At 41.5% G+C, this 57,671-nt stretch carries 54 protein-coding genes (2 of these 54 only partly in view); 19 read left to right on the top strand and 35 right to left on the bottom strand.

The window, feature by feature from the left end; genetic code table 11:
* The 3 genes in view from Q4567_RS04855 to Q4567_RS04865 are tightly spaced (at most 4 nt apart) and all read right to left on the bottom strand, a layout consistent with a single transcriptional unit that may run on beyond the window.
* Positions 1-603, bottom strand: partial view of a Gldg family protein gene (locus Q4567_RS04855; protein ID WP_303499570.1) — the start only. Its footprint begins 1,263 nt before the window's first position; only the first 603 of its 1,866 coding nucleotides appear in the window; its start codon is at positions 601-603; its stop codon lies beyond the left edge, outside the window.
* Positions 604-607: 4 nt separating this feature from the next.
* Complete coding sequence (locus tag Q4567_RS04860; RefSeq protein ID WP_216049947.1) at positions 608-1,342, bottom strand: ABC transporter permease subunit; 735 nt, start codon at positions 1,340-1,342, stop codon at positions 608-610.
* Positions 1,342-2,265 carry an ABC transporter ATP-binding protein gene (locus Q4567_RS04865; protein ID WP_216049946.1) on the bottom strand — a complete coding sequence of 308 codons (924 nt, stop codon included), beginning with the start codon at positions 2,263-2,265 and terminating at the stop codon, positions 1,342-1,344. The genes Q4567_RS04860 and Q4567_RS04865 overlap by 1 nt, the downstream gene beginning before the upstream one ends.
* 390 nt (positions 2,266-2,655) lie before the next feature.
* Between Q4567_RS04865 and tsaA the strand changes: the two genes are divergently transcribed.
* The gene (tsaA, locus tag Q4567_RS04870; RefSeq protein WP_216049945.1) at positions 2,656-3,360 is read left to right on the top strand and encodes a tRNA (N6-threonylcarbamoyladenosine(37)-N6)-methyltransferase TrmO; all 705 of its coding nucleotides are present in this window, start codon (positions 2,656-2,658) and stop codon (positions 3,358-3,360) included.
* Between the two features lie 4 nt (positions 3,361-3,364).
* Here the strand turns inward: tsaA and Q4567_RS04875 are convergent, their stop codons facing one another.
* Entirely contained in the window at positions 3,365-3,550 is a 186-nt protein-coding gene (locus tag Q4567_RS04875) for a hypothetical protein (protein WP_303499572.1), read from the bottom strand.
* 143 nt (positions 3,551-3,693) lie between these two features.
* Here Q4567_RS04875 and Q4567_RS04880 point away from each other — a divergent pair, with 143 nt between their 5' ends.
* Together Q4567_RS04880 and Q4567_RS04885 are read left to right on the top strand one after the other, a co-directional pair.
* Positions 3,694-5,409, top strand: a complete 1,716-nt coding sequence (locus Q4567_RS04880) for a proline--tRNA ligase (RefSeq protein WP_303499573.1) — start codon at positions 3,694-3,696, stop codon at positions 5,407-5,409.
* 182 nt (positions 5,410-5,591) lie between these two features.
* Entirely contained in the window at positions 5,592-6,431 is an 840-nt protein-coding gene (locus Q4567_RS04885) for an MBL fold metallo-hydrolase (protein ID WP_216049942.1), read from the top strand.
* Positions 6,432-6,447: 16 nt separating this feature from the next.
* Here the strand turns inward: Q4567_RS04885 and Q4567_RS04890 are convergent, their stop codons facing one another.
* Together Q4567_RS04890 and Q4567_RS04895 are read right to left on the bottom strand one after the other, a co-directional pair.
* Positions 6,448-7,503, bottom strand: a complete 1,056-nt coding sequence (locus Q4567_RS04890) for a GGDEF domain-containing protein (RefSeq protein WP_216049941.1) — start codon at positions 7,501-7,503, stop codon at positions 6,448-6,450.
* 216 nt (positions 7,504-7,719) lie between these two features.
* Entirely contained in the window at positions 7,720-8,604 is an 885-nt protein-coding gene (locus Q4567_RS04895; RefSeq protein ID WP_216049940.1) for a GGDEF domain-containing protein, read from the bottom strand.
* A 221-nt stretch (positions 8,605-8,825) separates the two neighbouring features.
* Between Q4567_RS04895 and Q4567_RS04900 the strand changes: the two genes are divergently transcribed.
* Positions 8,826-10,796: a monovalent cation:proton antiporter family protein gene (locus tag Q4567_RS04900; RefSeq protein ID WP_303499575.1), complete on the top strand. Its 1,971-nt coding sequence runs from the start codon at positions 8,826-8,828 to the stop codon at positions 10,794-10,796.
* Positions 10,797-10,808: 12 nt separating this feature from the next.
* Here Q4567_RS04900 and Q4567_RS04905 read toward each other — a convergent pair whose 3' ends face one another.
* Both Q4567_RS04905 and Q4567_RS04910 read right to left on the bottom strand, forming a co-directional pair.
* Complete coding sequence (locus Q4567_RS04905) at positions 10,809-11,204, bottom strand: hypothetical protein (protein ID WP_303499576.1); 396 nt, start codon at positions 11,202-11,204, stop codon at positions 10,809-10,811.
* A 128-nt stretch (positions 11,205-11,332) separates the two neighbouring features.
* Complete coding sequence (locus Q4567_RS04910) at positions 11,333-13,417, bottom strand: toll/interleukin-1 receptor domain-containing protein (RefSeq protein WP_303499577.1); 2,085 nt, start codon at positions 13,415-13,417, stop codon at positions 11,333-11,335.
* A 33-nt stretch (positions 13,418-13,450) separates the two neighbouring features.
* On the opposite strand from Q4567_RS04910, the gene Q4567_RS04915 reads away from it, so the two are divergent.
* Together Q4567_RS04915 and Q4567_RS04920 are read left to right on the top strand one after the other, a co-directional pair.
* Entirely contained in the window at positions 13,451-13,612 is a 162-nt protein-coding gene (locus Q4567_RS04915) for a hypothetical protein (protein WP_216049936.1), read from the top strand.
* A 19-nt stretch (positions 13,613-13,631) separates the two neighbouring features.
* Positions 13,632-15,338 carry a hypothetical protein gene (locus tag Q4567_RS04920; RefSeq protein WP_216049935.1) on the top strand — a complete coding sequence of 569 codons (1,707 nt, stop codon included), beginning with the start codon at positions 13,632-13,634 and terminating at the stop codon, positions 15,336-15,338.
* A gap of 143 nt (positions 15,339-15,481) precedes the next feature.
* Here Q4567_RS04920 and Q4567_RS04925 read toward each other — a convergent pair whose 3' ends face one another.
* The 19 genes from Q4567_RS04925 to rpsB form a co-directional block, all read right to left on the bottom strand.
* Entirely contained in the window at positions 15,482-16,477 is a 996-nt protein-coding gene (locus Q4567_RS04925; RefSeq protein ID WP_216049934.1) for a branched-chain amino acid aminotransferase, read from the bottom strand.
* Positions 16,478-16,670: 193 nt separating this feature from the next.
* Positions 16,671-17,978 carry a tRNA lysidine(34) synthetase TilS gene (tilS, locus tag Q4567_RS04930; protein WP_303499578.1) on the bottom strand — a complete coding sequence of 436 codons (1,308 nt, stop codon included), beginning with the start codon at positions 17,976-17,978 and terminating at the stop codon, positions 16,671-16,673.
* A 57-nt stretch (positions 17,979-18,035) separates the two neighbouring features.
* Positions 18,036-18,992 carry an acetyl-CoA carboxylase carboxyl transferase subunit alpha gene (gene accA, locus Q4567_RS04935; protein WP_216049932.1) on the bottom strand — a complete coding sequence of 319 codons (957 nt, stop codon included), beginning with the start codon at positions 18,990-18,992 and terminating at the stop codon, positions 18,036-18,038.
* Between the two features lie 38 nt (positions 18,993-19,030).
* The gene (gene dnaE / locus Q4567_RS04940) at positions 19,031-22,516 is read right to left on the bottom strand and encodes a DNA polymerase III subunit alpha (protein WP_216049931.1); all 3,486 of its coding nucleotides are present in this window, start codon (positions 22,514-22,516) and stop codon (positions 19,031-19,033) included.
* A complete protein-coding gene (rnhB, locus tag Q4567_RS04945; RefSeq protein ID WP_216049930.1) occupies positions 22,506-23,105 on the bottom strand; it encodes a ribonuclease HII in 600 nt (199 codons plus the stop codon). Before rnhB ends, dnaE begins: the two co-directional genes overlap by 11 nt.
* Entirely contained in the window at positions 23,098-24,276 is a 1,179-nt protein-coding gene (gene lpxB, locus Q4567_RS04950; protein ID WP_216049929.1) for a lipid-A-disaccharide synthase, read from the bottom strand. The genes rnhB and lpxB overlap by 8 nt, the downstream gene beginning before the upstream one ends.
* A 42-nt stretch (positions 24,277-24,318) precedes the next feature.
* The gene (lpxA, locus tag Q4567_RS04955; protein WP_216049928.1) at positions 24,319-25,089 is read right to left on the bottom strand and encodes an acyl-ACP--UDP-N-acetylglucosamine O-acyltransferase; all 771 of its coding nucleotides are present in this window, start codon (positions 25,087-25,089) and stop codon (positions 24,319-24,321) included.
* A 3-nt stretch (positions 25,090-25,092) separates the two neighbouring features.
* Positions 25,093-25,539 carry a 3-hydroxyacyl-ACP dehydratase FabZ gene (gene fabZ, locus Q4567_RS04960; protein WP_216049927.1) on the bottom strand — a complete coding sequence of 149 codons (447 nt, stop codon included), beginning with the start codon at positions 25,537-25,539 and terminating at the stop codon, positions 25,093-25,095.
* Between the two features lie 38 nt (positions 25,540-25,577).
* Complete coding sequence (lpxD, locus tag Q4567_RS04965) at positions 25,578-26,612, bottom strand: UDP-3-O-(3-hydroxymyristoyl)glucosamine N-acyltransferase (protein WP_216049926.1); 1,035 nt, start codon at positions 26,610-26,612, stop codon at positions 25,578-25,580.
* 15 nt (positions 26,613-26,627) lie between these two features.
* Positions 26,628-27,143, bottom strand: coding sequence for an OmpH family outer membrane protein (locus Q4567_RS04970; RefSeq protein WP_216049925.1), 516 nt, complete (start codon positions 27,141-27,143; stop codon positions 26,628-26,630).
* Between the two features lie 52 nt (positions 27,144-27,195).
* The gene (gene bamA / locus Q4567_RS04975; RefSeq protein WP_216049924.1) at positions 27,196-29,661 is read right to left on the bottom strand and encodes an outer membrane protein assembly factor BamA; all 2,466 of its coding nucleotides are present in this window, start codon (positions 29,659-29,661) and stop codon (positions 27,196-27,198) included.
* Positions 29,662-29,723: 62 nt separating this feature from the next.
* On the bottom strand, positions 29,724-31,070 hold the full coding sequence (gene rseP, locus Q4567_RS04980; RefSeq protein WP_216050416.1) for a sigma E protease regulator RseP: 1,347 nt from the start codon (positions 31,068-31,070) through the stop codon (positions 29,724-29,726).
* Complete coding sequence (gene ispC / locus Q4567_RS04985) at positions 31,070-32,251, bottom strand: 1-deoxy-D-xylulose-5-phosphate reductoisomerase (RefSeq protein WP_216049923.1); 1,182 nt, start codon at positions 32,249-32,251, stop codon at positions 31,070-31,072. Before ispC ends, rseP begins: the two co-directional genes overlap by 1 nt.
* A complete protein-coding gene (locus Q4567_RS04990) occupies positions 32,251-33,114 on the bottom strand; it encodes a phosphatidate cytidylyltransferase (protein ID WP_216049922.1) in 864 nt (287 codons plus the stop codon). Before Q4567_RS04990 ends, ispC begins: the two co-directional genes overlap by 1 nt.
* A gap of 31 nt (positions 33,115-33,145) precedes the next feature.
* The gene (gene uppS, locus Q4567_RS04995; RefSeq protein ID WP_303499581.1) at positions 33,146-33,874 is read right to left on the bottom strand and encodes a polyprenyl diphosphate synthase; all 729 of its coding nucleotides are present in this window, start codon (positions 33,872-33,874) and stop codon (positions 33,146-33,148) included.
* Between the two features lie 27 nt (positions 33,875-33,901).
* The gene (gene frr / locus Q4567_RS05000; protein WP_216049920.1) at positions 33,902-34,459 is read right to left on the bottom strand and encodes a ribosome recycling factor; all 558 of its coding nucleotides are present in this window, start codon (positions 34,457-34,459) and stop codon (positions 33,902-33,904) included.
* Between the two features lie 47 nt (positions 34,460-34,506).
* Complete coding sequence (gene pyrH, locus Q4567_RS05005) at positions 34,507-35,250, bottom strand: UMP kinase (RefSeq protein ID WP_216049919.1); 744 nt, start codon at positions 35,248-35,250, stop codon at positions 34,507-34,509.
* Between the two features lie 143 nt (positions 35,251-35,393).
* Positions 35,394-36,266, bottom strand: coding sequence for a translation elongation factor Ts (gene tsf, locus Q4567_RS05010; protein ID WP_216049918.1), 873 nt, complete (start codon positions 36,264-36,266; stop codon positions 35,394-35,396).
* A 149-nt stretch (positions 36,267-36,415) separates the two neighbouring features.
* Positions 36,416-37,147, bottom strand: a complete 732-nt coding sequence (gene rpsB / locus Q4567_RS05015) for a 30S ribosomal protein S2 (protein ID WP_216049917.1) — start codon at positions 37,145-37,147, stop codon at positions 36,416-36,418.
* Between the two features lie 338 nt (positions 37,148-37,485).
* Here rpsB and map point away from each other — a divergent pair, with 338 nt between their 5' ends.
* The 3 genes from map (at position 37,486) to dapD (ending at position 41,897) form a co-directional block, all read left to right on the top strand.
* Positions 37,486-38,277: a type I methionyl aminopeptidase gene (map, locus tag Q4567_RS05020; protein ID WP_303499583.1), complete on the top strand. Its 792-nt coding sequence runs from the start codon at positions 37,486-37,488 to the stop codon at positions 38,275-38,277.
* 162 nt (positions 38,278-38,439) lie between these two features.
* A complete protein-coding gene (gene glnD / locus Q4567_RS05025; protein ID WP_303499585.1) occupies positions 38,440-41,085 on the top strand; it encodes a [protein-PII] uridylyltransferase in 2,646 nt (881 codons plus the stop codon).
* Positions 41,073-41,897, top strand: a complete 825-nt coding sequence (gene dapD, locus Q4567_RS05030; protein WP_216049914.1) for a 2,3,4,5-tetrahydropyridine-2,6-dicarboxylate N-succinyltransferase — start codon at positions 41,073-41,075, stop codon at positions 41,895-41,897. The genes glnD and dapD overlap by 13 nt, the downstream gene beginning before the upstream one ends.
* 434 nt (positions 41,898-42,331) lie before the next feature.
* On the opposite strand, the gene Q4567_RS05035 is transcribed toward dapD, so the two are convergent.
* From Q4567_RS05035 to Q4567_RS05050, 4 genes are all read right to left on the bottom strand, one after another.
* Positions 42,332-42,841: an HD domain-containing protein gene (locus Q4567_RS05035; RefSeq protein ID WP_216049913.1), complete on the bottom strand. Its 510-nt coding sequence runs from the start codon at positions 42,839-42,841 to the stop codon at positions 42,332-42,334.
* Between the two features lie 249 nt (positions 42,842-43,090).
* Positions 43,091-43,546 (bottom strand): flavodoxin domain-containing protein, encoded by a 456-nt coding sequence (locus Q4567_RS05040; protein ID WP_216049912.1) that lies wholly within the window; start codon positions 43,544-43,546, stop codon positions 43,091-43,093.
* A 22-nt stretch (positions 43,547-43,568) separates the two neighbouring features.
* Positions 43,569-44,324 (bottom strand): tRNA pseudouridine(65) synthase TruC, encoded by a 756-nt coding sequence (truC, locus tag Q4567_RS05045; RefSeq protein WP_216049911.1) that lies wholly within the window; start codon positions 44,322-44,324, stop codon positions 43,569-43,571.
* A 2-nt stretch (positions 44,325-44,326) separates the two neighbouring features.
* On the bottom strand, positions 44,327-44,653 hold the full coding sequence (locus Q4567_RS05050) for a YqcC family protein (RefSeq protein ID WP_289847928.1): 327 nt from the start codon (positions 44,651-44,653) through the stop codon (positions 44,327-44,329).
* A 142-nt stretch (positions 44,654-44,795) separates the two neighbouring features.
* Between Q4567_RS05050 and Q4567_RS05055 the strand changes: the two genes are divergently transcribed.
* Both Q4567_RS05055 and Q4567_RS05060 read left to right on the top strand, forming a co-directional pair.
* Positions 44,796-45,833, top strand: a complete 1,038-nt coding sequence (locus tag Q4567_RS05055; RefSeq protein WP_303499586.1) for a DUF3549 family protein — start codon at positions 44,796-44,798, stop codon at positions 45,831-45,833.
* Positions 45,834-45,842: 9 nt separating this feature from the next.
* Positions 45,843-46,154: a DUF3301 domain-containing protein gene (locus Q4567_RS05060; protein ID WP_216049908.1), complete on the top strand. Its 312-nt coding sequence runs from the start codon at positions 45,843-45,845 to the stop codon at positions 46,152-46,154.
* Positions 46,155-46,165: 11 nt separating this feature from the next.
* Here Q4567_RS05060 and Q4567_RS05065 read toward each other — a convergent pair whose 3' ends face one another.
* Both Q4567_RS05065 and Q4567_RS05070 read right to left on the bottom strand, forming a co-directional pair.
* The gene (locus Q4567_RS05065; protein ID WP_303499587.1) at positions 46,166-47,302 is read right to left on the bottom strand and encodes a DNA alkylation repair protein; all 1,137 of its coding nucleotides are present in this window, start codon (positions 47,300-47,302) and stop codon (positions 46,166-46,168) included.
* A gap of 34 nt (positions 47,303-47,336) precedes the next feature.
* Entirely contained in the window at positions 47,337-48,353 is a 1,017-nt protein-coding gene (locus Q4567_RS05070) for a LysR family transcriptional regulator (RefSeq protein ID WP_303499588.1), read from the bottom strand.
* 106 nt (positions 48,354-48,459) lie between these two features.
* On the opposite strand from Q4567_RS05070, the gene Q4567_RS05075 reads away from it, so the two are divergent.
* The 7 genes from Q4567_RS05075 to frdD all read left to right on the top strand — a co-directional run bounded on the left by Q4567_RS05075 (position 48,460) and on the right by frdD (position 54,809).
* Positions 48,460-49,686: an acyl-CoA dehydrogenase family protein gene (locus tag Q4567_RS05075; protein WP_303499590.1), complete on the top strand. Its 1,227-nt coding sequence runs from the start codon at positions 48,460-48,462 to the stop codon at positions 49,684-49,686.
* Between the two features lie 119 nt (positions 49,687-49,805).
* Positions 49,806-50,507, top strand: coding sequence for a histidine phosphatase family protein (locus Q4567_RS05080; protein WP_216049904.1), 702 nt, complete (start codon positions 49,806-49,808; stop codon positions 50,505-50,507).
* Positions 50,508-50,542: 35 nt separating this feature from the next.
* Positions 50,543-51,292 carry an SDR family oxidoreductase gene (locus tag Q4567_RS05085; protein WP_216049903.1) on the top strand — a complete coding sequence of 250 codons (750 nt, stop codon included), beginning with the start codon at positions 50,543-50,545 and terminating at the stop codon, positions 51,290-51,292.
* Positions 51,293-51,539: 247 nt separating this feature from the next.
* A complete protein-coding gene (frdA, locus tag Q4567_RS05090; RefSeq protein ID WP_303499591.1) occupies positions 51,540-53,324 on the top strand; it encodes a fumarate reductase (quinol) flavoprotein subunit in 1,785 nt (594 codons plus the stop codon).
* Positions 53,321-54,040, top strand: coding sequence for a succinate dehydrogenase/fumarate reductase iron-sulfur subunit (locus Q4567_RS05095; protein ID WP_216049901.1), 720 nt, complete (start codon positions 53,321-53,323; stop codon positions 54,038-54,040). Before frdA ends, Q4567_RS05095 begins: the two co-directional genes overlap by 4 nt.
* Complete coding sequence (locus Q4567_RS05100) at positions 54,037-54,420, top strand: fumarate reductase subunit C (protein ID WP_216049900.1); 384 nt, start codon at positions 54,037-54,039, stop codon at positions 54,418-54,420. The genes Q4567_RS05095 and Q4567_RS05100 overlap by 4 nt, the downstream gene beginning before the upstream one ends.
* On the top strand, positions 54,417-54,809 hold the full coding sequence (gene frdD, locus Q4567_RS05105) for a fumarate reductase subunit FrdD (protein ID WP_252729365.1): 393 nt from the start codon (positions 54,417-54,419) through the stop codon (positions 54,807-54,809). Before Q4567_RS05100 ends, frdD begins: the two co-directional genes overlap by 4 nt.
* A 24-nt stretch (positions 54,810-54,833) precedes the next feature.
* Here frdD and Q4567_RS05110 read toward each other — a convergent pair whose 3' ends face one another.
* Positions 54,834-55,835, bottom strand: a complete 1,002-nt coding sequence (locus Q4567_RS05110; protein WP_216049899.1) for a prenyltransferase — start codon at positions 55,833-55,835, stop codon at positions 54,834-54,836.
* Positions 55,836-55,974: 139 nt separating this feature from the next.
* Positions 55,975-56,712, bottom strand: coding sequence for a dienelactone hydrolase family protein (locus Q4567_RS05115; protein ID WP_303499592.1), 738 nt, complete (start codon positions 56,710-56,712; stop codon positions 55,975-55,977).
* A gap of 203 nt (positions 56,713-56,915) precedes the next feature.
* Between Q4567_RS05115 and Q4567_RS05120 the strand changes: the two genes are divergently transcribed.
* Positions 56,916-57,671 carry the 5' portion of a benzoate/H(+) symporter BenE family transporter gene (locus Q4567_RS05120; protein ID WP_216049897.1) on the top strand. Its footprint extends 414 nt past the window's final position, so only the first 756 of its 1,170 coding nucleotides appear in the window; the start codon lies at positions 56,916-56,918; its stop codon lies beyond the right edge, outside the window.

A 57,671-nucleotide genomic window follows, 5' to 3' on the forward strand; every position in this document is an offset into this window, starting at 1 on the left:
CGTCCAAGCTGGATCAAACTGTCCTGTCATCGGATTCTGTCCACCAGCTAGCGGCAAATCCGTGATTAAAGTCACTTTAACCGACTCAGGTTGAGATAGTTTATGGATCAGTTTACTGATTTCGTATTCAAGAAACTTCTCTTTTTGGGGATCAAAAAAGCCAATCACTTCTTGATCATCTAAAGCGTTAGTCGCCGCCAAGCCCAAATATATAGCATCGCCCATAGTGCCAAGTGTGGCGGCAGTCAGACCAAATTCATTGGCTTGATCTTCCGCTTCGGAAAAGGGCTCAGGATCAACAATATGCAAATTGATTTTTCCATCTGCGGCTTTTGAATACTCTCGCAACATACTTTCTACACGGTTCGCATAGTTGCGCAAAGACGTCATACTTTTTGATGATTTATCTGAGAAAAAGAAATATAAATTAATGGGTTCATCAATTTTTGAAACAATTTCCTTGCTGCCATCAGACAAAGAGTAAACTTGATTCTCAGTCAAATCGAGGCGAATTGGACTCAATAACTGATTGTTTAGCACCGTTAAAGCAAAAAATAAAACGGCCAATAAAATTAAAATTATGGAGGTGGAAAATTTACTCATATTACTAATCCGCCTTTTTACGTTCGATGATCAATAAACTGGCGTATAACCAAATTACAATTGAAATGAAGAAGTAACCTACGTCATTGAGGGCAATTACTCCCTTCGCAAGTGACTCATAATGAGTCAAAAAGCTAAATGAGGCGACGGTATCAATCACCATGGTTGGTGCCCAGTTTTTAAACGCATCCAAAACAATATTGCTGCCACTGACAACAAACAAAAAACACACGACCACTGCCAATATAAACGCCACCACCTGATTTTTAGTCAGTGCCGACATACACATTCCAATGGCTAAAAAGGCTCCCGCCATTAACCAACTACCAATATAAGCGGCGACCACCACCCCGTTATCAGGATTCCCCAAATAATTGATGGTTAGCCATAATGGGAAGGTCAATAATAAAGATAACCCCAACACAGCCCAAGAGGCTAAGAACTTTGCAACCACAGCCTGTAGACTGCTTATTGGTAGTGTCATCAGCAGTTCAATACTTCCACTTTTTCGCTCTTCAGACCATGTGCGCATAGCGATTGCTGGCACTAAAAATAAATATAGCCAAGGGTGGAAGTTGAAAAAGGGCAGTAAATCGGCTTGCTCTCTTTCATACAAACTACCGATAAAAAACGCAAAAACAGCTGATAAAATCAAAAATATTGTGATAAAAACGTAGGCAACAGGGGTAGCAAAAAAACTTGCAATTTCCCGCTTAAATAGTGTTGAAATCATTCCCATTAGCCCTGCCCTCCTTGTGTCAATTCTCGAAATACTTGGTCTAGACGACCTGGCTCAACATACAAAGTATCAACCGGTAAACGACGTTCATGAATGTGTTTATTTACCTCATGCAAAATATCACTGCCAGGTTCTGTCAATAATGTCACTTTCCCAGTGGCTCTATCGGCTTGAATATCCACTATGCCCGGCACATCTAAAAAGCCTGAAGTATCCGATGGATAACTTAAATGTAAGGTGATGGCATTGTGATATTTAGATTTTTGGATAAGTTCTTTCGGAGTACCATCAAACTTCATTTGACCTGCAGCTATAATCATTACTCGATTACACAGTGCAGACACTTCCTCAAGTATGTGAGTGGAAATAATCACTATTTTATCTTTCGCCAGATTTTGGATGAGTTCACGCACATGATGCTTCTGGTTTGGGTCTAGTCCGTCAGTCGGTTCATCTAAAATCAGTATTTGCGGATCATGCAATAAAGCTTGTGCTAAGCCAACCCGACGTTTAAATCCCTTAGATAAATTATCAATGGGTTTATCTAACACCGATTGCAGGTCTATTTTGTTAATTACATGGCTAATTCTTTGGCGTTTTAAATCCCCCTTTAAACCTCGAATATCTGCAATAAAATTCAAAAACTGCAATGGCGTCATATCACCATATGCTGGCGCACCTTCAGGTAGATAACCTATTTTTTGCTTTATTTTTTTGGGGTCTTCATAAATTGATAGGTCATCAATGAATATTTCACCATCATCTGGGGTGATAAAGCCTGTGAGCATTTTCATAGTAGTTGATTTGCCTGCCCCATTGGGGCCCAAGAATCCAACTACATCGCCAGGTTGTATATTAAAGTTCAGGTGATTAACAGCGACAAAATCACCAAAAATCTTCGTTAAATTTTTTACATAGATCATGCTATTCCCATTATGATCATTGAGTTCACCAAATTCTTTGTGAATATGGTGCTCAGAAAAAAGAAATCAAGAATTTACGCGAACAATTAAGACTATTTTTATTTTAAGTAAAACGTCAGTGCGACACAGTTTCATTGCAAAGGAATTTTATTAAAAATGCAATTTGATGCCAATTTTTTTTAGGATACCAAAAAAAAAGACTTAAACTCGGTAAAAACGTTAATTTAACCTAAGTTTAAGTCTAAAATTGGTTCGGGAAGTGAACGCCCAAAGGATAACAAAAAATGTATGGCATAATCATTTCAATATAATGCCAATGTGTTGCAAAATGTGTCCCCTCAGTTTAGAGATTCACCTTGCAACAACTGATTAAAAATATGAAAGGCCTCCATGCCAATAGAGATTAACCCAATTGGGCACATTAAAACCCCGTATAAAGAGAAGTTTGCAATCCCAAGACAACCAGGTTTGGTGACTGCAGCATTTGGTCAGATAATGTTTACCCAAGCATTCAATTCGGTAGACTTTATTCGTGGTATAGAGCAATTCAGCCATTTATGGCTAGTTTTTCAATTTCATCAGACTGCCGATAAATCCACATCCCCTTTAGTTCGCCCACCTCGACTCGGTGGCAACGAGAAAGTGGGAGTATTCGCCTCACGCAGTACTCACCGCCCTAATAATTTGGGCATCAGTGCGGTTAGGCTGGAGAAGGTATCGTCTATAAGTGGCCAACATTGTTTAATTGTTTCAGGAATGGATCTACTAGACAACACACCAATAATAGATATCAAACCTTATATTCCATATTCAGATAGTATTGCCGACGCCGCAGCGGGTTATGCGCAAGATAAACCAGAAGAGTTACTCGCCGTTAGGTTTTCGAAAAGCGCACAACAACAGCTAACTATCTACCAGCACAAATATCCCCATTTAAATATTTTGATTGAGCAAATACTAAGTCAAGATCCCCGTCCGGCGTATCACAAAACCACAACAAGCGATCGCCTTTATGGGGTAGCTTTATATGATTTAAACATCCAATGGCGTGTTGCAGAACATTGTTGTGTCGTGGAACAAATCAACCAGATTTAAACGCTTACAGAGGTAAATCTGGAAATATCCGTCTAAGCTGTTGCCGATTTAATTTCCAGTGAGATTGCAGTGCCTTGGCATACCAGTAACGAACGTCGCTAGTCGCCATCAAATCACGCCCCTGATACAACTTTTCAGGAGCAAGACCAGGCCAATCACCGAGTACTTTTGCGCCGCCTGAGAATAGCAAAATCTATGCAGTCTCAATTTAAGACGAAAATAGTGACAAGAAGTTTATCCTGACAAGGATAATATCCCTTTTGCCTTTTACAGGGTGCTGGTAGAATGGCGGCCGTTTACGATTTAAGAGCAAAATAAGGATCAACTAAGCTGATGCGTACCAGCCAATATCTGTTATCTACCCAAAAAGAAACTCCTGCCGATGCGGAAGTGATTAGCCACCAATTAATGTTACGGGCTGGGATGGTTCGTAAGCTTGCTTCAGGTTTATATACTTGGCTACCCAGTGGCCTACGAGTGCTCAATAAAGTGGCTGACATTGTTCGTCAAGAAATGAACAAGGCTGGAGCGATAGAAATGTTGATGCCGGTGGTGCAACCAGCAGATTTATGGCAGGAAAGCGGACGGTGGGACGAATATGGTCCAGAATTGCTGCGCATTAAAGATCGCCACAATCGTGATTTTGTTTTAGGTCCAACTCATGAAGAAGTGATTACTTCCCTTGTTAAAAATGAAATCAGCAGTTACAAACAACTGCCAATAAACCTCTATCAAATTCAAACCAAGTTCCGTGATGAAGTACGCCCTCGTTTTGGCATAATGCGTGGTCGTGAATTTACCATGAAAGACGCCTATTCATTTCATACATCAGATGAATCAATGCAGCAAACCTATGCTGGAATGTTTCAGGCTTACTGCAATATCTTTGAGCGCCTAGATTTAGAATATCGTCCGGTTATCGCTGACTCCGGTTCAATTGGCGGTGCTGTTTCCCATGAATTCCATGTATTGGCTGATTCCGGTGAAGACGCCATTGCCTTTAGTAATGGTTCAGATTACGCAGCCAATATCGAAATGGCTGAAGCGATAGCGCCCTTGACTGAAAAATTGCCGGCCATGGCAGTAAAAACCCAAGTTGCCACTCCTGATGTAAAAACCATTGAACAAGTTTGTGCGCACTTTGATATCAGTGCCGACAAAACGGTTAAAACCATAATCGTTTTAGGTGAACAAGATGACAAAGGACAACAAGGTTTAGTCGCGCTAGTGCTGCGCGGCGATCATACGTTGAATGACATCAAAGCCGAAAAGCTACATTCAGTGTATGCGCCCCTCACAATGGCCTCAGAGCAACAAGTTTTACAAACGTTAAGCTGCGAACCTGGCTCAATTGGTCCAATAGAGCTTTCTATTCCTGTGATTGTCGATAGAAGTGCAGCCCACTTAACAGATTTTGTTTGTGGCGCAAACAAAACAGGGTTCCATCTAACTGGCGTAAACTGGGAAAAAGACATCGTAGACTATCAAGTTGCCGATATACGTAACATTGAAGCCGGTGATCCCTCTCCAGATGGAAAAGGGACGTTAGAGATCAAACGCGGTATCGAAGTGGGTCACATATTCCAGCTAGGCGATAAATACTCCGAAGCAATGGGCTGTGGTGTACTCAATGAACAAGGCAAACACCAGATTTTATCTATGGCTTGTTATGGTATTGGCGTATCGCGCATTGTTGCAGCGGCCATTGAACAAAATCACGATAAATTCGGCATTATTTGGCCTGATGCTATCGCCCCTTTTCAAGTTGCATTGATTCCAATGAATATGCATAAATCTCATCGTATTCAACAGGTTGCAGAGTCGCTGTACGAAGAATTAGTTGCTGCTGGCATAGACGTTCTCTTTGATGATCGTAAGGAACGTCCAGGTGTCATGTTCAATGACATGGAACTGATTGGTATTCCTCATACGATTGTCATTGGTGAACGCAATTTAGACGAGAATAACGTCGAATATAAACATCGACGCACAGGTGAAAAGCAGCTAGTCAGTATCAATGATGTATTGTCGCTGTTACAAAAGCAATAAAGAATTTAATAGCAAAGACCAACCGCTAGGTTGGTCTTTTTCCTGCTAAAATCTATTTCCATATATTTTTCAATAACTTTGAATAACTTCACATCTTAATTGTTGAATTAGTCAGTGATACGCTATGCTAATATCTGCGAATAATAAGTTCGCAAGGACAAACGGCAACAAAGAGATGGAATATGCGATTAACCTTTTTCGGTGTTAGAGGCTCAATCCCTGCACCGGGTCCAGAATATATAAAGTATGGTGGCAATACAGCCTGCGTGCACATTGAATTAAATGATGGCACTGACATTATTCTCGATGCAGGCACAGGGATTAAAAACCTCGGTCAAAAATTAATTTCAAAACAGACCGATGTACATTTGTTGCTGACCCATAATCATTGGGATCATATTCAGGGTTTTCCATTTTTTGCACCTATATATCAGCCTGACAGAAATATATTTATCACGCCAGGTATGACGACCTTGGATGAAAATAACGCCATTTTGAATCAGATGTCTGGCAGTTATTTTCCTGTTCATTACAAATCACTACAGTCAAATATAGAACTCAAACCTGTACCTGAAGGCATTAATAGTTGGCATATTGGCAGCGCTAAAATTTATCGGCACCCAATGAACCATCCCGGCAGCGGCAGTTCTTATGTAATCGAAGCCGATGGTGCTAAAATTGCCTACATCACCGACAACGAACTTTACCCTCCCTACCGTAAAGAAACTGATTTTCTACAATGGGTAGAGTTTGCAATGAGCGCCGATATTATTATTCACGATGCCCAATACATGCTGTCTGACATGCCAGGTAAATCAGGTTGGGGACACTCGGTGGCAGAAGAAGCGGTAAAGCTAGCTTTAGCATGCAGAGCTAAGCGTTTAGCACTTTACAGCCATGATCATATTCGTACAGATGAAGACATCGCAGCGATTGAATCCCATTGCCAGGAAGTCATTGCTATTGCGGAAGATGATCTGCAAGTTTTTGCTGCGGCAGAAGGATTGGAAATCGTATTTTAAGTTATATCTGACGGCACTACTTTGCAGAGTTTGACGGCTCGATATTGTCGGCCAGAACGTCGGCCACAACGCGATTGCGGCCATTTTCCTTTGCAAAGTACAAACGCTCATCAGCTTTAACAAGTAAATCATCTAAATCAGTGCCATCAACACCGAGATACGAAATCCCAGCACTAAGGGTGATATTGATTTCTTTTTTATTGTAGATAAATGGCTTATTCATTAGTTTTTTACGTAGAGAGTCAACTTGTTGGAAACTATCTTTAGGCTTAGATGCTAGCATAATCAATGCAAATTCCTCCCCGCCAAAGCGCGCCAGCAAATCACTTTTTCGAGTGTGTTTTTTCAGAAAATCAGCCACAAAACACAGCGCAGCATCGCCACCATGATGACCATATAAATCATTAATTTTTTTGAAATAATCGAGATCAAATAGCACAACAGTTAATGGCACATTGTGCCTTTTCGCATATTCACTAGCAGATGCATACACATCGATTAATTTCATCCTATTCGCTAAGCCAGTCAATTTGTCAGTACCAGCTAATTGCATAAGTCGCTCTTCGTTCTTCTCCCGATTACGCTCATACACATGAGCGAGAGCAATCATCAGCACCCCACTCAATATCACGTTCAATGACACTGAAATACTTAGCGGAATATCATCGGTCATAAATTTCAAATGAAAAATGCTGATTCCCAGCGTCATAAAAACAATCGAGAAGTAAAAGCCAATTTTTTTACCTAATAACAAATAAGAAATAACGGGGATAGTTAGAATCCAAACAAAAATGGATTGGGAGGAACCAGGTACGGATAAAGCATACATCATTATCGAAAAAAACGGGAAAAGGTAACTGATTACCCAAAATTGAAAATTAGTGGTATTGCCAATTTGACGCCATACTAGAAATGAAAATAATCCATATCCTAACTCTAGAAAAGCCAAGGTGTAGAGCTCTCGATAAATATTGATCAAACCAAAAACAAAGCCACCGAAAAATGTTATCAGCAACAATACTTGTAAAACTTTGCGTCGATATTGGGTATTTTGATCAAAATCGCTAAGCATAGATAGTCTCATACAACCTAAATGAGCTTATGGATTTATTCTTATTCGCAGAATAACCCCATTCATCATTTATTACTAAAAGAGATAAAAATTAATTTAATAGTAATGACAGTCTAATGTTATTAGCTGCAAATGGGTATGATAAGACGAAATAATATCAATAATAATTGCCGTTAATTTCGACAAGACTGCAATTTATTGCCGCCTATGTCGAAATTAAGCTACTTTGTAGCAGTTTTTTCCATTTTGTTTGGCTGCATACAAGGCTTTATCTGCACGATTAAATAAACTTAGTTCAGTGTCACCATATTGATACATAGTACTGCCGATACTACAGGACATTTTATGCTTGGCCAAAATCGGATTTTTATTCATAAAGCCCTGAATTCGTTCAGCTATTTTACCATTCACAAGGTTGTCACTACCTGGTAACAAACAACAAAATTCATCACCACCAAAACGAAAAGCATAGTCACTTTCTCTTAGTGACTGACGTAATACGTCTGCCGTGGCGGTCAATACTTTATCACCCTCATGATGACCGAAGGTGTCATTAACGGCTTTAAACTTATCCATATCAATCACCAGTAGTCCAAAACCTTCGCCAGCCCGTTTGGCCTGACTAAGTAAGCGCACCAAGGATTCTTGATAATGTACTCGATTACCCAATGACGTCAGATAATCTTTAAGGGCAAGCTGTTTAACACTATGAAATTCTAGTGCATTCTTTAACGGAAATTTGAATAATCGATGTAAATCATTGAGTATTGCCGCTTCCCGCAAACTTAACACTTTGGAAAAAGAATATACTAGGGTAGCAAAAATTGTGTGTTTACTTACTTGATCTAATGTTTTGATATTATTAGATTTTTCTGGCTCTCCAAGGGTAACTAAACCACTTGAAAATTTAATAGTTAAACCATCTAAGTTTAACTTCGCTCGCAATTGGCGATAAAATACTTGAGCAATCTTTTGCAGGTCGATACTCGAAGCCAATTGCAACATAACTTGATGAGATTCGGTATGGCTTAAGCCGCCCTTGTAGGGATCTGAGCTAAACAAATTGTTATCTTTCAACGCAGTGTCAAAAAGCTGTGTCATGTGCTCCAAGGCGAATGCTCCTGCCAATTTATTGGCGAATTTACGTCTAAATACGTAATTTATTAATTAAAAATGTTTTATGATTGGTTAATTAGCAATCTCTGTGCCATCGATTACTGCTAATATTAAAGTAATGCTAACGGCAAATATGCCCGTTCAGCTTACTCCTCAGTCAACAAGTTCACGCGGTAAAAAATTAGCCAAATAAAGAGATAAAATTTATGCATGTGGGTTTCACAAATATTTTGGTATTGATGACTGTTGCGGTGTTAACCGTGTGGGGATTCAAACGTATAAACTTACCTCCCATACTCGCATATCTAGCCTGTGGAGTAGTCGCTGGTCCGCACATGCTAGCAATCATCGATCATCCAGAAGAAATTCACTTTTTCGCCGAGTTAGGCATCGTCTTTCTATTATTTTCGTTGGGCTTAGAATTTTCTCTTCCTAAAGTCATGGCTATGCGCCATCTGGTTTTTGGCATTGGTTTAGGCCAAATGATACTGACTACTCTGGTTTTTATGGGGATCGCCAGTGTATTTGGATTCGATTTAAAAGCCGCATTAATCATAGGCGGTATGATAGCCCTTTCTTCAACCGCGATTGTGATTAAACAAATGAGCGAACGAGGCACGTTAAATACGACCCGAGCACAAATGGTTGTCAGTATTTTATTATTTCAAGATCTGGCTGTGGTGCCTTTGCTGATATTAGTTCCCTTGCTATCAGATCAATCCCATAGCAGCTTATGGTTAGCGATTGTGATGGCGCTTTTAAAGGGCACAGTGGTAGTCAGTATTTTAATGTCTGTAGGCAAATGGCTACTACCTAGAATATTTAATGAAGTAGCGCGAACGCGTACCGATGAATTGTTTGTGCTAACGACTATTTTGGTTGCCTTGGTAGCGGCAGGTTTGACCTACTCGTTTGGCCTTTCCATGGCACTAGGAGCTTTTCTAGCGGGAATGATGTTAAGTGAAAGCCAATACAGGCATCAACTAGAAGCGGATATTCGGCCTTTCAGAGATATTCTAATGGGGTTATTTTTTATAACTGTTGGTATGCGTTTAGAAATGCAGACTTTAGCATCACAACTACATTGGATAGCTTTGGGTTTAGTCACCATAATGATAATAAAAATCCTGATCATTCGTGCTTGTGCTTGGCTATTTAAAGCCGACAAACTAGATGGCTGGTCAACAGGATTAAAGCTCTGTCAGATAGGTGAATTTAGCTTTATTATTGCCGCACTGGCGGTAAATCACGACATTCTCAGTGCTGAACAAGGCTCTGTTTTGATGGCAATTGGTGTGCTCAGTATGGCGGTTACACCTTGGTTGATTGAAAATAGTCTCGACATGGCTAAATATATTATTGGTAAACCCGACTTACAATTAGACCCAATGGATGAAGATAATTATCATCCTAGCATGCAAGACCACGTTTTAATTCTTGGTTTTGGCCGAGTTGGTCAATCGGTAAGCCGCTTATTAAGCGTGGAGAAAATCCCCTATTTAGTCGTAGACTTTGATCCCGTGCGGGTCAATGAAAGCCGAAGTGCAGGACAACCCGTGGTGTTCGGTGACGTCAGTCAACCAGATATATTAAAAGCCGCTGGAATCGATATGGCCAAATTAGTGCTTATCACCTTTGATGAACACCAAAGAGCCCTCAATGTAATCAAGATCATCTCGGAAATGCACCCAGAATTGCCCATAGTGGTTCGCACTAGAAAAGACTACCACCTAGAAGAACTTTATGCGGCTGGCGCTAGTCAAGTTGTGCCTGAAATTCTCGAAGGCAGCCTTATGTTGGTATCTCAGATACTCCATTTATCCGGTATCCCTATGGCGCGAATTTTAAAACGGGTTCGTTCAGAGCGAAAAGATCACTATCGACATATGCACGGTTTCTTTCCTGGAGAAACCACTGAAATTAGCCAAGGTACCAAAGATAAGCTGGAATTTATGCACGCTGTGCAACTAACTGAAGATGCGTTTGCGGTCGGTAAAACAATTGAACAGTTGGATCTTTTTAAACGCAAAATAAGTTTGCATGGATTACGGCGAGCAAATATAGAAATTGCAAATCCTGACTTTACAAAGCCCCTACAACCTAACGATGTTATCGTGATCTCAGGCAAACCGCGACGAGTAGAACGCGCAGAACATTTTTTATTAGAAGGGCATTAAACCTAATCTTGACTATTTATTAGGTCTATTTTTGATTGCGGGGTCACATAACACCCTAGCGTTAGCTACAGTATCCAATATAACTACCGAGTATTCCGAATCAATATTATCAGTATTGGTATCAGTAATAACGGCAAGGTAAGGTGGGAATGTAGAACGCCACGACAAATCATTTGCACCGTTACTGCCAAAAGTAATGTCAGTAATATGATAACGAGGGTCAGCCTGAACATGCACGGTGATGAGTGCCTGCCCTGTACCTGTTATTTCAGTAATAGTGCCATCATTGTTGGGGCCACCTGTAAAACGGTAGCTGTATGTGCGTGCATTCGAAGCGGGTATATTGGTGTAGCCACTTCCTGCTGCACTTCGGAAATTTCTTACATCTAAAGTTACAGTAGCATCCATAATCCTTTTCCTTGTTGTTGGTAAAATGCCATACTTTGGAGGTATTGCCGTATCAAAAGATACGGTTTTATGAATTGAACCTAATTGTTCTCTTACAATTCTAATCCCTTTCCCGAATAGTACAAATTTTAATCAACTAAAAATGGGGTGAATGCAATATAACCTGAATTATTTAAACGTTTTTGATGTATATTAAGTTGCTGATCATCCCCTAACAAGCTTAATACAGTAGTCAATTCAATTAGCCGAGTAAAAGGTAACTTATCCGGCTTAGGATTTACTCCATATTCCAATTCAGTCTCAGTTAACAATGCTAAAGCTTGTTGCCAATATTGTTGGGCGGTTTGTTGTTGTTCGATTTTAAAGGCTATCTTTCCTTTTAAAATTAAACCGCGAGAATACACCAAACGAAAATCTTCGGTTTTTTCCATTTCTTGATTATGCCATGCAGGCTCAATATTCTGTTCAAATTGCTCGATATAATGAAGCGCCAAGTCTATTTGGCCATTTAACAAAGCAAATTCACTTTGAGCGACTTTAAGATCTCCATAGAATTGTAAAGTCCTTTCCTCTTTTTTCTTTAGGTTATAAGCCTTCTCAATCAGTTTTTCAGCTTGCTGCAAATGTTGTTTAGCTGACCGACCAGACATTAGCGCAAGCTGCCATAGGCAACGTCCGTAATCCAACATCCAGTACGCATTTTGTGGATCTTGATTAAATAATTGTTCAGCGATATCTTTTGCGGTTATGTACAATTTAGTGGCTTCTTCCACATCCCCTAAATGGACGCTTACGCTGGCTAAAAGACGATTGGCGTACAAAAAGTCTTCTTTCCAGATAATATTATCTGGATCCTCTTTAATATTTTTTTTAATCGCGGCATTTTGTTCTTCGAAATAATTCTTTGCTTCATTAAATCGTCCTTGTTGTAAGGCAAGACTTCCCAACCAAGATGACGCATTTGCCATATCGTATCTTAACTGTAAATTATCTGGTGCTTGTTCAGCCCACTGAACATAGAGATTACGCACTTCCAACATTGCCCTTTTAGCTTGCTCAAAATTGCCACGGCTTTTATCCAATATCGCCAGGTTCTGATAACCGTATGCAGCCTCTATTTGCCAATCAGGATTATTGCTGTCCATTGCGGCTAACCTAATTGCACTATCTCGATAACGAATTAGCCATTTTTCGGCATCGTCCAAGCGCCCTTGTTGCCAGGCTACGTTGCCAAGCCAATACTCAGCTTGAGATAAATCGAACAATCGGATGCCATTTGAAGCGTCTCTTTCGTATAAGGCTTTAGAACGTTCATAAGCTTCAGCAAAAGCTGCCATGGCCAATTGATAGTCGCCTTCATTCAGGCGCACTTCGCCTATGCCGGTTAATGAACGGGCTTGTTCCGCCAATGCGCGGTCAGATAAATCTCGTTTGTTTAACTTTGAAAAATAGCTTGTCGCTTTATCATCCACCGAACGCATTAAATCCAAACGTCCAACGGTTTGTAAGCGCTCACGTAAGTCACCTAACATAAAACCGACAATGTCTTCGGCTTGGTCTTGGCGCCGTTGTGCATCATTACGGGCGATGACAGCAGTTATCGCCAATGCGGAGGCAAACGCCATTCCTGCAAAAGAACCTACGCTAATTAACGCCAAACGTTTATATCTGCGCTGCGCATCTCGCTGCGCTAGGCTATCAAAGCCCACGCCTAACAAACCTGCTACCAATTTTAGAAATGCCCTGTCTTTACCATCTCCTTCCATTCTGGCATCAGCAGCCAACGGCTCTCTATTAGGCTGGCCAGCTTGTGCGGGTTTGAGCAAAGCTGGGGGAAAACAAGCTATCTCAGGATCACAGCTCATAGGATCGCCGTCGGCAATAAAACACAAAATACGTTCTTCACGACCCATTTTACGGAATTCAGTGATTTCGGTATTCACCCATTTTGACTTCGCAGAGAAAGGCGAGCAGATGACAATCAGCGACGATGAGTTCTGCAACGCTTGATTGACCCTTTGGCCCAAATTTCCTGCTGTTGGGAGTTCATCGCGGTCACGAAAGATTTTTCCAATTCTACGGGGAACAACACCAAACTCAGCGGATTGGCCAATTAGTTTAGCGGGCACTCGATAGGCTTCTAACTTACGCATAAGCCAGCGAGCCAACTTTTCATCTTTGTGGCTGTAACTTATAAATGCGCTGTATTGCATTTTATTCCTCAGGATCAGATTGAAAGAGTGAACATGACATATACAACAGCAACATGTGGTCAAATAGTATACAACTCTCCTATAAAAGAAAAGGAAGCATCGGTTTTACCAAGCCGAGTGCCACCAACGAATGAGATAAAATCAGGTTTAACAAATGCTTTATTGATGATAATTTATACAAATATCGGAGTTTAATGTTAAGGAATAGCGACTGATGTCATCAGCTCTCACAATTAATATAGGGGTTACCGGTCATCGCGATATTCCACAACAAGATATCCCCATTTTAGAAAAAGCCTTGCTTGAAGAGCTGACCTCGCTGCAACAACAATGTCCTAGAAGTACGATTCAAATTTTATCAGGTCTAGCAGAAGGTGCTGACCAGTTAATGGTCAAAGTCGCCTTGAAACTCAAACTTAAAGTAACTGCGATTTTACCCTTTGACGTGCAAGAATATGAAAAAGACTTTAGGTCTCCCCAATCCTTAGAAACCTTCCGTAGACTCTTTGAACAATGTTCCGAAGTGAAGATTTGCCATCGTAAAGCCAATACACCAAGAGTGGAAGGGTATACTGCACTAGGCAAAACACTGGTAGGTTGTTCTGATTATCTAATCGCTATTTGGGATGGTGTAATAGACCATAAAAAAGAATCAAGTTCCTATGCGCTAAAAACCGGTGGCACAGCAGACGTAGTAAGAATGTGTATCGAAGGACTCGTTGACGAAAGCAGCCTGCTATTTTCTAAGCCTAACAAAACATACTGTAAATGGTTAGTCAGTACACGAGAACGTCATGCTACCCTACCTTTAAGTGTGGGAAGCGAAGAAGATATTGGAAGTTGGAAGGCAATAGAAGCGTATGGCGTGCAAAATGTCAGTTTGTTTAATGAAATTTTGGCGAAAACAGAACGTTTTAATACTGGTGCGCTACGTATTAAAAAGAAAGACAAAGCCAAGAGTTTAACTCACCTGCTAGGAGAGCAACCACCGACGGAATCATTAGCCCCCATTAAACACTTAGTTGATGCCTACTGTATTGCCGATTGTCTTGCACAAATACGTCAACATCAAAGATTAAAATCATTAAAATGGATTACCACCCTATCCTTTTTTGCGATCTTCGCACAACAAGTTTATGTTGGGCTATTTGCCACACTGACTTGGTTTTTAATCCACTTGTTTCTAGTTGGAGTGGTAGTACTTATATATTGGCTTTTTTTCGTCGGCACCGAATCAAAAGAAGAACAGTATGTGGAATGGCGCGTATTTGCTGAAGATCTTAGGGTGCAAATTTTCTGGCACTTGTCTGCTATTCCTGATCACAGTGCAAATAACTATCGCACGACAAAACTATATGAGATGGATTGGATTGTAGATAATTTGAATAAACTGATGTTGCAAGTCCCTTCCCCCAGCAAACAACACATTCATTATGTGCGCAAGGTTTGGATATTAGACCAAAGAAATTACTTTTATGGGCAAAGAGGAGAAAGGGGAAGAGCATTTGCATTGCTTAACAAATCAAAACAATATCAACGAAATTCAATTTTTCTATTTTGCTTAGCAATAGCACTGATGTTCTTTAGTGTAGTAAAAATCCAATTCAATCTTATTCCCGCTTTTTCGATATCAATCTTGTTCATTATTATTGCTATGTCGTTTATCAGCTCAGCATTATTGAAAACCTTTGCTGCGCAGATGGGCTTTGAGGAGCTTAGTCAGCGCTACTTGCGAACAGGCTACTTCTTCCAACAGGCGATGAATAGAATGTCTTTGTTAGATCAAACTTACGCTTCTGAAACTGAAAATATAGGGAGCTATCAACAGGTCATTAAAACCATAGGTATTGAGGCATTAAATGAAAATGCAGCTTGGTTACAGCTGCATAAAATGAATGCTTATCAAGTTCAGGTTAGTTAACTTAAACTTGATAAGAAATGACAAATTTTAATTCGTAGGGATGCTGATTTATGCAATCTAGTTGTTTAAACCCGTGAATTGCAAGCAAGATAAGCGCAAAATTACTGCGCTAATAGCAGATTGCGCTCCCTCGCTTGGGTTAATTAAATTTTAGTTAACCAGTTATGGGTGTCTGGCGCTTCGCCCCACTGAATTTGGTTTAATGCTTGGCGCAATCTAATTGCTTTAGGACCCGCTTCTCCGTTACCCACTTTGATATCTTTACCATTGTGAATTAAGGTTCCTACCGGAGTCAAAACCGCTGCGGTACCAGACAGAGCGGCTTCAGTACCAGGTTTAGCCACCCGTTCTAATAGTTCAGTCACAGAAAGGTTACGTTCGCTAACCTTCATTCCTAAATCAGCCGCAAGGGTTAGTAGTGTAGCTCGTGTAATACCGTGTAAAAATGAGCTATCTAAGGCTTTAGTGATAATTTCATCGCCGTCAATCAAGATAAAGTTAGCAGCACCGGTCTCTTGTACATCACCATTAGGGCAAAATAAAATTTGATCAGCATTGTACTGCGCTTTACCTGCTAAAATTGGCCCTAAAGCACTGGCGTAATTACCGCCACTTTTAATCATGCCCATATGTGGCGCACAGCGCATCCCATCTTCCGCTAATAACAATCTTAATGGACGAGCTCCACCAGCAAAGTAATCACCCACCGGTGATAACAATACATACAGCATAGAAGTAGCTGATGGTGCCGCAGCTTTACCTATTGAAGGCTCAGTACCAATATGGGTAGGTCTGATATACATTGAACCTGGAGGCTGGGGAACTTCATCAGCGTATTTTTTTACCATATCAACAATCATCTGTGATAACTGATTTGCATCAAAGTCAGGTAAAAACAATAATTTAGAGCTCTGTGCCATACGTTTTATATTTTCTTCCATACGGAAAATATTGACGCTGCCATCAGCATGACGAAATGCTTTGAGTCCTTCGAAACAAGTACTCGAATAATGTAAGACATGAGCCCCGGGGTGCAATTGAATACTTTCAGCGCTGACAAACTCAGCCTTACTCCAGTGATTATTTTCAAAGGTAGCAAGTGCCATCTCAGGCATAAAAACAGTTCCAAATGCAGCCATAATAGTCTCAAATCTCCAAAATAATAATAAGGTCAATTTACCGATAGAATTAAAAGTAATCCTATCTTGTAATATATATACGATTTTACGCTAGAAGCAGGGGCAAACACTAGCATTGTAAGGATAAAAATGTGTTTTAGTGTCCATCAATGCGAATCAGCTAAGATAATTGACTAAAAATTCAGAGACAAAATCAAAGTTGAGGTGGATTTACCCTAAAATGAATACTTGAAGTGAGTTCCGCAGGTGCATCATTTGCAAAAATAATATGTTGCTCACATAACACCGCAATCACCTGATCTTGCCAACATAAAAGCAAACTTCGCTGTCTTTCCCAAACTGGCACATCCCACTGTTTAAACCATTGTTTCAATAATTTGGAATGGGGCTGATCAAGGGGTTTAAATTTAAGACTATTCACCTTAGATTTTATGATTAATTGACCAATGTATTTTTCTGCAATATGTAAATGCCCCAATTCATTGGGTAACAAGGTGTTAGCTGAATCTAAAGTAAGATGAATATCTTCTTCAAATGTTTGCTTTTTAATGCAATACATATGCTCTCGAAAGCGTCGCAACTGGTGCTGGCCTAGGTCAATGATGGGGTTGCCATCCTGCTTGGCACTAAGAAGTTTAGGTAATTCCGCCAGCACGGTTTTAGAAGGCATATCAATTTTTTGTTCTGCTAACCAATATCGCACTATTTGATTTTGCCATGGGCTAGATAGTGCACGTAACTTGCAAATATGAATCGCAAATCGTTGATTCACCATGGTCTGCAAATGTTTCCCGTTTACTTCATCTAACAACTCTTGTTGTTCAGCGCACAACTGGGCTGAGCGGTTTGCTGCCGTTGCCAAATTTGGCCAGCGTTGCTGTAAAGTTGGAATCACTTCTGTGCGTAAGAAGTTTCGATCAAATCGTGTATCGTGATTCGACTCATCTTCGATCCAGTGTAATTGCTTGTGTTTGGCTAATTGCAGAATTTCATGCTTCTCTAATTCCAGAAAAGGTCGCGCTAGGGTAATACTGTTTTCATTTACCGCAGATTGCGCCATTGCTGAGAGCCCTTTGGGACCAGCCCCGCGCTTCAACTGCAATAGCACCGTTTCCAATTGATCTTGAATATGTTGTCCTAACAAGATCAAACCATGATGTTCGGTCATGGCTTCAAGGGCTTGATATCGCACTTTTCTAGCGGCCGCTTCTACTCCCCCATTACCACTGGCATTGACCTTCACCTGCTGAATTTTTAGTGGAATATTGAGCTCAGAGCAAACTTGCTGACAATGCTGTTGCCACTTTTCCGCATTGGGACTTAAGCCGTGATTAACATGCACAGCAAGGTAATTGTGGTCAGGAAATTGGTTCGCTAATTCGGCAACAGTGATCAGCAGCAGGTGAGAGTCAACACCACCGCTGTATGCGATAACAATTTGCCTAGCGGGTCCTTGAAGGAACCTTTCAACAAGTGCTGTGGTACGATTTTGAATATTCATAAGGCAAAAACCGCCTTGTAAATACAAGACGGTTTGAGGTGAATCAAGGTGACTATATTAACAATAACCAAAAGACATGATGCGCTCGTAACGCTGTTCGAGCAACTCGTCTTTAGATAAGCTCAGCAATTGTGACAACTGTTGCTTAAGGGTCGCTTTGAGGTTGGCAGCCATAGCGTCGTGATTGCGATGAGCACCACCTAGAGGTTCCTCTACGATATTATTAATTAATCCTAATTCTTTAATTTGACCTGCGCTTACACCCATAGCTTCAGCAGCCAAAGGTGCTTTTTCTGCGCTTTTCCATAATATGGAAGCGCAACCTTCTGGAGAAATAACCGAGTAAGTACTGTATTGCAGCATATTCACTCTGTCACCCACACCGATGGCAAGTGCACCACCTGAACCACCTTCACCAATAACGGTACAGATAATGGGAACGCTTAAATCGGCCATTTCCTTGAGATTACGAGCAATGGCTTCACTTTGGCCACGTTCCTCAGCACCTACTCCAGGGTATGCACCCGGAGTGTCGATAAAGGTAATGATAGGTAAATTGAAGCGTTCAGCCATATGCATCAAACGAAGCGCTTTGCGATAGCCTTCTGGTTTAGGCATACCGAAATTGCGTCGAATTTTTTCATGGGTGTCACGACCTTTTTGATGTCCAATAACCATTACTGGTTGACCATCAAAGTCGGCTAATCCACCTACAATAGCTTTATCATCAGCAAAAGCGCGATCACCGGCTAATTCGTCAAATTCTTCAAAAAGGCGGGGAATATAATCCAATGTATAAGGTCGCATTGGGTGTCTAGCAATTTGTGAAACTTGCCATGCGCCCAAATCGGAAAATATTTTAGCAGTCAATTCTGCACTCTTTTCCCGCAACTTAGTGATCGATTCTTCAATGCCGACATCAAACTCACCGCCTTGATTGACTAACCGTAGTTCTTCAATTTTTGCTTCTAAATCAGCGATAGGTTTCTCGAAATCAAGATAATTCAAACTCATTCCAAACCTTATATTTGTTTACAAACACACTATTGGTGTCAACTAAATTGCAGCTCTACCGCTTGTTTGGGTAACATTTGCTGCAATTCATAAATTAATTGGTCTTCTGGTGTCACGTACCACTGTGCACCAAATGCTAAAACCATTTCCGCATCAGGGTGAACAACCCGCATATTAACAGGACAGCTTCCGCCTTGATAATTCTGCAGAATTGCTTGCAGTTTAGCTACTCTTGCTTCGTTACACCAGTCAGATTCTACTTCTAACCCTAAGCATTTTACATTTTTCTCCCGAGCCTGCACTATATCCATAGCATCACGGCCTGATATTGTATTGCCCCCCGAGAAATCATCAAAGCTGACCTGTCCGGAAATCAATAGAATTCGGTCAGGTTGAAGAAGCTCCTCGTACTTTTCAAACATATCAGGGAAAAAGCGCGCATCCATACGAGCACTTTTGTCATCTAAGGTAACAATCGCCCAACGACGTCCCTTCTTGTTAGTCATCACTCTAACACCGATGACTAAGCCAACCGCAACAGACGTAGTGTCTTTATTGGTAGGTTTTAAATCTACCAAACGAGCAGAACTATAATGTTTTAGCTCTTTTTCGTACTGATTTATTGGGTGACCTGTTAAGTATAGGCCAAGAGTTTCTTTTTCTCCGTCCAACCATATTTTTTCTGGCCATTCCGGTACATTAGAAAAGGCCTGAACCACTTGATCAGGTTCAGTAGTTAACAAACCAAACATATCTGATTGCCCATGAGATTCAGCTTTAGCATGCTGATCCGCCGCGGCTATCGCTTCGGGTAGGGTTGCCATGATACAGGCTCGATGGGGACCTAAATTATCCATGGCGCCAGCCATAACCAACTTTTCTAGAACCCGTTTGTTAATCTTCTTCAGATCAACTTTAGCACAAAAATCAAACAAGTCTGAAAATTTAGTGTGTTCTTTACGGGCAGCGATAATTGCTTCGATAGGACCTTCCCCTACCCCTTTTATTGCGCCGATACCATAAACAATACGACCTTGTTCATCTACCGTAAACTTATATTGGCCCGCGTTGAGGTCTGGTGGCAGTATGGTTAATCCCATACGATTACATTCATCCACCAAAGTGACTATTTTATCGGTATTATCCATATCCGCAGACATTACCGCCGCCATAAACTCGGCAGGATAATGGGCTTTTAGCCACAAAGTTTGATACGAAACTAACGCATAAGCCGCAGAGTGAGATTTGTTAAAACCATAACCCGCGAATTTTTCCACCAGATCGAATATTTTCATCGCTAGATCAGGATCGATATTATTGCCTTTAGAACCTTCGGCAAACACACTACGCTGCTTGGCCATCTCTTCAGGCTTTTTCTTACCCATCGCACGACGTAACATATCTGCGCCACCTAGGCTGTATCCTGCCATGGCTTGTGCAATCTGCATTACTTGTTCTTGATAAAGAATAATGCCGTAGGTTGGCTCAAGAATTTCCTGCAAACATTCATGTTGATATTCTGCATCCGGATAAGAGATCTCTTCTCGGCCGTGTTTTCTATCGATGAAGTTATCAACCATCCCAGATTGCAGCGGGCCCGGTCTAAATAGAGCCACCAATGCGATAATATCTTCGAAGCAATCTGGTTTAAGACGTTTAATCAAATCTTTCATACCGCGAGATTCCAATTGGAATACCGCAGTTGTTTCTGCATTTAATAGAGTCCGAAAACTTTTAGGATCTTCCAATGGAATGGCGGTGATATCAATTTGTTTGCCGCGACCCTCAGCAATCATATCGATCGCCCATTGGATAATGGTTAAGGTACGCAAGCCCAAAAAGTCAAATTTAACCAAACCTGCAGTTTCGACATCATTTTTATCAAACTGAGTTACTGGGTTTTTGCCTTCGTCATCACAATATAACGGCGCGAAGTCGGTGATTTCAGTGGGAGAGATAACAACCCCCCCAGCATGTTTACCAGCATTACGGGTAACCCCTTCCAGAATCCGCGCCATATCTATCAGATCTTTAACGTCTTCATCTTGTTGATAAAGCTCAGGTAACCTAGGTTCAACGGCAAAGGCTTTTTCTAAGGTCATTCCTGGATCAGAAGGTATTAATTTAGAAATGCGGTCCACAAAGCCATAGGGATGCCCTAATACTCGGCCAACGTCTCGAACTACCGCTTTGGCAGCCATGGTGCCGAATGTAATTATTTGAGAAACCGCCTGACGACCATACATGTCAGCCACGTGGTCAATCACCTCGTCACGTCTATCCATGCAAAAATCGACGTCGAAATCGGGCATGGAAACCCGTTCTGGATTCAGGAATCGCTCAAACAGTAAGTCAAACTCTAGGGGATCCAGATCGGTAATATCAAGTGCATATGCAACGAGCGAACCTGCGCCCGACCCACGGCCAGGTCCCACCGGAATACCGTGATCTTTACTCCACTGAATAAACTCCATTACAATCAAGAAATAGCCGGGAAAACCCATTTGGTTGATAACGGTTAATTCAATTTCTAAACGTTCGTCGTATTCAGGACGTTTTTCTGCTCGCTCTTGTTCATCAGGAAACAGGAACTTTAAGCGTCGTTCTAAACCTTCCCATGACACTTTTACCAGATAATCCGCATCTGACATTCCACCGGTTGGAAACTTTGGCAGAAAGTATTCGCCCAACGTCACGGTAACATTACAACGCTTGGCTATCTCTACAGTATTTTGCAGTGCTTCTGGAATATCGGAAAACAGTTCACACATTTCCTCAGGACTGCGCAGGTATTGCTGATCACTATAAAGTTTGGGACGACGCTTATCATCGAGGGTATAACCATCATGGATACACACCCTTATTTCATGGGCATCAAATCCCTCTTTAGCGATAAAACATACTTCATTTGTGGCCACGACGGGAAGATCATGGTCCAAAGCCCAATCTGTCGCTCGTTGAATATATTCCTGTTCACCTGGTCTGCCAGTGCGATTTAACTCGACATAGTAACAATCGCTAAAATGGGTTTCATAAAATTGCGATATTTGCTCTGCTAAAGGCATATTTCCTTTGGTTAGTACCTGTCCAAGATCACCGGACAAGCCACCAGATAAAATAATCACGCCTTCTTTGTGTTCTAGCAGCCATTGTTTATCGATTACCGCTCTATTTTGTACATGCCCACGCTGATAAGCTTTGGAAATGAGCAAGGTAATATTTTTATATCCTTTGTTGTTGCTTGCCAACAAGGTCAGTCTGAATATTTCATCGCCTAACTCTTCACTTTGTACCCAAAAATCAGCGCCAATTATTGGTTTGATCCCATTGGCATGTGCAGCATCATAATATTTTACCAATCCACACATATTCATCTGGTCAGTAATGGCCACTGCAGGCATCCCCATTTCTTTGACCTTTCCAAGAATGGGTTTGATCTTATTCAAACCATCCATCATGGAATAATCACTATGGACGCGCAAATGGATAAATTTCACGGGTGCTTCTGTGGCTTCAGACTGCATGGATGACTCCATTGTGTTGTATCAATATTTGTTGCACAGGTTTAAAACTCATACGGTATTCTTCCGTTGGCCCTAGCTCAGCTAAACGTAACAAATGAGCTTTGGTAGGGTAGCCTTTATGTTGATCAAAACCATACTCAGGATAGCGTAAATGCAATTCTGCCATCTCCCGATCTCTGGTGACTTTAGCAATAATAGACGCGGCTGAAATTTCTGCGACACTGCCATCGCCTTTAACGATTGCTTCACTGGCATAATGCCAATCTGGGCATCGATTACCATCGACTTGCACCAAATCAGGCTGAATTGATAAACCTTCAACAGCGCGTTTCATAGCCAACATAGTGGCATGTAGAATATTCAGTTGATCAATTTCTTTTGGGCTAGCTCGCCCTACTGACCAACATAATGCATTTTCAATAATTTGGTTGAACAATACGTTGCGTTTTTTCTCGCTCAGTTTTTTGGAATCGTTTAATCCTAAAATAGGCTTTTGCGGATCCAATATTACCGCTGCGGTCACAACATCTCCCACCAAAGGTCCACGGCCGACTTCATCAACCCCGGCGATAAGGCAAGCCTCACTCATATTCTGTACCAATTAACTTTAATACGGCAGCCGCAGCTTGTTTATCTGCGTCCTGTTTTAACATTTCATGCAAACCAACAAACTCCTCTGGAATCTTTACGCTATCACCGGCGAACATCGGGATCAGATATTCAGAGATGGTTTCAGGGTTCACTTGTTCTTGTAATAATTCAGGCACAATGGGTTTATCTGCTAGCACATTAGGCAGTGAGAAGTAATTGGGTTTATACATTGCTTTCATTATTTGATGTGTAAGCCATTTTAAACGATAGGCTACCACCATTGGACGCTTACATAACATAGCTTCAAGTGACGCAGTACCAGAGGCAAGTAGAATAGCATCCGAGGCGATCATAACATTACGAGATTGCCGCATAAGCACTGAAATATGCATGTTTTGCGGATACTCTGGCAAGCTCTTAAACGCCGACACTATGGCTTCAATTTGCGATTTTCGCACTTCATTGACAGCGGGGATCACCACATGTAATTCACTTACCGTAGTACACACTTTGCTTGCGCTTTGTAAAAAGACCTCAAGCAACATATTCACTTCGCCAGCCCGGCTGCCCGGTAGCAACGCCAGCACTTTTGCGTCTTTGCTTAACGTTACGCCATCAAGTTGTTGGCGAGCTAGAGTTTGATCGGGGTAAAGCTCAATATCATCCGCCATAGTATGGCCAACATATTGGCAAGGGAATCCATGTTTGTCGTAAACGGCTTTTTCGAATGGAAAAATACTGAGTACTAAGTTAGTCGCTTCAGCAATCCCATAAATTCTATTTTCCCGCCAAGCCCACACTGTAGGACTGACGTAATGGACGGTTTTGACCCCAAGTTTTTTTAGTTTCTTTTCTAACGGCAGATTAAAATCAGGGGCATCCACTCCGATAAAGACATCGGGGGGATTATCGGTAAAATGTTGCAGGACGGTTTTTCGAATAAACAGTAATCGGCGAATACGGGACAGTACCTCTACTATCCCCATCACAGAAAGTTCTTCCATTTCAAACAAGGTTTCGCAACCTTGCTCAAGCATATTAGGACCGGCAATTCCTGTAAACTGTGCATCGGGGTGAATTGCCAAAATCTGTTTTATCATACCCGCAGCTAACACGTCGCCAGAGGCTTCTCCGGCGACGATAGCAATTTTCAAAGGACGCTTAGACATATAAGGTTGGCTCGCAGTTTGCGATAAAGCTAATCAGTATGATTAGCGGATTATTCCTCGGGCAGAGTTTGCTACAAAATCAGCCATTAATCCCACTTCTTTTGTGGTTTCGGCCATTTTGCGTAACTCTTGAACGGCTTCTTCGGCACGATTGCCGTTCCGATAAAGTACTTTATAAGCACGTTTAATACTCATTATTACCTCTTTATCATAGCCTCTGCGACGCAACCCTTCGGAGTTAATTCCTGCCGGCGTATTGTCGATACCATTGATCATAACAAAGGGAGGGATATCACGTAATATGATGCCACCGCCACCAGTAAAACTGTTAGAGCCAATATGGCAGAACTGGTGCACAGCCGTGTTACCACCTAAGATAACGTAGTTGCCAACATGTACATGACCAGCAAGGGTCGCATTGTTAGCAAAGATGTTATCATCTCCAACAACACAATCATGCGCCACATGTGCGTAAGCCATAAATAAATTATTTGAGCCTATTTTGGTCAGTGATTTATCTTGAACCGTACCACGATGGATAGTCACACATTCCCGAAAAACATTGTTGTCACCAATTTCTAATCGGGTTTTTTCTCCAGCATACTTTTTATCCTGGCATTCTTCACCAATCGAACCAAACTGGAAAAAACGATTGTTTTTACCAATAGTACATGGTCCCTTAATGACCACATGTGATTCGACAACCGTTCCACTTCCTATCTCGACATCTTCACCGATAACGGAATATGGACCAACTTGAACGTCTGCTGCTAACTTAGCAGACGGGTGCACAATAGCTGTTTCATGGATCACTGGTTACATTTTCCTCATTGCACACATAAATTCAGCAACACAAGCTTCTTGACCATCCACACTGGCAACGCCTTTAAATTTCCATATACCGCGCTTCTCTTTCACAACACACACGTCGAAATCTAATCTATCGCCAGGAACTACAGGGCGCTTAAAGCGTGCGTTGTCGATACCAGCATAAAGGTATAACTCATCACTATTTCCCGCAGTTTTAAACCCTAATATGCCCGCAGCTTGTGCCATTGCTTCAAGAATTAAAACACCAGGGAATATGGGTTTTCCAGGGAAATGACCTGTGAAACAAGGTTCATTAAAGGTAACATTTTTATAGGCTTTAATCGTTTCGCCTAAAACATATTCAGTTACTCTATCAATCAATAGAAATGGATATCTATGGGGTAAAAGCTCCATGATTTCTTCGATTTCGATGGTGTTCAAATTGTCGGCCAAAGGCTGATCTCCTTTAATAAGTAATGGGAACTACCCTGTTACTTTGTAGATTGTTGTTTCTCTAAAACTTTGACACGTTGAGCAAGAGACGTTATTTTTTTGAATTGAACTGCATTTTTACGCCACTCAAGATTGGGCACCGCCGGCATACCTGAGGAATATAAACCAGGTTCGGTTATGCTCTTGGTAATCATACTCATTCCAGTAAAATGAGAGTTATCACAAACTTCAATATGTCCGTTAAAACCGCACAATCCTGCAACGCTACAATTTTTACCCAATTTGGTACTGCCAGCAATAACTGAACACGCTGCCATAGCAGTGTTTTCACCTATTTCTACGTTATGGGCAATTTGCAATTGATTATCCAGTATCACCCCATCGCCGATAATTGTATCTTCAAGAGCACCGCGATCGATAGTAGTACTAGCGCCAATCTCGACACGATTACCAATAATGACTCGTCCCAACTGAGGGATCTTAATCCACTTACCTTTATCGTTAGCGTATCCAAAACCGTCACTACCAATAACAGTAGCAGATTGCACTAAGCAATCTTCGCCGATTACCGAATCGTGATAAACGGTGACATTTGCCCAAAGTTTAGTTCTGTTACCTAGTTGACAGTTTTTGCCTACAAAAGTACCTGCACCAACTTGCACGTCATCGCCTAAAACCACGCCTGATTCAATCACAGCATTGGCTCCCACACTCACGTTATTGCCAAGTTTTGCGTCTTGGCCGATAACGGCTGTTGGATGGATACCTGATGCCGCAGCCGGAGTCGTATCAAGAGCCTGTGCAACCAATGCAAATCCCACGTATGGATTTGGATGAACTAGTGCAGTGCAAGGACAATGGGATAACTCGTCTGGATGTAAAATAACCGCTTGTGCTCTAGTGTCAGCCAGGTGACTACGATACTTGCTATTGGCTAAAAAGGAAATCTGACCAATGCCTGCATTCGCCAAGGTACTCAAACTATTAATTTGGGTATCCTCAGTATCATTGCCAGATAAATGGATAGATGCACCAATAAGATCTGCCAATTGTTTTAAACTGAGTGACTGCATACAGGCTCCGGTAGGTTATTTCATTTGACTAACTTTTTTCAATACTTTCTCTGAGATATCGTATTGAGGAGTAGCGAATACAACCGCTTGTCTATCTAGAACCATGTCGATATTTTCTTCATTTACAACTGCTTGGATAGCTTGTTGTAGCATAGTGACGATTTTGGTGTTTTCTTCTTGTCTACGTTTTTGTAGCTTTTCTTGCAAAGGTTTAGCTAGCGCTTCAAATTCAGTGTTAGCTGCTTGTAAACGCTCTTGTTCAGCTTTAATTTGTGCTTCACTCATAGTCGGTGCGTTTTTCTTAAGCGACTCAAGATCAGTGGCTATCTTTTGACGCATCGCATCTACTTTTGAACCTTCGTCTTTAAATTCAATTTGCAAAGCTTGCTGACTAGCAATCGCTTGTGGCATTTGCTGAATTACCGCCTCGCGACTTACAACAGCAATTTTCTGTTCTGCGTAAGCTACTGAACTTAATAAAGCACTGCTCAAAAGTGCAGTAACGACTAAGGTTTTAAATACTTGTTTCAAAGGGAACTCCTTCCTGTTTTTATAATACTAATTAGCTCATGCTAAATTATGTTTAAAATGTTTGTCCAATGTTGAAAGAGAAGAATTTCACATCATCCCCAACACGTTCTTGCAAAGCTCTAGAGAAACTAAAGACCATTGGACCCATTGGTGATAACCATTGTACAGAAACTCCGTAAGAAGCTCTATAGCGAGTCCAATCGCCGTAATCTGCTACAGGGTCTTCACTAATCTGATCTAGATCACGATATAAGCTATAGTCAAATTCAGTATCCCACACATTACCGGCATCAAGAAACAAGCTTGAACGCACTGAATTATCAAACTCTTCGCCAACAAACGGAGTAGGTACAATTAATTCTACACCACCGAGCAACATCGCGTTACCACCTAAGGAACGAGAAGATACTGCAACCCGGTCAGATTCAGGACCTAACAAGATAGTTTCACCGTCTGGTCCGGTAATACTTGTGGGTGACAATTGTACGCCACGAGGTCCAACAGTGTTATTTTCGAATCCGCGTAAGGTATCGCTACCACCGGCCGTAAAGTTTTGAGTGAATGGCAATATCTGTTCTATGCCATTTGTTTCACCATAACCGTTACCGTAACCTGCGCGCAATCGAGTAAGCACTGACCATCTTTGATCACGGGTAAGCGGGAAGTAGAATTTAGTATCAAAAATCGATTTGAAATAATTTACATCAGAATTAGGAGTAGTAATGCTAAAGGATGCGCTTTGTGACGAACCAGCCGTTGGGAAAATCCCTCGGTTTAGAGTACTACGAGTCCAAGATACAGATGCTAGGAAACTAGAATAATCAATAGGTGCATCTGGATCATCTTCATTCACAAATTGGTTGTAAAAACGGTCTGTCTGTTCATAGTTACTGCGACGAGATAACTCTACATCACTATAACTCAAGCCAAAATTAATTCGGTTGAATTCATTAATTGGATAACCAGCGTTTATTCCAACGGTGTATTGTTTACTGTTGTATTGTACAAGGTTTGCACTTCCAGCATCGAATTCACTATATGAAATATTCCCGCCCAAACTAATTCCATCAATAGTGAAATAAGGGTCTGTGTAGGAAAGCTGCACACTCTTTTGGTAAGATACAGTACTAACATTGAATGCCAATCGTTTACCTGTACCTAAGAAGTTGTCCTGTTGAATACCGGCTTGCAGGCTAAGTTTGGTTCTATCACCGTAACCCACACCAGCATTAAATGAACCAGAAGGTTGTTCTTTAACTTTATATACCACATCAACTTTGTCATCTTCACCTGGTAAACGGACGGTTTCAAAATCCACTTCTTCCATGTAGGTCAAACGTGACAAGTTATTCTTAGACGATTCCAACGAACTGTTCGAAAGCCAAGTACCTTCCATTTGACTGACCGACTGACGTAAAACCTCATCGGCAGTCACTGTATTACCTTCGAAGGTAATGCGGTTCACGTAAATACGTTTTCCAGGATCGACAGATAGCGTCAATTTAACAGTTTTGTCTTCATCATTAATTTCAGGGATCGTGGTTACTGTCGGATACGCATATCCAAAACGACCTAAATATTTACTGAAGAACTCTTCTGTGTAGGTTACTTCTGCTTGGTTATATAACTCACCAGCGGTAAGCGGTAATACAGCGCGCATGTATTCTTCGTTACCCAATAGGTCACCAATTAGGTCTACTTCAGAAATAGTGTATTGCTCACCTTCAGAGATATTCATTGTGACATAAATACCATCTTTTTCCGGGGTCATAGATACTTGCGTTGAGTCTACCTGATAGCGCAAATAACCGCGGTCTAGGTAGTAGCTTCGTAACGTTTCCATATCACCAGAGAGAGTTTGTTTTTGATAACGGGTTTCAGATAAAAAGTCCCACCACGGTGTATCGAACTTTAACTCCATTTGTCTTAACAACTCAGCGTCAGAGAAGACTTCATTACCGACAATGTTAATTTGTTGAATTTTTGCAGAGTCACCTTCTTCAAACAACAGCTTCAAATCAACTCGGTTACGAGGCAATGGCGTGACAATGGCGCTAACATCAGCATTGTATTTACCAATACTGTAGAAAAAGTCTTTTAAGCCATTTTCGATACCGGTTAAAACCGTTTTATCCAACGGCTCACCCACGCGGATGTTGTTGCCATCAAGACTTTCTTGCAACTGCTCATCTTTTATATCGTCATTGCCGTCAAAGATAATATTACTGATGGTTGGACGCTCTTTGACTTTCACAACCAAAGTGGTGCCATCACGAAGAATTTCGATACTTTCAAAGTGAGTAGATGAATACAGGCTACGAATTAACTGAGCCGAACGGAAACTATTCATAGTGTCACCGACTTGCACAGGCAGATAGGTCAGCGCGGCTCCCAAAGCAACCCTTTGTAAACCTTCAACTTTGATGTCGGATACGACGAACTCTTGGTCTGTAGCAGCTAAGGCTAAGCTAGCACTGGACCATATGAATCCGGCTACAACTAACTGTTTAAACTTCATTTATTAATATTCTTCCTAAGCACTCATAGCCTACTTCGGCAATGTAGTTTGTGTCATCCACACTATAAACGCGCAATGTCATTATAAAAAGCTACTGTCATTAACAGTAACAAGATGATCCCGCCAATTTTAAATCCCACTTCCTGTACGGATTCCGGAACCGGTCGCCCAGTTAAAAGCTCTATAAAATAATAGAGTAAGTGCCCGCCATCAAGCACAGGAAGAGGGAAAAGATTAATAATCCCTAAATTCACACTAATAAGCGCTAAAAAGCTCAAAAATGCGACAATTCCAGCACTGGCCGTCATACCCGCACCTTGGGCAATCGAAATTGGGCCACTTAAACTTTTAACAGATACATCACCGGTAAAAAGCTTACCAATCATGTCAAAACTCAATGTTATAAGTCGCCAGGTTTCACTTACTCCTTCAGATAAACCTTCAATTGGACCATACTGCTTGTGAAATAAATACTCTTCCGGATAAGGTTCTAAGTAGGTAACTACACCTAATAATCCCTTATCAGGATCGTCTGGTTTCACGCCAATAGTCGCTGTCACCTGCTGTTCAATGCCATTTCTATCGATTGTGATAGTAACATTTTGTTTAGGGTGCTGCTCAATCAGCTCCACTATTTGTTCCCAATTTGCCACAGTAGTTCCATTAAACTTGAGAATAATGTCATTCACCTGCAATCCGGCGTCAGCTGCTGGCGAAGATTCACTCACCAAAGCAAGCTGTTTAGTGGGGTTAGTGCGATAAGGTGCAAAGCCCAAACTCGCCATTGGTGACGTGGTTTCAGGGTCAAATTGCCAATTCCTTAAATCTAAATCCAAAACTTTGTTGTAACCGTCTTTAGTGGTGACTTGCACTTGGGTACTTGAATCACCAATCAGCCGCATCACTTCATAGTTCACCGATTGCCAGTCGTTGGTCTCGTGCCCAGATATTTGGGTAATTTGATCCCGTTCAGCAAACCCTGCATTGGCGGCAATTGAATCCGGTTCAATATTTCCAACAATGGGTTTAACCGATTGTTGGCCAATCAGTAACATTAAATAAATCGCGAAAATCGCGAATAAGAAGTTAACCATAGGTCCGGCAGCGACTATCGCGATGCGTTTGAGCACATGTTGGCGATTAAACGCATAGGGTAAATCAGCATCGCTAACCTGCTCCACTCGTTCATCCAGCATTTTTACGTAACCACCCAGAGGAATAGCAGCGATAACATATTCGGTTCCCAGTTTGTCTGTGCGCGACCACAAGGCTTTGCCGAAACCAATAGAAAATCGTTCAACTTTGACGCCGCAGCGGCGGGCAACCCAAAAATGTCCCCATTCATGGACCGCAACGAGTATCCCTAAGGCAACGACAAATGCGGAAAGATTGCGAATAAACTCAAAAATCAAACTAAGGTTCCTATAAATTGTTTAGCAAGGGATCTAACTTGTTTATCAAGGCCTAAAATCCCATCAATATCTTGCAAATGTTGCGCTTCGATGCGCTGTAACATTTCTTCATTCACTTCGGCAATTTGCGAAAATCCGATTTGATGCGACAGAAAAGCTTCCACCGCAATTTCGTTCGCCGCATTTAAAGCAGTTGTCGCGTATTGCCCAGCATCACAGGCATTAATGGCTAATTTCAAGTTTGGATAACGTTGTAAATCTGGCACCTGAAAACTAAAATCTGCTAACGCAGCAAAATCTAAGGGAGTCACTCCAGCATTAATTCGATTCGGAAACGCCAAGCAATGGGCGATTGGCGTTTTCATATCCGGATTGCCCATCTGCGCAAGCACTGAACCATCCGCATATTGAACCATTGAATGAATAATACTTTGTGGGTGCAACACGATTTGAATATCCGCAGAATTTAAGCCAAATAACCATTTGGCTTCGATAAACTCCAAGCCTTTATTCATCATAGTGGCAGAATCAACAGAAATCTTCCGCCCCATATCCCAATTAGGATGAGCACAGGCTTGATCCGGCGTAATATCGACAAAAGTATCCAACGAGCGATTTAAAAAAGGCCCACCGGAACCGGTTAATAATATTTTGGCAATGCCTGACGCTGCAAGGTCGCCATATTTGAAATCGGCAGGAAGGCATTGAAAAATTGCGTTATGTTCACTGTCGATCGGCAGTAATTGGGCACCTGTTTTATTCACTTCTTGAATAAAAATATCACCACACATAACCAAAGACTCTTTGTTCGCCAACATGACTTTTTTGCCAGATTTGACGGCAGCTAACGTTGGTAGTAACCCGGCTGCGCCTACAATTGCCGCCATAACACTGTCGACACTGGAGTCTGACGCCACCTGACATAAGCCTTCTTGTCCCACCAACAATTCACACTTTAAATTGGCATTTTGTAATGCCTGCTTAGCGTAGGTGTAGGAGGCTAAATCAGAAATAACCAGATAATTAGGTTGAAACAGAATCGCTTGGGATATTAGTTTGTCTACACTGGAATGGGCAGTTAACGCGACCACATTGTATTTTTCTGGATGTAATTGAATAACATCCAAAGTGCTTTGACCAATGGAGCCGGTCGCTCCTAAAATCGCTATATTTTGCATTAGGCCATCCACAAAACGTAGCAATAGGCAAATACAGGGAATGCCGCGGTTAGGCTATCGATACGATCTAATATACCACCGTGACCAGGCAGTATTTTACCGCTATCTTTAATTCCAGCACAGCGTTTAAACATACTTTCGTTTAGATCGCCTAAAGCTGACACTCCAACGGTTAAGCCACCGATAAGTACATGCATCCATATTCTACCGGGGTCTACTTGATAGTGCAGCGCTGCAAAGGCAATAATCGCGGTCGAAGCGGCAATACCACCTGCTAAGCCTTCTAAGGTTTTGCCAGGTGAAACATTAGGGCGTAGTTTATGTCGGCCGAATTTGACGCCAACAAAAAAAGCGCCAATATCTGCGGCCCAGACAATACCTAAAACATAAAATATAAGTGACACACCATATAGGGGGTCAATATCGTACATATGAGAGCGTAACGAGACAACAGAGACAAAGGTGGGGATTAGAGTGAACAAACCGAATAAGCACCGAATAGCTTTACTCGTTCGCCATATTGCTGAAAAGCGCGGGTAAGCAATAATCATCAATAGTGAAACAAACCACCAGATTGCTGCCACACCTAAAATATAAACATATAAACTATTTAAAGCGCCTTGATACCAAATATTTTGCGTGGGTACCCAGTAAACTAAAAATAGACAACAGAACAGAATGAAAAAAGCATAAAGAGCTTTTTGCGGTCTAGGCTTAATACTCGACATATTAGCCCACTCATAACCGCCTAAACCTACCACTAAGGCAATGAATATTTCAAAGCCTAATAGTGGTAAAAATAAAATACAAATTAACGCAAGAGGAGCTAAAATAACTGCTGTAATTATACGCTGTTTTAACATAATTAGCCTTTGAGCTTTGCGGAAAACATTATCATTTAGTTTCCACCTGCTCTCCTGTCATACCAAATCGACGTTGACGATCAGAATAGTCATTAACCGCAAGCTGAAACGCTTGTTCATCAAAATCTGGCCAAAGAGTATCAGTAAAATATAGCTCTGCGTAAGCACATTGCCACATTAAAAAATTACTGATTCGGTGTTCTCCGCCAGTGCGAATGAGCAAATCTAGTTCAGGTTGACCAGCAAGCGACATAAACTTATTAAAATCAGTTTCGTCTACACTATCAATATCCAAGTCTTGGCTAACAGCTTGTTTTGCAAATGATTTGGCCGCATTCAATATATCCCAACGACCACCGTAATTGGCAGCAATATTGAGAACTAACGCACCATTATGCTCAGTTAACTTTTCCGCTTTATTAATTTTTTCGACTAACTTGTTGTCAAATCGTGATGTATCACCAATGACTTTTAGACGCACGTCGTTTTTGTTCAGTTTCTTGGCTTCGCTATTTAGCACAAAATTGAACAAGTCCATTAAAACGCCGACTTCTTCTGCAGGACGGTTCCAGTTTTCGCTGCTAAATGCAAATAAGGTAAGAGACTCTATGCCATTTTGACGAGCAAAACGAACGGCAGATCGCACAGACTCAACACCAGCTTTATGCCCGAAAGTGCGGATCTTACCTTTCTTTTTTGCCCAACGGCCGTTGCCATCCATAATGATAGCAACATGTTTTGGGATATTTAGATTACTCATAAGGTAAAAGGAATTAACCAAAAAGGGTTAAATTTCCATCAACTCTTTTTCTTTATCTTGTAATGCGCTATCGATGGTTTTAACGAATTCGTCAGTTAATTTTTGAATTAACTCTTCGCCTTTACGACCTTCATCTTCGCCTAATTCTTTTTCTTTCACCAATTCTTTGATATCGGCATTAGCATCGCGACGAATATTACGCACGGCAACACGACCTTGCTCAGCTTCGCTTCGTACCACTTTGATAAGGTCTTTACGACGCTCTTCAGTCAACGGTGGTAAAGGAATACGAATAGCAGCACCTGAACTCATAGGATTTAATCCTAGGTCAGATTGCATAATGGCCTTTTCGACAGCGGCGGCGGCACTTTTATCAAACACAGTAAGTGCCAATGTTCTGGCATCTTCGGCAAAAATATTAGCTAGCTGCTTTAAAGGGGTATCAGCGCCATAATATGGCACCATAATGTTATCTAAAAGCGCTGGATGAGCGCGGCCAGTTCTAATTTTACTTAATTGGCTTTTCAGTGCACTGATGCTTTTTTCCATGCGTTGTTTTGCATCATCATGAATATCATTTATCACTGCAATCTCCCTAATTCTTATTTTACTAATCGTTTTTTAAATCGTTGTTATTGATTGTTTGTGCCTTGATGGGAAATTGTAGTCCCTTCGTCTTCACCCAAAACAACACGGCGTAAAACGCCCGGTTTATTCATGTTGTAGACGCGAATAGGCAAGCTATGATCCCGTGCCAAAGTAAAAGCAGCTAAGTCCATAACCTTAAGTTCTTTTTCCAGAACTTCTTGATAACTTACGTTTTTAAGTAATACAGCGTCTGGATTTGTGACTGGATCATCATTATAAACGCCATCCACTTTAGTACCTTTAAGTACTGCGTCGGCTTCTATTTCAATGCCTCGTAAACAGGCTGCAGAGTCAGTGGTAAAAAATGGATTGCCTGTACCAGCAGAGAAAATGACTACGCGTCCTGACTTTAAAAGACTAATGGCTTCAGTCCAATTGTAAGCATCACAGACACCATTAAGCGGTATGGCTGACATTAAACGTGCATTAACAAATGCTCGGTGCAAAGCGTCACGCATGGCTAAACCGTTCATGACCGTGGCTAACATACCCATGTGGTCGCCCACGACACGATTCATTCCAGCTTTTGCTAACCCTTCACCGCGAAATAAATTTCCGCCACCAATTACTAATCCTACTTGCACACCCATTTCAACCAACTCTTTGATTTCTTGGGCCATTCTATCTAGAACTTTGGGGTCGATACCGAATCCTTCTTCACCCATTAGGGCTTCACCACTTAACTTTAGCAGAATTCTTCGATATGCAGATTTTGGTGCGATACTCATTTATTGGCTATTCCTTCGTTATTGGATATTGGGCTCAAACCCACTAAATTTATCCGCGTAAATAGTACATATAAAAAGGCACCTCATTTTGAGGTGCCGATAGTTTATATGACATTGGCTTTACGCAAAAGCGAAAGGCTCAATTATTTCTTAGCAGCTGCCATTTGTGCAGCAACTTCAGCCGCGAAATCTTCTTCTTTCTTCTCGATACCTTCACCAACTTCGAAACGAACGAAGTTAATCACGTCAGCACCTTTAGATTTCAAAAGTTGACCAACAGTGTTAGAAGGATCTTTAACGAAAGGCTGACCTGTCAAACTAACTTCGCCAGTGAACTTCTTCATACGGCCGATAACCATTTTTTCAGCGATATCAGCTGGCTTGCCAGATTGCATTGCGATTTCAAGTTGAATTTCTTTTTCTTTCGCAACAACTTCTGCAGGTACATCTTCAGGCTTAACGAATTGTGGGCTAGCCGCTGCAATATGCATTGCAATGTCTTTTGCCAAATCTTCATCACCGCCATTCAAAATAGCGATTACGCCGATACGACCACCGTGCACGTATGCACCTAGGTTGTCGCCTTCAACAGAAATAACACGACGAGGAGAAATGTTTTCGCCGATTTTTGCTACTAGTGTGTCACGAGCATCAGCAACAGTAACGCCATCGATTTCGCTGCTATTTAGCGCATCCATGTCGTTAATTTTGTTTGCAGAAGCTACATCAACTAATTTGTTAGCAAAAGCTAAGAAACCTTCGTCACGAGCAACGAAATCAGTTTCACTGTTAATTTCCATCATAGTTGCTACACCGTTAGCAACTTTAGTCATGATCACGCCTTCAGCTGCAATACGACCTGCTTTTTTAGCCGCTTTTGCTTGACCAGATTTACGCATATTTTCAATTGCTAGCTCGACATCACCGTCGGTTTCTACCAATGCTTTTTTACAATCCAACATGCCGGCGCCGGTGCGCTCACGAAGTTCTTTTACTAGGGCTGCTGTCACTGCCATTTTGGTTTCCTCAGCATTTATAAATAGTTCTTAACTTAAGAAACAGGGGCCGTAAATAATTACCGCCCCTGATGAGATGTTTGCCATTCTATTGAACTAACGTCACAAAAAAATGACAAGGCCGCGACAAGAAAGTCGCGGCTTTTTAATTACTCAGCTGCTTCAACGAAATCGTCTTGCTCAGCTTGTACTTCAAGGTTTTGCTCGCGACCTTGGCTAACAGCATCAGCTGCAGCGTTTAAGTACAATTGAACCGCACGAATAGCATCGTCGTTACCAGGAATGATGTAATCAACACCATCTGGATTAGAGTTAGTATCAACTACTGAAATAACTGGGATTCCCAAGTTACGTGCTTCAGTGATTGCAATGTGCTCGTGATCTGCATCAACAACGAATAAACAGTCTGGAAGACCGCCCATATCTTTGATACCACCTAAGCTACTTTCTAGCTTGGTCATTTCACGTTGAAGCATTAATACTTCTTTTTTGGTCAACTTTTCGAAAGTGCCATCTTGAGACTGTTGCTCTAGCTCTTTCAAACGCTTGATTGATTGACGAACTGTTTTCCAGTTAGTCAACATTCCACCTAACCAACGCTTGTTAACATAGAATTGGTCACATTTCTGTGCTGCTTCTTTAACTGCGTCGCTAGCTGCGCGTTTAGTTCCTACGAAAAGAACTTTACCTTTTTTAGAAGATACACTACTAATGTAGTTCAATGCTTCATTAAACAAAGGTACTGTTTTTTCAAGGTTGATGATATGAACTTTGTTACGAGCACCAAAGATGAAAGGTTTCATTTTTGGGTTCCAGTAACGAGTCTGGTGACCGAAGTGCACGCCCGCCTGGAGCATGTCACGCATAGATACGTTTGCCATTATTAATTTCCTCAAATTGGGGTTAGGCCTCCATACATCCCATCTATCGATCCGTTCAGGCGGCAAACCCGAAACAGACACCCCGACAAATGTGTCGATGTATGTGTGTTATTTAGTTAATTTCGCTTTAATTCTAAGCACTAAAATAATGCTATTGAATTTGCGGTGCGCTTTATACCATGCGGGCCTACTTCACGCAAGTAAAAAGGGCTATATCTGCATGTTGGTCATTGCAAATGAAGTAAACCGGCAATTCTTTTTGTCATCTATACATTTTTAGGCTTAAAAGATACAATTCGCCTCATTATTGCTTTGAGTTATTTTTTTAGGATGCAAAATTGACAATCACGATTAAAACTCCAGATGAAATTGAGAAAATGCGAGTAGCGGGTAGATTAGCCGCTGATGTTTTACAAATGATTGGCCCCTACGTTAAAAAGGGTGTCACCACTAATGAACTCAATCAAATCTGTCATGATTATATTGTCAATGAACAGCAATGTATTCCTGCTCCTTTGAATTATGGGCATCCTCCCTTCCCAAAATCTATTTGTACTTCGGTCAATCATGTTATTTGCCATGGCATTCCTTCAGACAAAAAGTTAAAAGACGGAGATACCATCAATATTGATGTGACTGTGATTAAAGATGGTTATCACGGTGATACATCAAAAATGTTTGTGGTAGGTAAACCCAGCATTTTAGCTGAGCGCTTAATTAGAGTGACCCAAGAATGTTTGTACAAAGGCATTGAACTTGTAAAACCAGGGGCACGATTGGGCGATATTGGACATGTCATTCAGCAACACGCAGAAAAGCACAATTATTCCATTGTGAGAGAATATTGTGGTCATGGTATTGGTGCAAACTTTCATGAAGAACCACAAGTGGTTCATTATGGCCGACCTAATACCGGCGTTGAATTGTTAGAAGGCATGTGTTTAACCATTGAGCCAATGGTTAACGCCGGTAAACGTTATTCGAAGATCCTGCCTGACCAATGGACTGTGGTTACCAAAGACCGTAGTTTGAGCGCACAGTGGGAACACACTTTATTAGTCACCAAGGATGGTGTGGAAATTCTCACTCTTAGAGACGACGAAACCATTGATAGAGTGATAAGTCATTAATTCAGTATGTTTTTACTTATGAATAATGATTATGACTAACGTGAATTAGTTATTTGCTATACCACTGCGCTTAATGGACACTTTGATTTTATAATATAAATTGTATTTGTTCGTGTTTGCATTGCGTCTCGTTGTCTAAAACAGCTTTTAGAGGTACTACATTTGTCATTAGATCAGCTCATTGAAAATATCCAGAAAATTACTGACATAAATGACATTAGCAGTTTCAAAAAATGTGTAACTGATAGCGTAGATTGGTTATCTCAGGAATTCACAAAAGTGCCGGTTGACCAACTGGTTCACGAAAGAGCTGTTTTCATCGATGCTTTGCTTTTGCGTGCTTGGAACTTGGTTGGTCTAAATGATCAAAAAGGTTTAGCCTTAGTTGCCGTTGGTGGTTATGGCCGTGGCCAACTTCAACCGCACTCTGATGTGGACCTGCTGATTCTCAGTGATAAAACCATCAATGCTAAGTTGCAAGAAAAAGTCAGTATTTTCATCACCTTCTTGTGGGATATCAAGTTAGATGTTGGTCAGTCTGTACGCACAATCAAAGAAACCTTTAATTTAGCCAAGGCAGACACCACCATAGCAACCAACTTGGTTGAGTCCAGATTACTGGTAGGCAGCGAATCCAGCTTTGAAACCTTGCAAAAGAAGATAAAAGGCAAAGGGTATTGGTCAAGTAAAGATTTTTTCACTGCCAAATATGAAGAACAAATAGAACGTCACAGAAAATTCAACGACACCTCCTATAACTTAGAACCAAACGTTAAAGAAAATCCAGGCTGTTTGCGGGATATCCAATCTATTGGTTGGGTAGCTAAACAACACTTTAATGTTTGGAATGGCCATGAATTAGTTGACCACGGTTATTTCACCGAGGGTGAATGGGCAGAGCTAATTGAATCTCGCTCTCATCTCTGGCAAATTCGATTTGCGTTACATTTGATATCAGGTCGCAGTGAAAACCGGCTATTATTTGATTATCAGACCGACGTAGCAGAACGTCTAGGTTATGGTGAAGGAAAACAAGCTGTTGAAAGAATGATGAAGTCATTTTTTCGAACTGTGCGAAGAGTGTCTGAACTTAATGGCATGTTACTGCAATATTTCAAACAAGATATCTTAGAGTTAAAGGTTAAAAAGCATCACCTTATAGATGACAATTATGAGTTATTAGATGGCTTAATCAGTCCGCTGCATGACGACGTTTTTAAATCCCCCGAAGATATCCTGTCATTTTTGTTATTAATTGCCAATACGCCAGATTGCACAGGGTTGCACTCTAGCTGTTTACGTCAACTTCGCAATGCGCGCAGAAAGTTTAATAGCCAATATTATTGTGAGATACCTGAATGCCGTAAATTGTTTATGCAACTTATGCGACATCCTAACTTCTTTGGGTTGGGCTGGGATTTAATGCATAAACACGGAATCCTTCAGGCATATCTGCCACAGTGGGATAATATTGTAGGCATGATGCAATTTGACTTGTTTCATGCGTACACTGTGGATGAACACACCCATAGACTGGTTAAACATGTTTATAGTTATCACAGTGACGAAAACAGAGAATTCCCCCGCTGTAAAAAGATCGTGAGGGAAACGGATAAGCCAGAACTCTTATACTTAGCCGCTATTTTCCATGATATTGGTAAAGGTAGAAATGGCGATCACTCGGTATTAGGGGCAGCGGATGTGGTCACTTTTTGTGAGTCTCATGGCATCGACGGGGACGACGCTGAGCTAATTCGCTGGTTGGTAGAAAACCACCTTCTCATGTCAGTAGTTGCCCAGCGTAGAGATATCTATGATCCTGAAATTATTGGTGAATTCGCTCGAGCAGTAAAAAGTCAAAATCATTTAAAACATTTATACGCACTGACGTTAGCAGATATTCGCGCAACCAATAATAATCTTTGGAACGATTGGAAAGCATCACTAATTAGAGAATTGTATTTGTTAACACAAAAAGCCTTGGACAATGGGCTGCAGTGTGGCATTACCTTACTTGAAAGAGTGAATAAACATCAAATAGAAGCCAGAGAGATGCTGAATAAGCAAGGGGTCACTGCGGCTGAGATTGATCAATTTTGGCATCGTTTGAATAATGACTATTTTGCAAGGTTCAGCCCGATGCAGTTGGCTTGGCATGCAAATGAAGTAGCAAAAGCAGAAAGCAAAGACGAAAATAGTTTAACCATTGCGCTAAATGATACAACCGCAAAAGCTGGAACTGAGCTACTAGTTTATGGTAAAAACCGTCCTGCACTTTTTGCACAAATTGCGTCAGTTTTAGATAGCCGAAATTGTTCGATTCACGATGCCCAAATTACCATCACCAATGATGGTTATGTATTCGATAGTTTTATCCTGTTAGAACAGGATGGTTCACGAATATCGTCTCCTAGTCGATTAAAAAGTTTAGTGGAAGCGATAGAAGACCAACTTGCTAAACCGGGCAGAGAACACAACAACAGACGTAAAATGTCACGTCGTATGAAGCAACTAGACGTAGCCACCAAAGTTCGCTTTTACCAGAGTAACTCCGAAGTCACTATGGTAGAGCTTGAAGCATTGGATGCCCCTGGATTACTAGCCAAGGTCGGCCACCTATTTGTAGAGCTAAATTTAACGTTACACATGGCAAAAATTTCAACCATTGGTGAGCGTGCAGAAGATTTGTTTATTATTGCCAATGAACAAGATCAGGCCCTTACCACTGAGCAACAAGTTCAACTTAAAAAACGATTAACCCAATTATTAGATCAACCCTCAACTAGCGGTGAAGCATGTCAGAGTTAAAAAACCAAATAGAAGCAGCGTTTGAAAATAGAGCTTCGATTACAGCAGCGTCAGTAGATGACGCAACAAAACAAGCGGTCATTAGTGCCATTGAACTATTAAATTCTGGCCAAGCCAGAGTAGCAGAAAAGATAGCCGGTGAATGGGTTGTTCATCAGTGGCTTAAAAAAGCAGTTCTGTTGTATTTCCGTATTAATGACAATGACGTTATTGAAGGCGCAGAGAGTCGCTTTTTTGACAAAGTTCCATTGAAATATTCAGACTACACTAAAGCACAATTTGAAGCTGAGGGTGTACGTATTGTTCCACCAGCGGCAGTTAGAACCGGATCTTTTGTAGGCAAAAACGTAGTAGTAATGCCGTCATATATAAACATAGGCGCTTTTGTTGACGAAGGCACTATGGTTGATACTTGGGCGACTGTGGGTTCTTGTGCACAAATAGGTAAGAACGTACATTTGTCTGGCGGTGTTGGAATAGGTGGTGTTTTAGAGCCATTGCAAGCTAACCCAACCATTATTGAAGACAACTGCTTCATTGGCGCACGCTCGGAAATTGTTGAGGGTGTGGTTGTTGAAGAAGGCAGTGTTATTTCAATGGGTGTCTACATTGGCCAAAGTACCCGAATTTACGACCGCGAAACAGGCGAAGTCCATTATGGTCGAGTTCCTGCAGGCTCAGTAGTTGTGTCTGGTAGCTTACCGAGTAAAGATGGCAAATACAGTCTATACGCAGCAGTCATCGTGAAGAAAGTAGATGCTCAAACTCGTTCAAAAGTTGGTATCAATGCACTATTGCGTGCCGCTGAATAGTCTTAGCCAACAAACATAATTTGGTTAGAAGGCAACCAATCAACCCTGTAAACACCATGTTTTACAGGGTTTTTTTATACTTTTTCAAAATCACCTTCCCCTTTTTTGTCCCTCGATTTACTTGGACATCCATCGATATGCGGGACGATTTACATGGACACCCACGATTTACATGGACACCCATGATAAAAGCCATTTACATGGACAGGCATGATTTACATGACAGGCATATATATTGAGTTTACGGATTTACATGGACGGCCATGTTTAAAGTACTAAACATAAGCACAAAACAAGCAGATTTAAGATTTACATGGACACCCATGATAAACGTGAATTTACGTGGACAGGCAGATTAGCCATTTACATGGACAGGCATGTTTAAAGTACTAAACATAAGCACAAAACAAGCAGATTTAAGACGATACTCTGGGTTAATTTTCGCTGGGTGTTTCTAGTAATTTGTCGAGTTCTTCCCACAATTCATCACACAGACCTTGGCGATATGCGGATGCACGAAAAACGGGGTGCTCACCACGATAAACAATTAACATTCTTGAATTCTGATCTTTTAAGCTGGTTTTTACATTTGATAGGCGGTCACATACTTTTACAATCAGCGCAAGTTCAGTTTCGCCAGAAACCTTAGCCATCTTCTGATAGGTTTTCTTTTTACGTTCTTGCCGATTCCGGCCTTTTTCATCGGTGACAATTGCAACACAGCTAGCAATTAGTTTACCAAACTTTTCTTCGATCTCTTCGATGGTTGTCGAGGTATCTTCTACCACATCGTGCAAATAAGCGATCACTTCAGCATCTTCGCCAAAGGCCTTCGCTTTTTCAGCAACTTCGTCTAAATGATACGAATAAGGATGTTTGCCATATTTTTGGTCACCATGTGACTTAACTGCAAACTCTCGCGCTTTAACTTTTTCTTTCAGCATAAATACTAAATGTCCCCCCAGCAAAGTTAGCGATACAACTCGCTCTTTGTAACAAAATTAAACCAATAGAGCTGAAATTTAGTATACGGCTATTTTTGCTTAAAAAGAAAGCGCTCTGATTAAATCAATGTTTACAGGGAAGCCTTGGCTTTAGATATACAAAGATAATCTGGAATTTTTTAAATTTGCTTAAAAATTCCAGTTACCTTTAATTGTGCGTATTTCTCTAGGATTGGGATTATTACAGTATTACTGGGAAGCTATAAGTTTCGGCAAAATACTTTCTATCCAAGGTAAAACCTCTGCTTCAGGCTCTAAAGTTTCCATAACATCTACAATGAAAAGATCGGCGACCGGTTGCCCTTGAAGCTCAACAAGCACCTCAAATATTTGCTTACCCGCGCCACAAAAGCTATCACTGTAACTACTATCACCTAAGCCAACAACGGCAAAGGGTTTTTGATCCATCAATGGCATAGTGTCTTTCATATCCATGATCAAAAACTCTAAGTTCGGTGGTAAGTCCCCTTGCCCGGTTGTTGAGCTGATAAAAATCACTGATTTGGTTTGTTTAAAATTATCTAAGGTTCCATCAATAAAGAGTTCTACATTGTGTCCCTTTTCGGCTAACATTTCCTCTACTTGCTCTGCAACATGCTGAGCATTACCGTATACAGAGCCCACAAAAATTCCCACGTCTACCATTGTATAATGTTCCTCAGATTGACTAACTTCCATTCAGGTTAGTTAGTTGTTGTAGTTGATTGAGGTCTAGGCCCCATTGTTCAATTATAGCTTTCATTCTTATATCAAATTGACAGCTAATTTTCAGCGTATTTTGTGTTATTGGATGAGTAATAATCATTTCACTGCAGGTTAATCCTAAACCTGCCAAGCCAAATTGGTCCCTTATAAACGCGTTTTGCTTGCCATCGCCATGTGTAGTATCGCCAACTATCGGGTGACGAATATGCGCCATATGCCTACGTAACTGATGTTTTCGGCCAGTCAAAGGATGCAGTTTAACGAGTGAATAACGAGCAGTTTGATAACGACCAACTGCAAAGGGTAACTCAAATTTGTGCAAACATTGATAGTCGGTAATAGCATCTTGCGCAGGTTTGTCCTGTCGCGCTTTTTTATCAGCAATTTTGTCCAATTTTTCTTTTAGTGGATAATCAATTCTGCCGCTATCAGGACAGTATCCACGCACAATTGCAAAGTATGTTTTAGCGATGTGTTTGTGGGTGAATTGTTCGGTTAAGATTCTCGCAATGTCTGATGATAAAGCAAATAACAGCACCCCCGAAGTGGGCTTATCAAGACGATGAACAGGAAAAACATGCTGGCCTAGCTGATCACGAAGTAATTGCATAGCAAACTGTGTTTCATGGCGATCAATCATACTGCGATGGACTAATAACCCGGCAGGCTTATCAATTGCTACTATGTATTCATCTTGATATAAAATGCTCAAACTCATGACTACGACTTACCTTCATCAAACAATAAATCTATTTTTTTAACAGCGTCAATGATCAAAGGAAAGGTTTCTTTGCTCAGTGTGATTTGAATCACTGGAGAAATGGCAATAGATGCAGGTAACGGCTGACCCGTTTCAATTAGTATTTTCATTTTGGGAATGAATACAAACTGCAACCACTGCTCTATTTTGAGTGTATCAACCGCAAATGGTAGTTCACTATTTAACGCTTCTTGTGTGGGCGCACTATCCGACCAAAGTTGCTCTTGTTGCATTAGGATTTCTAAATTCACTAGATGCTTGAATAATTCATTATGCAGGATTGTCATGACGATTGATTTGGCACTACCTTAGACGGGTTAATCATTTTGAGTCGCTTATTTATTTGTGATTTCTTTTTAATAGCCACACAAAAAGATATACTCTGCAACTTCACATTTAGCACACTCAACATATTACCCTAAACTGATTATGAGCAAGCACGAAATTTCTTCTATTAGTGAATTTTTACTCCACGCAGGTACTGATTATCGCGTATTCGATATGGGAAGAACCATTCGAGAGATTCCTAGTCAACAATTTTTAGAACAAGAAAATGGTCAAATTAAGCCCGCTTACACCAGAGCACAGCACGCTTGGTTTGGAATTGTTTTTTGGGATAAAACCCGCTCCGAGCAACAGTATATATGGTTTGTGAAGTTACCCACAGATGAAAACGGACTGATTGTTAGCGCCTGCCGCAATCACTTTTTACAGATAATTGTCGATGCTTTAGGCGCTGAATTAGAAAACGCCGACAAAAAAAATGGTCAACTACCTGATAACCCCTACTCGTTTATTCCTAATCAAAATCAAATAGCGGATTTCAACAGCAAAAGTAGAGGCGTTTTATCTTTAGGGAAATCACAGTATTTTGAAGCAGCCAAAGCATATATTAGCTCACCAATGGTGATTGATTGGCAGAGTATCGCGCTGCAAGGTTTAGCAGATTTAGTGGCCGATATAGACTCACCAGAAATACACAGCAATATATGCCGACATTTTTCCCACTTCCCGGAGCAAGTGCAGTATCAATTACTGATCAGTATGGAGAATTACCCCCTACCTGATACTTGCGTGCTAACCATTTTGTCGTGGATGAAGCAACATTCAGAAGATGAAATAAAGTGGCAGCACGGCTTACGCGCCTTGTCGCAGACAACTAACTTAGATCAAGTGGCGGCAACCATTAATAAAGTATTAGAGAGTGAGATGGCCAATAGTCACAATATCTTGGTGATTATTTCAGGTCGCCTTTGGCATTATTTGAATAACCAGAATCAGTTACTTAGTTTTTTTGAAAAAGTGGCTGAAGCAGATCCCAATTTCGATTTATTTATGGGAATTTTTCAAGACTTAGTACAATTGCCCGAATTGCGCGAGCAAGTGTTACAAATGTTACGAAATCCAAATAAATCTGAAACCTTATCTATAGCCGTCGGGCATCTATTCTCAGCCCATAAAAATTAGGATTAATGAATGAATTTTAATCTCACAGATATTTTAGTTCTATTCATTATCGCAGCGATAGCGTTTCAGTTTTGGCGGATACGTGGCATTTCAGAACAAGCGAAAGTCTATTTAGAAAAATATTGCGAAATAAACGGCCTGCAATTAATTAGTATTGCGCGAAGCAAAACCAAAGTGATTTTTCACAAGGCTAAACTAGATTGGTATACCGAATTTTCTTTTGAATTTTCCAGCACTGGCGAAGAACGTTACTTAGGTTTACTGAAAATGCGCGGAGTTAGCGTAGATGATGTGAATGTACCTGCTTATAGAATAAGTTAACAATCGAGCCCCTACTGGGTATCCATTTTTAGTTCAAAACTTTTCAGCGCAACACTCACCCCGTTAATTATCACTTCGATTTTGTGAATTCCTGGGTAATACCTTCGGGTGGTTATCGCCTTAAAAGGATGAGATTTAGCCAGTAACAATGGCTGTCCATGTTCAAGGGTGATACTTTTCCATTTAAATACTTTGGCTTTTAGTTCACCATTCGCTTTTTGATGATGGATTGCAAAATCAATCATTAACAATTGTTCTTTAACCGATTGCCCGTCTAAATGCAGCGAAAAATGCAGTTTTGAGCCAAATTCAACTAGATTCTGCTCAACTTCTAATTTCACAAATTTCAATTTAGGGGGAAAATACCCAAGATTTTGCAACGCTATTGGATGCCCCTGTTTAAGCAAGGTTCTGCCTGCATGGCGAATGAGTTTTTTGCGGTTGTGATTTGCACCTTCACTCCATATTTTCAACGTAGTAGCCACTAAATCTGGATGGTCTTTGGCAATATCATTCAAATTATTTGCCACAGAACGACGAACGTACTCTTCTTTGTCGTCTTTTAATTTTTCTACTAAGCCAATTATTGGTTGCGGGTTTTGAATAAAGATAGGCAGTTGCATCCCCCATGGTAAACGCGGCCGACAGCCTTCAGAGGCTAGTCGTCGAACATGGTGACTCTCATCTTCACACCATTCAACTAATTTGCTAAGCGTCCTTCCAGGTTTGCTCAACAAAAAGTGACGTATACCAAACTCCGACGTAAATCGTTGCGTAAAGGCATGGAATAACGCCATTGACGTGTCAAAGTTCTCTTGCCCATAAACCCCTACATATTCAGCCATCGGCATTATCGCCCAGCCGTTTAACCCTAGTAACAAGTCAGAATTTTCAGATAAATCACTATTATGTTCGGCGGCTAAGCTTTTGCGCATAATCTGAGCGGCATGTTCGAAGTCATCGGGTAAAGTATCTTTCATCGCCTGCATGATCTGGTTCGAACGTTGTTTCAATTCTAAATGGGCCAAATTTTTCGATGCAACTTCGATAAAAAGCGCACAATCGAATGCCTCAAAATGCGCTGAAAAATGATTGGCCATATGCGCAATGAGATCATTGTTAAATAAATTTTTCAGGGGTTCAGGCATGACTCATCCAAGCTATGTGTTTATGTTTACGGATTTAGGCTAAAGGTTGATTATTATCGACCATTATTTTATGCACCGCTTCTCGAAACCAGCGCAGAGCTAAGTCATCTTCTGTATTTTGGTGCCAATACATGTGGGTAGAAATAAGCGGCATGTCAAATGGCACCGCCACTGATACCAAACTACTGTCCAGTAAACGAGCGCCTATAGAACTAGGCAGTGTTAACAAAAATGGCGACCCTTTAAGTATCTCCTTGGCAGCATAATAATTCTGACAACGCACCGACACCTGCCGAGTAAAACCTTGTTCTTGGAACATAAAATCTTCTAAAACGGCTCCGGTTGGACGATGTGAAACGCTAATGTGCTCAGCCGAAAAGTATTGTTCTTGACTGATACGCTGTTTTAACAGGCTATCCTGACCGTGGCCATCTAGTTCGACCCTACTAACCTCAGCGCTATTCACCTTAGAGCTATCAATATGAGTAGATGTAAACAAGGGGTGCAGCCTGTCCATCAAAATCATAAATTTATCATTGCGAACGTTTTCATGACGAATCGGCGGCTTGAGTGGCATCGCAATATCAAAGGCCAAATCAAACTGTCCTGAGGTTAACGCTTTAGACAGCTGATTACGTTCTACTTTCACACTGGCAAAAGTAATATTCGGCGCTTTTTCAAACAGTATTTTGGCAATACTCGGTAAAATGGTGGGCTCAAGGGCATCATGCATAGCAATGCGAAAGTGATGTTCACTGGTGAGTGGATCAAACTCCCCCCACTGCTGCAAAATTTGTCTCAGACGGCTCAAGTTATCAATAATTAACGGCGCCATTCGTTTACATGCGGGGGTTGGCATCATTTTATTTTGGCTTCGTTCGAACAAGGGATCTTGCAAACAATCACGTAACCTTTTAACCGCATGACTCACTGCTGAAGGCGTGATATTCAACCTATCGGCTGTTCTTGTCATATTTTGTTCCAGATACAGACTTTCAAATACTTTCAGTAGATTTAAGTCTAACCTTTGAATTTGCTTTATTTCCGCCACACTCCACCATGAATTAAATTCATACAACCAATTAAGTATATTTCATTTCATTCAGATGACAACAGTGTTTATGCTAGATAAACACGTTAATTATTCGGAGACAATTATGCATTTCGAACACAGTCAAAAAGCACAAGATTACCTTGCTCGCGTAAAAGCCTTTATGCAAGAACACATTTATCCCATCGAGAGCAAGATCTACGCGGAAATGGAAGAAATGAATCCCGCTGGTGATTGGAAAAACTGGAAGCTTCACCCGGATGTTGAAAACTTAAAAAAAGAAGCTAAAAAACAAGGGCTTTGGAATTTATTTCTACCGGACGATAAATTAGGCAAAGGACTGAGCTGCTTAGAATACGCTCCCTTAGCTGAAGAAATGGGCCGAGTCCCCTTCTCCCCTGAAATTTTTAACTGTAATGCTCCAGACACGGGCAATATGGAAGTGCTTTACCATTTTGGTTCTGAGGCACAAAAACAAAAATGGCTAACTCCTTTGTTAGCTGGCGAAATCCGCTCTGTTTTTGGCATGACTGAGCCTGAAGTGGCGTCTTCGGATGCAACCAATATGGCGGCGACCATAGAGCTAGACGGTGACGAAGCGGTAATTAATGGTAAAAAATGGTGGAGCACCGGCTTAGGCCATCCTAATGCCAAAGTTACGGTCTTTATGGGCTTATCCAATCCTGAAAATGACCGGCATGCCCAACACAGCATGGTATTGGTTCCCCTTGATACTAAAGGCATCGAAATTAAACGCATGCTAACCGCTTATGGCGATTACGATGCTCCTTATGGTCATGGTGAAATGCACTTTACCAATGTTCGCGTACCCAAAGAAAATATCATCATGGGCATGGGTAAAGGTTTTGCTATTGCCCAAGGTAGACTTGGTCCTGGCCGCATACATCACTGCATGCGCGCTATCGGTATGGCGGAAAAAGCCCTTGAGCTGGCCATTTTACGTGGACAGTCACGTCAAGCATTTGGAAAACCAATTATAAAATTGGGAGGCAACCAAGAACGCATTGCAGAAGCACGCATGGCAATAGATCAAGCTCGCCTGCTAACCTTAAATGCAGCGTGGAAAATAGATGCTGTGGGCGTAAAGAATGCCATGACAGAGATATCAGCGATAAAAGTGGTTGTGCCTAGAATGCTGCAAAATGTTGTTGATATGGCCATCCAGTTTCATGGTGGTGCAGGCATGTGCAGTGACTTCCCTCTTGCGCGTTTTGCTGCCGGGGCTCGTTCACTCAGACTTGCAGACGGTCCAGATGAAGTGCATCAGGGTATGGTGACTCGCATTGAGCTTAAAAAGTACTTGAACAAGTAAGCTTGTCCTACTTGGTTAATGTAAGTATCTAAGATACTAAGGGAATACACTAGGCTATAAGCTTGATGATACCATCAAGCTTATTTGATGCTTTGAACAACGATTTAATAGGATAAAATTTGACAGCCATTTATTTAATTAGACATGGCCAAGCCTCTTTTGGCCAACAAAATTACGATAAGCTTTCGGATGTCGGACATCAGCAAGCTAAGCTGTTAGGTAATTCATTACAGACTCGGATAGGCGACTTTGATAAGGTGTTTTTAGGCAGTATGTTACGGCATAAACAAACCTTACAAAATTGTTTGTCTGGGATGTCATCCGTAGTTGATGAATCGAATTGGAATTTCGATGCCAATTGGAATGAATACGATCATAACGACATAATTGCCCAAATGGGGCCGGAGTTTACTGATGCACCTTCAGTTAAAAACTGGTTATTAACCCAAAACAATCCAAAAGCAGCCTTTGAGAAATTATTCAACGACGCCATGAATCGCTGGATGTCAGGCCAACACTGTGAGGAATATGTCGAGTCATGGGAGCGATACCTGAATCGCATAAAAGGTGCGTTAGAAAATGTGATTAACAACGCAAAAGGTGCCAAAAAAGTAGCGGTTTTCACCTCCGGTGGACCGATTTCGGTGGTTAGTCAATATTTGTTAGGAATCCCGCCAAGCAATGTAATGCAAGTAAATTGGACCTTGGTAAACTGCGGTATTACTAAGTTAGTAAATACCCAATCTAGAGTATTTTTGTCTACCTTAAACGACCATAGTCATTTCGAAGGTCAACATAAATCTTTAATCACCTATAAATAATTTTTAATCATGAAACTCAAAAACATAGGCCAATTATGAGCAGAAAAAACATATTAATTACCGGCGCCAGCTCAGGCTTAGGTAAAGGCATGGCCATTGAATTTGCCAAAATGAACCGAAATTTGGCACTTTGCGCTCGCCGTATTGAGCGATTAGAAGCATTAAAACAAGAACTACTCAGTATCAACCCAAATATCACCGTCTCAATCAAATCGCTAGACGTAGACAACCATGAACAGGTATTCGAAGTATTCAACGAGTTTCATCAAGAATTGGGACAATTAGACAGAGTGATTGTTAATGCAGGAATGGGAAAAGGAGCTGCCATAGGTACGGGATACTTTCACGCCAATAAGCAGACAGCCATCACCAATTTCGTTTCGGCATTAGCACAGTGTGAAGCTGCAATGGCAATATTCAGACAGCAGAATAGCGGCCATTTAGTGACCATTTCATCGATAAGCGCGATTCGTGGAGCACGAAGAGCGATGAACGTTTATGCCGCCACCAAAGCCGGACTAAGTTCACTCACTGAAGGAATCAGAATTGACGTTTTGGATACCCCCATTAAAGTATCCACCGTACACCCTGGTTTTATCAAAAGTGAAATTAACGAAAAAGTTAAAAAAGTCCCCTTTATTGTAGATACAGAAACCGGCTGTAAAGCAATTATCAAAGAGATAGAAAAAGAAGGCGCAAACAGCTACGTGCCTAAATGGCCTTGGGCAGTCATTCGGCCAATTTTGAGCATAGCTCCACTGAGCTGGTTAAAGAAAATGAGTTAAACAACGAGCAAGCTATGGCTTGCTTTGTTCATTATGATCGCGGTCTGCCAAAAACACCCAGTCTCCTCCCCCACATAATGCCCCTAAACAAGACCACTAAATAAAATTAATTGATCAAGGTCATTATTTAGTCGTTTAACAGTATTAACCACAGTTTATTTATGGTTATATTATCTACCTAGAGATATCACCTTTTAGCGAATACTTGTTTTGGGTTGGATAACAAATCTATAGGGAATGGGACCAAATGAAATACCAAGATTATGATGTACTTATCGTTGGAGGTGGCGGTGCGGGGTTACGAGCCAGTATTGCTGCAGCTGAGCAGGCACAAGCAGCCGGTCTTAATTTAAGTATCGGTTTAGTTTCCAAAGTTTATCCTATGCGCTCGCACACTGTTGCGGCAGAAGGTGGAGCAGCGGCCGTTACCCGTGAAGATGATAGTTTTGCCGCGCACATTGAAGACACTGTCGCAGGTGGTGACTGGTTAGCAGAGCAATCTGTAGTCGATTACTTCGTGCGCCATGCTCATCAAGAATTAGTGCAATTGGAACACTGGGGTTGCCCTTGGAGCCGCAGAAAAGATGGTTCAGTGCAAGTTCGTCGCTTTGGCGGCATGAAAATAGAACGCACTTGGTTTGCAGCCGATAAAACCGGCTTCCACATGTTACATACGTTATTTCAAACCTCCTTACGCTTTAATCAAATCCAGCGTCTAGACGAATTTTTTGTGCTCGATTTGTTAGTCAATGATGAACAAATTTCGGGCATTGTCGCCTTGGAAATCGCCACAGGTGAATTGCATTTTATTCGAGCTAAATCGGTTATTTTGGCAACCGGTGGTGCAGGAAGACTATTTCGCTTCAACACCAATGGTGGCATTGTAACCGGTGATGGTATGGCACTTGCCTATCGTCATGGTGTGGCGCTGCGCGACATGGAATTTGTGCAATACCATCCCACCGGCCTGCCAGGTTCAGGAATACTGATTACTGAAGCCTCACGTGGTGAAGGTGGCTTAATGCTCAACAAACAGGGCTACCGTTACCTGCAAGATTACGGTTTAGGTCCGGAAACACCTGTAGGTGAGCCTAAAAATAAATACATGGAACTGGGGCCTAGAGACAAACTGTCACAGGCGTTTTGGCATGAACAACAGGCAGGACGTACTGGCCGCTTCGGCGACAGTGACGTTGTCTATCTTGATTTACGGCACCTCGGAAAAGCCTACTTACACGAACGCCTTCCCTTTATATGTGAGCTGGCAAAATCCTATGTCAATGTAGACCCAGTCAAGGAGCCTATACCGGTGCGCCCTGCGGTGCATTACACCATGGGCGGGATCACCACCAATGCCAAGTGTGAAACCTCAATAAAAGGACTCTTTGCCGGCGGAGAATGTGCTTCGGTTGGCCTGCATGGGGCTAACCGCTTAGGTTCCAATTCGCTCAGTGAGTTATTGGTATTTGGCCGTCTAGCCGGCGAGCAAGCGGTAGCATTTAGTCAAAAGCGAGAACTCACGCCCTCAGCTGATTTAGAAGCTCAGTTTGAAGTTCAACAACAACGTATAACCACATTGCGTAATCAACAAGGTCGAGAAAGTTGGGTAGCGATAAAACGGGAGTTATTAAAAACCATGGAACAAGGCTGTGGAATTTATCGCGATCAAGCAGGATTACAGCAAACGCTGAACACCATCCGAGAGCTCAAAACACGCTATCAACAAATAACAATCGCAGATAAAAGCCTTGGCTACAATACCGAGCTATTGCAGTGTATCGAGCTTGGGTTTGGTATAGATGTGGCTGAAGCAACCTGCTTAGCGGCGTTATTGCGCCGTGAATCTAGAGGTGCTCACCAGCGCCTTGATGAAGGTTGCACCCAGCGTGACGATGAGCAGTATTTACAACATAGTCTGGTTTATTATCAAGCCAATGGTGATGCGCATTTAGCTTGGCAGCCGGTTGATATTTCGTTATTACCACCAGCAGCAAGAGCCTATGGTGATGCAGGCAAAGGAGTCTCATCATGAAAACGATCAGTATAGCTCGCTATCTACCAGAAACATCTCAAAGCCCTTTTGTTCAACAATTTAACGTTCCCGTTGACGACAGCACTTCGGTGCTTGATGCCCTCAATTACATCAAGGAAGAGCTAGATCCTTCATTGAGCTTTCGTTGGTCTTGTAGAATGGCGATTTGTGGCTCATGCGGACTTATGGTCAACGGTGTTCCGAAACTAGGCTGCAAAGTATTTTTACGTGACTACCACGACGAAGTAGTCATAGAACCGCTAGCCCATTTGCCGGTAGAGCGGGACTTAATAGTGGATATGGATGCGTTTTTAACTCACCTAGAAGCGGTCAAACCCTATCTTATTGCCGATGATAAAAACCCCACTGAAGCGAACCGACAAACGCCCGCGCAAATGGCCAAATACCAGCAGTTTTCCGATTGTATCAACTGTGGACTATGTTACGCGGCCTGCCCACAATTTGGCTTAAATCCTGAATTTTTAGGGCCTGCAGCGATTACCCTAGCACATCGTTATAACCTAGATAGTCGTGATCATGGAAAAGCGCAACGAATGCCTTTATTGAATACCGAGGAAGGCGCGTGGAGCTGCACCTTTGTCGGCTTTTGTTCAAAAGTCTGTCCGAAAAATGTAGATCCCGCGGCAGCAGTCAATCAATCAAAAGTTGAATCAGCTAAAGACATGATTATCCAATTATTTAAGGGGAATTTATGACTTATCGCACAACGCTTTCTCGAACCTGGTGGTTAAAACACAATGAGTTTAAAGCTTATATGTTGCGCGAAGCGACAGTATTGCCCCTCACGTTTTTTATCTTGTGTTTAGTCTCTGGCGTTTACTGTTTATGGCAAGGTGAAAGTCAATGGACCAACTGGCAAACCGCAATGGGCCAACCTTGGGTGCTAGCCCTAAACGCATTAGCCTTGTTTGCCAGTCTATTTCACGCATGGACGTTCTTTCAGTTATTTCCGAGAGTCATGCCGATTCGTATTGGTCAAATAAGCGTACCAGCCAATTTGTTAATAGCAGGGCAATGGGCTGGCGTACTATCAGTCATCGTTTTATTTAGCTGGTTATTTTGGGGAAGTTTATGAATGTTCAAACACCTATGAAAGAGACAAATACCTCTTCAAAACCCCAGCGCAGTAGTGAACCTGTGTGGTGGGCATTATTCAGCGCTGGCGGTGTTTGTTTTGCAGTATTTATTCCCGCGGCAATCCTATTTTTCGGTCTACTGCAACCTATAGGACTGATCGAATTTAGCTATTCGCAAGCTCATAATTGGTTTTTCAGTTTTTGGGGACTGATGTTTAGCGGCGCCTTTATCATTTTGCCAAGCTTCCATGCAGCGCACCGGATTCGCCACGGTTTACACGACCTAAAAGTGCAACACCATGGACTCATCAAAGTGATTTGTTATGGTGTTGCCAGTTTAATAGGCGTGTTAACCCTTGGAATTTGGCTAACGGGTGTGATTGCTTAAGGGCCTTTTTTTAGGTCTAATCGCTTATAAATTGAAACCCGCAATAATATTTTCAAGTATTAACATCACTAAGAAAAACAAACTGAACTTACGTGTATATTGAAACGCGTTAGGCGCAAACCATAGCGGCCAGACTTCTTTTCGAAAGCCATCAGGCATGCTAGTTGGCCGCTCGTGATTAAACACTTTGAATGTGTGGATAAGGGTAGGTACGGCCAATAACAAGACCAAAATACTGATACCAATATAACCACTCAAATAAATATACGCGGCCAGAAAATACTGAGACAACAACATAAATTGAACGGCTTTTCTTGCGTAAGTAGAACCTAATAATACTGGTAATGAATAAATGCCTTTGCTTTTATCCATATCCATTTTATCGATATGTTTACCAAAAATAACAGCCGTGGGTGCTAACGCATACAAAGTACCAATTAACATGGCTGCTACGCTCCACTGTCCACTGCTGACATAATAAGAGCCCCCTACCATTAATGGCCCCCAAACAATTAATACCGATAACTCTCCTAACGCCAGTTTTTTCAACGGCCAAGTGTAAAACAGCACAAAAAACGCACCTGCGAGCAGTAACCACAGTACATCAATGCCGCGCAGATAAATGATGACAAACCCACATGCAAGGGCTAACGCGCCAGTTACTGAGATGTATCCCATCAACTGCTTTTTGGTTAACAGTCCACTTTCTAACACATGAGTACCATATTGGGTGCGGAAGTAATTTCCTTTGTCCACACCTCTAGCCGAATCTGTGTAGTCATTCAGCAAGTTATTGGTAGCATGAGCCAACACTAAACCTATAATACATAAAACAGCTAAGCCAAAATCCACCGTAGCAGTACTCAATGCCAACAAAATGCCAATAATGGCAGAGGTAAAACTCATGATTGTGACTGAAAAGCGGCTCGCCACCAGCCATTTAGTCAATATATTTAAACCATCCCAGCATGTTTTATCAACCTGAGGCACTGTTCGGAGAGCTTGAATCCATATAGCTTGTGACATTGTCATCTCTTTTTGAGTTGTGAGTTTGATAAAGTTGGCGCAGTGTATTGGTGCAAACCGAAACTGCTCAATACAATAGTAAAAAAGTACCCTTTGAGTATCTAAAGTTTATAACCGAAAAACAACCCTAAAATAGCCGTCAATGCAGTACCCGCTGAAATAAGGCAACCGCTTGTTGATACATTTGTAAAGCTAAAGCACCGTCATAACGATCACCTTCGTCTCGCATAAACGCGTGCACACCATTGACTTCACACCACTGATAATTAATCCCAGTTGCGATGCATTGCTGGTAAATGGTGAGCCTTCCTTGATTTGGCACATGAGGGTCTTGTTTACCCCAAATGAAGTGAATTTCGCCTTTTATATCTGCCATTCTAGCCAGACTTTGCTGTTCCGGTTCAGCACTCAAAGCATTGTTATGGATATCAGTAGCGTACAAACAAAATGCCGCTTTTATGGCAGGGTTAAGCGCCGCGCGATAGGCCAGATGCCCGCCGATGCATACTCCCATTGCGCCGACCGCGTTAGAGCAGTAAGTAGCTGAGTGAATAAAATCCAGCATAGCTAGAGTATCGCTATCGTGATCTATCAAGGGTTTTTTGGATTTATCTTCATTACCTTTATCTTTGCCAATATCGTCATATTCTAATACCGTTCCAGCAGGATTAAGCTCATGAAAAACCTCAGGCACAATGACCACAAAACCATGGCAGGCCATGATTGCCGCGGATCGACTTATGGGCGCTGTTTGCTGAAAAATCTCTGAATAAAAAATAATCGATGGATACACGCCCTCGTCACATGGACGATAAATATAACAACGCATTTTGCCCGTGGCGGTGTTTAAATCGATGGTTTCTTTTTGTATTTGCATGATTGTTTACAACCTTATTTTTGCTCAGATGATTTTTAGCTAGTTTTTATATAACGCGTTTATTCAGAGCCCCACCTTACCAAAACGGATTAGGTGAAGTAGAGCAATCATAACGTTATTTTTTCGAAAAGTGCGAAATACAACTTCCCTTGTGAGCAAAACCCACGTATAAAATGTATACATTTATAAATTTGTATACATTTATGTTTCATAAAATCATTCAAGACAGTTCTTTATCTGCTTTTATTGCCGGCTTCATTGCCGTTTTAGTCGGGTTTGCAAGTGCAATGGCGATAGTTTTTCAAGCAGCCATTGCATCAGGAGCGAACAATCAGCAACTGGAATCTTGGGTATGGGCATTAGGATTAGGCATGGGGCTGAGCACCCTAGGGTTATCACTTTGGTACAAACGCCCACTTATTATTGCTTGGTCTACACCGGGTGCCGCCTTACTGGCAACAGCTGTGATGAATAGTGATATAGCCACCGCAACAGGTACCTTTCTAATGGTGGGTGTCCTGATTACCTTAGTGGGGGTGACTGGCATTTTTAATAAACTGGTTAAACTCATCCCGCTTTCTGTCGCATCTGCCATGTTAGCCGGTATTTTAATGCAATTTGGGCTCGGATTATTTGCTGCAATAGACCAACAACCAGCGTTAATTATTACCATGTTAGTAGTTTATTTATTGGCCAAACGCTTTATTCCAAGATACGCCATTCCCCTTGTATTATTAATTGGCTTAATCTTTTGCATTTTTAATCAAACCATTGAAACACAGAGTCTTTCCTTTGAATTTGCCACACCTGTTTGGGTGTCACCAAGTTTCTCTTTAGCGTCAATGATCGGCATTGGCTTACCACTGTTTATAATTACCATGACCTCACAAAACCTGCCTGGCGTGGCCATATTAAAGAGTAGTGGATACGAGCAACAACCCATTTCGCCAATCATCACC

This window comes from Aliiglaciecola sp. 2_MG-2023 (assembly GCF_030548145.1).
GTDB classification, from domain to species: Bacteria; Pseudomonadota; Gammaproteobacteria; order Enterobacterales; family Alteromonadaceae; genus Aliiglaciecola; species Aliiglaciecola lipolytica_A.

Excerpts from the sequence above, each read along its gene's own strand:
- Q4567_RS04860 (WP_216049947.1), bottom strand. The coding sequence starts at position 1,342 with ATGGGAATGATTTCAACACTATTTAAGCGGGAAATTGCAAGTTTTTTT.
- Q4567_RS04865 (WP_216049946.1), bottom strand. The coding sequence starts at position 2,265 with ATGATCTATGTAAAAAATTTAACGAAGATTTTTGGTGATTTTGTCGCT.
- tsaA (WP_216049945.1), top strand. The coding sequence starts at position 2,656 with ATGCCAATAGAGATTAACCCAATTGGGCACATTAAAACCCCGTATAAA.
- Q4567_RS04880 (WP_303499573.1), top strand. The coding sequence starts at position 3,694 with ATGCGTACCAGCCAATATCTGTTATCTACCCAAAAAGAAACTCCTGCC.
- Q4567_RS04885 (WP_216049942.1), top strand. The coding sequence starts at position 5,592 with ATGCGATTAACCTTTTTCGGTGTTAGAGGCTCAATCCCTGCACCGGGT.
- Q4567_RS04890 (WP_216049941.1), bottom strand. The coding sequence starts at position 7,503 with ATGCTTAGCGATTTTGATCAAAATACCCAATATCGACGCAAAGTTTTA.
- Q4567_RS04895 (WP_216049940.1), bottom strand. The coding sequence starts at position 8,604 with ATGACACAGCTTTTTGACACTGCGTTGAAAGATAACAATTTGTTTAGC.
- Q4567_RS04900 (WP_303499575.1), top strand. The coding sequence starts at position 8,826 with ATGCATGTGGGTTTCACAAATATTTTGGTATTGATGACTGTTGCGGTG.
- Q4567_RS04905 (WP_303499576.1), bottom strand. The coding sequence starts at position 11,204 with ATGGATGCTACTGTAACTTTAGATGTAAGAAATTTCCGAAGTGCAGCA.
- Q4567_RS04910 (WP_303499577.1), bottom strand. The coding sequence starts at position 13,417 with ATGCAATACAGCGCATTTATAAGTTACAGCCACAAAGATGAAAAGTTG.
- Q4567_RS04915 (WP_216049936.1), top strand. The coding sequence starts at position 13,451 with ATGACATATACAACAGCAACATGTGGTCAAATAGTATACAACTCTCCT.
- Q4567_RS04920 (WP_216049935.1), top strand. The coding sequence starts at position 13,632 with ATGTCATCAGCTCTCACAATTAATATAGGGGTTACCGGTCATCGCGAT.
- Q4567_RS04925 (WP_216049934.1), bottom strand. The coding sequence starts at position 16,477 with ATGGCTGCATTTGGAACTGTTTTTATGCCTGAGATGGCACTTGCTACC.
- tilS (WP_303499578.1), bottom strand. The coding sequence starts at position 17,978 with ATGAATATTCAAAATCGTACCACAGCACTTGTTGAAAGGTTCCTTCAA.
- accA (WP_216049932.1), bottom strand. The coding sequence starts at position 18,992 with ATGAGTTTGAATTATCTTGATTTCGAGAAACCTATCGCTGATTTAGAA.
- dnaE (WP_216049931.1), bottom strand. The coding sequence starts at position 22,516 with ATGCAGTCTGAAGCCACAGAAGCACCCGTGAAATTTATCCATTTGCGC.
- rnhB (WP_216049930.1), bottom strand. The coding sequence starts at position 23,105 with ATGAGTGAGGCTTGCCTTATCGCCGGGGTTGATGAAGTCGGCCGTGGA.
- lpxB (WP_216049929.1), bottom strand. The coding sequence starts at position 24,276 with ATGTCTAAGCGTCCTTTGAAAATTGCTATCGTCGCCGGAGAAGCCTCT.
- lpxD (WP_216049926.1), bottom strand. The coding sequence starts at position 26,612 with ATGCAGTCACTCAGTTTAAAACAATTGGCAGATCTTATTGGTGCATCT.
- bamA (WP_216049924.1), bottom strand. The coding sequence starts at position 29,661 with ATGAAGTTTAAACAGTTAGTTGTAGCCGGATTCATATGGTCCAGTGCT.
- ispC (WP_216049923.1), bottom strand. The coding sequence starts at position 32,251 with ATGCAAAATATAGCGATTTTAGGAGCGACCGGCTCCATTGGTCAAAGC.
- Q4567_RS04990 (WP_216049922.1), bottom strand. The coding sequence starts at position 33,114 with ATGTTAAAACAGCGTATAATTACAGCAGTTATTTTAGCTCCTCTTGCG.
- uppS (WP_303499581.1), bottom strand. The coding sequence starts at position 33,874 with ATGAGTAATCTAAATATCCCAAAACATGTTGCTATCATTATGGATGGC.
- pyrH (WP_216049919.1), bottom strand. The coding sequence starts at position 35,250 with ATGAGTATCGCACCAAAATCTGCATATCGAAGAATTCTGCTAAAGTTA.
- tsf (WP_216049918.1), bottom strand. The coding sequence starts at position 36,266 with ATGGCAGTGACAGCAGCCCTAGTAAAAGAACTTCGTGAGCGCACCGGC.
- rpsB (WP_216049917.1), bottom strand. The coding sequence starts at position 37,147 with ATGGCAAACGTATCTATGCGTGACATGCTCCAGGCGGGCGTGCACTTC.
- dapD (WP_216049914.1), top strand. The coding sequence starts at position 41,073 with ATGTCAGAGTTAAAAAACCAAATAGAAGCAGCGTTTGAAAATAGAGCT.
- Q4567_RS05035 (WP_216049913.1), bottom strand. The coding sequence starts at position 42,841 with ATGCTGAAAGAAAAAGTTAAAGCGCGAGAGTTTGCAGTTAAGTCACAT.
- Q4567_RS05040 (WP_216049912.1), bottom strand. The coding sequence starts at position 43,546 with ATGGTAGACGTGGGAATTTTTGTGGGCTCTGTATACGGTAATGCTCAG.
- truC (WP_216049911.1), bottom strand. The coding sequence starts at position 44,324 with ATGAGTTTGAGCATTTTATATCAAGATGAATACATAGTAGCAATTGAT.
- Q4567_RS05050 (WP_289847928.1), bottom strand. The coding sequence starts at position 44,653 with ATGACAATCCTGCATAATGAATTATTCAAGCATCTAGTGAATTTAGAA.
- Q4567_RS05055 (WP_303499586.1), top strand. The coding sequence starts at position 44,796 with ATGAGCAAGCACGAAATTTCTTCTATTAGTGAATTTTTACTCCACGCA.
- Q4567_RS05060 (WP_216049908.1), top strand. The coding sequence starts at position 45,843 with ATGAATTTTAATCTCACAGATATTTTAGTTCTATTCATTATCGCAGCG.
- Q4567_RS05065 (WP_303499587.1), bottom strand. The coding sequence starts at position 47,302 with ATGCCTGAACCCCTGAAAAATTTATTTAACAATGATCTCATTGCGCAT.
- Q4567_RS05075 (WP_303499590.1), top strand. The coding sequence starts at position 48,460 with ATGCATTTCGAACACAGTCAAAAAGCACAAGATTACCTTGCTCGCGTA.
- Q4567_RS05085 (WP_216049903.1), top strand. The coding sequence starts at position 50,543 with ATGAGCAGAAAAAACATATTAATTACCGGCGCCAGCTCAGGCTTAGGT.
- frdA (WP_303499591.1), top strand. The coding sequence starts at position 51,540 with ATGAAATACCAAGATTATGATGTACTTATCGTTGGAGGTGGCGGTGCG.
- Q4567_RS05095 (WP_216049901.1), top strand. The coding sequence starts at position 53,321 with ATGAAAACGATCAGTATAGCTCGCTATCTACCAGAAACATCTCAAAGC.
- Q4567_RS05100 (WP_216049900.1), top strand. The coding sequence starts at position 54,037 with ATGACTTATCGCACAACGCTTTCTCGAACCTGGTGGTTAAAACACAAT.
- frdD (WP_252729365.1), top strand. The coding sequence starts at position 54,417 with ATGAATGTTCAAACACCTATGAAAGAGACAAATACCTCTTCAAAACCC.
- Q4567_RS05110 (WP_216049899.1), bottom strand. The coding sequence starts at position 55,835 with ATGTCACAAGCTATATGGATTCAAGCTCTCCGAACAGTGCCTCAGGTT.
- Q4567_RS05115 (WP_303499592.1), bottom strand. The coding sequence starts at position 56,712 with ATGCAAATACAAAAAGAAACCATCGATTTAAACACCGCCACGGGCAAA.